Source organism: Bradyrhizobium agreste, assembly GCF_016031625.1.
GTDB classification, from domain to species: domain Bacteria; phylum Pseudomonadota; class Alphaproteobacteria; order Rhizobiales; family Xanthobacteraceae; genus Bradyrhizobium; species Bradyrhizobium agreste.
In genome coordinates this window covers 56,512-112,711 of the sequence record NZ_JACCHP010000007.1, presented here as the reverse complement: position 1 = coordinate 112,711, position 56,200 = coordinate 56,512, and the positions used below count along the sequence as shown (strand labels likewise).

55 protein-coding genes and 1 tRNA gene (1 of these 56 cut by a window edge) are annotated in these 56,200 nt (G+C 64.7%); 32 read left to right on the top strand and 24 right to left on the bottom strand.

Features of this window, described 5'->3' with window-relative positions:
- Positions 1–282: 282 nt before the first annotated feature.
- Entirely contained in the window at positions 283–669 is a 387-nt protein-coding gene (locus HZZ13_RS12060) for a hypothetical protein (protein ID WP_197959819.1), read from the top strand.
- A gap of 111 nt (positions 670–780) precedes the next feature.
- Here HZZ13_RS12060 and uvrB read toward each other — a convergent pair whose 3' ends face one another.
- From uvrB to HZZ13_RS12040, 4 genes are all read right to left on the bottom strand, one after another.
- On the bottom strand, positions 781–3,693 hold the full coding sequence (gene uvrB / locus HZZ13_RS12055; protein ID WP_197959818.1) for an excinuclease ABC subunit UvrB: 2,913 nt from the start codon (positions 3,691–3,693) through the stop codon (positions 781–783).
- 93 nt (positions 3,694–3,786) lie between these two features.
- Positions 3,787–4,014, bottom strand: coding sequence for a hypothetical protein (locus HZZ13_RS12050; RefSeq protein ID WP_197959817.1), 228 nt, complete (start codon positions 4,012–4,014; stop codon positions 3,787–3,789).
- A gap of 52 nt (positions 4,015–4,066) precedes the next feature.
- Positions 4,067–4,288, bottom strand: coding sequence for a hypothetical protein (locus HZZ13_RS12045; RefSeq protein WP_197953703.1), 222 nt, complete (start codon positions 4,286–4,288; stop codon positions 4,067–4,069).
- A gap of 103 nt (positions 4,289–4,391) precedes the next feature.
- A complete protein-coding gene (locus HZZ13_RS12040; protein WP_197959816.1) occupies positions 4,392–5,306 on the bottom strand; it encodes a LysR substrate-binding domain-containing protein in 915 nt (304 codons plus the stop codon).
- Positions 5,307–5,459: 153 nt separating this feature from the next.
- Here HZZ13_RS12040 and HZZ13_RS12035 point away from each other — a divergent pair, with 153 nt between their 5' ends.
- The 3 genes from HZZ13_RS12035 to HZZ13_RS12025 all read left to right on the top strand — a co-directional run bounded on the left by HZZ13_RS12035 (position 5,460) and on the right by HZZ13_RS12025 (position 7,293).
- A complete protein-coding gene (locus HZZ13_RS12035; RefSeq protein ID WP_197959815.1) occupies positions 5,460–6,239 on the top strand; it encodes a sulfite exporter TauE/SafE family protein in 780 nt (259 codons plus the stop codon).
- Positions 6,236–6,466, top strand: a complete 231-nt coding sequence (locus HZZ13_RS12030; protein ID WP_197959814.1) for a hypothetical protein — start codon at positions 6,236–6,238, stop codon at positions 6,464–6,466. The genes HZZ13_RS12035 and HZZ13_RS12030 overlap by 4 nt, the downstream gene beginning before the upstream one ends.
- Before the next feature lie 128 nt (positions 6,467–6,594).
- Positions 6,595–7,293: a glutathione S-transferase family protein gene (locus tag HZZ13_RS12025; protein WP_197959813.1), complete on the top strand. Its 699-nt coding sequence runs from the start codon at positions 6,595–6,597 to the stop codon at positions 7,291–7,293.
- 63 nt (positions 7,294–7,356) lie between these two features.
- Here the strand turns inward: HZZ13_RS12025 and HZZ13_RS36765 are convergent, their stop codons facing one another.
- Positions 7,357–7,572 carry a hypothetical protein gene (locus tag HZZ13_RS36765; RefSeq protein ID WP_246504396.1) on the bottom strand — a complete coding sequence of 72 codons (216 nt, stop codon included), beginning with the start codon at positions 7,570–7,572 and terminating at the stop codon, positions 7,357–7,359.
- A 117-nt stretch (positions 7,573–7,689) separates the two neighbouring features.
- On the opposite strand from HZZ13_RS36765, the gene HZZ13_RS12020 reads away from it, so the two are divergent.
- The 3 genes from HZZ13_RS12020 to hmuQ all read left to right on the top strand — a co-directional run bounded on the left by HZZ13_RS12020 (position 7,690) and on the right by hmuQ (position 10,953).
- Positions 7,690–9,246, top strand: a complete 1,557-nt coding sequence (locus HZZ13_RS12020; RefSeq protein WP_197959812.1) for a DUF1800 domain-containing protein — start codon at positions 7,690–7,692, stop codon at positions 9,244–9,246.
- 2 nt (positions 9,247–9,248) lie between these two features.
- A complete protein-coding gene (locus tag HZZ13_RS12015) occupies positions 9,249–10,466 on the top strand; it encodes a DUF1501 domain-containing protein (protein WP_197959811.1) in 1,218 nt (405 codons plus the stop codon).
- 163 nt (positions 10,467–10,629) lie between these two features.
- Positions 10,630–10,953 (top strand): heme-degrading protein HmuQ, encoded by a 324-nt coding sequence (gene hmuQ, locus HZZ13_RS12010; RefSeq protein WP_197959810.1) that lies wholly within the window; start codon positions 10,630–10,632, stop codon positions 10,951–10,953.
- Positions 10,954–11,112: 159 nt separating this feature from the next.
- Here the strand turns inward: hmuQ and HZZ13_RS12005 are convergent, their stop codons facing one another.
- From HZZ13_RS12005 to HZZ13_RS11985, 5 genes are all read right to left on the bottom strand, one after another.
- The gene (locus HZZ13_RS12005; protein WP_197959809.1) at positions 11,113–11,568 is read right to left on the bottom strand and encodes a GNAT family N-acetyltransferase; all 456 of its coding nucleotides are present in this window, start codon (positions 11,566–11,568) and stop codon (positions 11,113–11,115) included.
- Between the two features lie 279 nt (positions 11,569–11,847).
- A complete protein-coding gene (locus tag HZZ13_RS12000; RefSeq protein WP_197959808.1) occupies positions 11,848–12,660 on the bottom strand; it encodes a PAS-domain containing protein in 813 nt (270 codons plus the stop codon).
- Between the two features lie 127 nt (positions 12,661–12,787).
- On the bottom strand, positions 12,788–12,946 hold the full coding sequence (locus HZZ13_RS11995; protein ID WP_122401031.1) for a hypothetical protein: 159 nt from the start codon (positions 12,944–12,946) through the stop codon (positions 12,788–12,790).
- Positions 12,947–13,019: 73 nt separating this feature from the next.
- The gene (locus tag HZZ13_RS11990) at positions 13,020–13,196 is read right to left on the bottom strand and encodes a hypothetical protein (protein ID WP_162832045.1); all 177 of its coding nucleotides are present in this window, start codon (positions 13,194–13,196) and stop codon (positions 13,020–13,022) included.
- A 154-nt stretch (positions 13,197–13,350) separates the two neighbouring features.
- Positions 13,351–14,001 (bottom strand): glutathione S-transferase family protein, encoded by a 651-nt coding sequence (locus HZZ13_RS11985; protein WP_197959807.1) that lies wholly within the window; start codon positions 13,999–14,001, stop codon positions 13,351–13,353.
- A 595-nt stretch (positions 14,002–14,596) separates the two neighbouring features.
- Between HZZ13_RS11985 and HZZ13_RS11980 the strand changes: the two genes are divergently transcribed.
- The 7 genes from HZZ13_RS11980 to HZZ13_RS11950 all read left to right on the top strand — a co-directional run bounded on the left by HZZ13_RS11980 (position 14,597) and on the right by HZZ13_RS11950 (position 23,050).
- Positions 14,597–15,799, top strand: a complete 1,203-nt coding sequence (locus HZZ13_RS11980; RefSeq protein ID WP_197959806.1) for a pyridoxal phosphate-dependent aminotransferase — start codon at positions 14,597–14,599, stop codon at positions 15,797–15,799.
- Positions 15,800–16,193: 394 nt separating this feature from the next.
- On the top strand, positions 16,194–16,673 hold the full coding sequence (locus HZZ13_RS11975) for a DUF992 domain-containing protein (protein WP_197959805.1): 480 nt from the start codon (positions 16,194–16,196) through the stop codon (positions 16,671–16,673).
- Positions 16,674–16,963: 290 nt separating this feature from the next.
- Positions 16,964–19,012 (top strand): elongation factor G, encoded by a 2,049-nt coding sequence (locus tag HZZ13_RS11970; RefSeq protein WP_197959804.1) that lies wholly within the window; start codon positions 16,964–16,966, stop codon positions 19,010–19,012.
- Between the two features lie 328 nt (positions 19,013–19,340).
- Positions 19,341–19,613 carry a helix-turn-helix domain-containing protein gene (locus tag HZZ13_RS11965; RefSeq protein ID WP_197959803.1) on the top strand — a complete coding sequence of 91 codons (273 nt, stop codon included), beginning with the start codon at positions 19,341–19,343 and terminating at the stop codon, positions 19,611–19,613.
- Positions 19,614–19,717: 104 nt separating this feature from the next.
- Positions 19,718–21,460 carry a SulP family inorganic anion transporter gene (locus HZZ13_RS11960; protein ID WP_197959802.1) on the top strand — a complete coding sequence of 581 codons (1,743 nt, stop codon included), beginning with the start codon at positions 19,718–19,720 and terminating at the stop codon, positions 21,458–21,460.
- Positions 21,461–21,526: 66 nt separating this feature from the next.
- Positions 21,527–22,366 (top strand): shikimate dehydrogenase, encoded by an 840-nt coding sequence (locus HZZ13_RS11955; RefSeq protein WP_197959801.1) that lies wholly within the window; start codon positions 21,527–21,529, stop codon positions 22,364–22,366.
- Between the two features lie 57 nt (positions 22,367–22,423).
- Positions 22,424–23,050: a hypothetical protein gene (locus tag HZZ13_RS11950; protein ID WP_197959800.1), complete on the top strand. Its 627-nt coding sequence runs from the start codon at positions 22,424–22,426 to the stop codon at positions 23,048–23,050.
- Between the two features lie 108 nt (positions 23,051–23,158).
- Here HZZ13_RS11950 and HZZ13_RS11945 read toward each other — a convergent pair whose 3' ends face one another.
- Positions 23,159–24,295, bottom strand: coding sequence for an alpha-hydroxy acid oxidase (locus tag HZZ13_RS11945; RefSeq protein ID WP_197959799.1), 1,137 nt, complete (start codon positions 24,293–24,295; stop codon positions 23,159–23,161).
- A 116-nt stretch (positions 24,296–24,411) separates the two neighbouring features.
- On the opposite strand from HZZ13_RS11945, the gene HZZ13_RS11940 reads away from it, so the two are divergent.
- The 11 genes from HZZ13_RS11940 to HZZ13_RS11890 all read left to right on the top strand — a co-directional run bounded on the left by HZZ13_RS11940 (position 24,412) and on the right by HZZ13_RS11890 (position 35,791).
- Entirely contained in the window at positions 24,412–24,579 is a 168-nt protein-coding gene (locus tag HZZ13_RS11940; protein ID WP_197959798.1) for a hypothetical protein, read from the top strand.
- A 223-nt stretch (positions 24,580–24,802) separates the two neighbouring features.
- Complete coding sequence (glmM, locus tag HZZ13_RS11935; RefSeq protein WP_197959797.1) at positions 24,803–26,146, top strand: phosphoglucosamine mutase; 1,344 nt, start codon at positions 24,803–24,805, stop codon at positions 26,144–26,146.
- Between the two features lie 276 nt (positions 26,147–26,422).
- Positions 26,423–27,673 carry an MFS transporter gene (locus tag HZZ13_RS11930; protein ID WP_197959796.1) on the top strand — a complete coding sequence of 417 codons (1,251 nt, stop codon included), beginning with the start codon at positions 26,423–26,425 and terminating at the stop codon, positions 27,671–27,673.
- 239 nt (positions 27,674–27,912) lie between these two features.
- Complete coding sequence (locus HZZ13_RS11925) at positions 27,913–28,746, top strand: outer membrane protein (RefSeq protein ID WP_197959795.1); 834 nt, start codon at positions 27,913–27,915, stop codon at positions 28,744–28,746.
- A 167-nt stretch (positions 28,747–28,913) separates the two neighbouring features.
- Positions 28,914–29,801, top strand: coding sequence for an outer membrane beta-barrel protein (locus HZZ13_RS11920; RefSeq protein ID WP_197959794.1), 888 nt, complete (start codon positions 28,914–28,916; stop codon positions 29,799–29,801).
- A 70-nt stretch (positions 29,802–29,871) separates the two neighbouring features.
- Entirely contained in the window at positions 29,872–30,462 is a 591-nt protein-coding gene (locus HZZ13_RS11915) for a glutathione S-transferase family protein (RefSeq protein ID WP_197959793.1), read from the top strand.
- 18 nt (positions 30,463–30,480) lie between these two features.
- Positions 30,481–30,945: a GNAT family N-acetyltransferase gene (locus HZZ13_RS11910; protein ID WP_197959792.1), complete on the top strand. Its 465-nt coding sequence runs from the start codon at positions 30,481–30,483 to the stop codon at positions 30,943–30,945.
- A 157-nt stretch (positions 30,946–31,102) separates the two neighbouring features.
- The gene (locus HZZ13_RS11905; protein ID WP_197959791.1) at positions 31,103–31,309 is read left to right on the top strand and encodes a hypothetical protein; all 207 of its coding nucleotides are present in this window, start codon (positions 31,103–31,105) and stop codon (positions 31,307–31,309) included.
- A 79-nt stretch (positions 31,310–31,388) separates the two neighbouring features.
- Positions 31,389–32,561, top strand: coding sequence for a phosphoserine transaminase (locus HZZ13_RS11900; RefSeq protein ID WP_197959790.1), 1,173 nt, complete (start codon positions 31,389–31,391; stop codon positions 32,559–32,561).
- A 154-nt stretch (positions 32,562–32,715) separates the two neighbouring features.
- On the top strand, positions 32,716–34,305 hold the full coding sequence (gene serA / locus HZZ13_RS11895) for a phosphoglycerate dehydrogenase (protein ID WP_197959789.1): 1,590 nt from the start codon (positions 32,716–32,718) through the stop codon (positions 34,303–34,305).
- A gap of 313 nt (positions 34,306–34,618) precedes the next feature.
- On the top strand, positions 34,619–35,791 hold the full coding sequence (locus HZZ13_RS11890) for a thiolase family protein (RefSeq protein WP_197959788.1): 1,173 nt from the start codon (positions 34,619–34,621) through the stop codon (positions 35,789–35,791).
- Between the two features lie 86 nt (positions 35,792–35,877).
- Here HZZ13_RS11890 and HZZ13_RS11885 read toward each other — a convergent pair whose 3' ends face one another.
- On the bottom strand, positions 35,878–39,174 hold the full coding sequence (locus HZZ13_RS11885) for a PAS domain-containing sensor histidine kinase (RefSeq protein WP_197959787.1): 3,297 nt from the start codon (positions 39,172–39,174) through the stop codon (positions 35,878–35,880).
- Between the two features lie 680 nt (positions 39,175–39,854).
- On the opposite strand from HZZ13_RS11885, the gene HZZ13_RS11880 reads away from it, so the two are divergent.
- Together HZZ13_RS11880 and HZZ13_RS11875 are read left to right on the top strand one after the other, a co-directional pair.
- A complete protein-coding gene (locus HZZ13_RS11880; RefSeq protein ID WP_197959786.1) occupies positions 39,855–40,289 on the top strand; it encodes a phasin in 435 nt (144 codons plus the stop codon).
- A gap of 420 nt (positions 40,290–40,709) precedes the next feature.
- A tRNA-His gene (locus tag HZZ13_RS11875) sits at positions 40,710–40,786 on the top strand.
- Between the two features lie 198 nt (positions 40,787–40,984).
- Here the strand turns inward: HZZ13_RS11875 and HZZ13_RS11870 are convergent.
- The gene (locus HZZ13_RS11870; RefSeq protein WP_197959785.1) at positions 40,985–41,941 is read right to left on the bottom strand and encodes a hypothetical protein; all 957 of its coding nucleotides are present in this window, start codon (positions 41,939–41,941) and stop codon (positions 40,985–40,987) included.
- 289 nt (positions 41,942–42,230) lie between these two features.
- Positions 42,231–42,635, bottom strand: a complete 405-nt coding sequence (locus HZZ13_RS11865) for a nuclear transport factor 2 family protein (RefSeq protein ID WP_197959784.1) — start codon at positions 42,633–42,635, stop codon at positions 42,231–42,233.
- 809 nt (positions 42,636–43,444) lie between these two features.
- On the opposite strand from HZZ13_RS11865, the gene HZZ13_RS11860 reads away from it, so the two are divergent.
- A complete protein-coding gene (locus tag HZZ13_RS11860; RefSeq protein ID WP_197959783.1) occupies positions 43,445–44,209 on the top strand; it encodes a C39 family peptidase in 765 nt (254 codons plus the stop codon).
- A gap of 15 nt (positions 44,210–44,224) precedes the next feature.
- On the opposite strand, the gene HZZ13_RS11855 is transcribed toward HZZ13_RS11860, so the two are convergent.
- Complete coding sequence (locus HZZ13_RS11855) at positions 44,225–44,539, bottom strand: hypothetical protein (protein WP_197959782.1); 315 nt, start codon at positions 44,537–44,539, stop codon at positions 44,225–44,227.
- Between the two features lie 292 nt (positions 44,540–44,831).
- On the opposite strand from HZZ13_RS11855, the gene HZZ13_RS11850 reads away from it, so the two are divergent.
- Positions 44,832–45,050, top strand: a complete 219-nt coding sequence (locus HZZ13_RS11850; protein ID WP_246504395.1) for a PRC-barrel domain containing protein — start codon at positions 44,832–44,834, stop codon at positions 45,048–45,050.
- Positions 45,051–45,930: 880 nt separating this feature from the next.
- On the opposite strand, the gene HZZ13_RS11845 is transcribed toward HZZ13_RS11850, so the two are convergent.
- Entirely contained in the window at positions 45,931–46,854 is a 924-nt protein-coding gene (locus tag HZZ13_RS11845) for an HpcH/HpaI aldolase/citrate lyase family protein (RefSeq protein ID WP_197959781.1), read from the bottom strand.
- Between the two features lie 2 nt (positions 46,855–46,856).
- Positions 46,857–48,023 (bottom strand): CaiB/BaiF CoA transferase family protein, encoded by a 1,167-nt coding sequence (locus HZZ13_RS11840; RefSeq protein ID WP_197959780.1) that lies wholly within the window; start codon positions 48,021–48,023, stop codon positions 46,857–46,859.
- Positions 48,024–48,392: 369 nt separating this feature from the next.
- Here HZZ13_RS11840 and HZZ13_RS11835 point away from each other — a divergent pair, with 369 nt between their 5' ends.
- Together HZZ13_RS11835 and HZZ13_RS11830 are read left to right on the top strand one after the other, a co-directional pair.
- Positions 48,393–48,755, top strand: coding sequence for a hypothetical protein (locus tag HZZ13_RS11835; protein WP_197959779.1), 363 nt, complete (start codon positions 48,393–48,395; stop codon positions 48,753–48,755).
- 339 nt (positions 48,756–49,094) lie between these two features.
- Positions 49,095–49,772, top strand: a complete 678-nt coding sequence (locus HZZ13_RS11830) for an AAA family ATPase (RefSeq protein ID WP_100233799.1) — start codon at positions 49,095–49,097, stop codon at positions 49,770–49,772.
- Positions 49,773–49,844: 72 nt separating this feature from the next.
- On the opposite strand, the gene HZZ13_RS11825 is transcribed toward HZZ13_RS11830, so the two are convergent.
- From HZZ13_RS11825 to trxB, 5 genes are all read right to left on the bottom strand, one after another.
- Complete coding sequence (locus HZZ13_RS11825) at positions 49,845–50,024, bottom strand: hypothetical protein (protein WP_197959778.1); 180 nt, start codon at positions 50,022–50,024, stop codon at positions 49,845–49,847.
- Positions 50,025–50,119: 95 nt separating this feature from the next.
- Positions 50,120–50,275, bottom strand: a complete 156-nt coding sequence (locus tag HZZ13_RS11820) for a hypothetical protein (RefSeq protein ID WP_197960153.1) — start codon at positions 50,273–50,275, stop codon at positions 50,120–50,122.
- Between the two features lie 251 nt (positions 50,276–50,526).
- Positions 50,527–51,435: a 4-hydroxy-tetrahydrodipicolinate synthase family protein gene (locus HZZ13_RS11815; RefSeq protein WP_197959777.1), complete on the bottom strand. Its 909-nt coding sequence runs from the start codon at positions 51,433–51,435 to the stop codon at positions 50,527–50,529.
- 460 nt (positions 51,436–51,895) lie between these two features.
- Complete coding sequence (locus HZZ13_RS11810) at positions 51,896–52,819, bottom strand: LysR family transcriptional regulator (RefSeq protein ID WP_162500129.1); 924 nt, start codon at positions 52,817–52,819, stop codon at positions 51,896–51,898.
- A gap of 4 nt (positions 52,820–52,823) precedes the next feature.
- On the bottom strand, positions 52,824–53,789 hold the full coding sequence (trxB, locus tag HZZ13_RS11805; RefSeq protein WP_197959776.1) for a thioredoxin-disulfide reductase: 966 nt from the start codon (positions 53,787–53,789) through the stop codon (positions 52,824–52,826).
- Between the two features lie 266 nt (positions 53,790–54,055).
- Between trxB and HZZ13_RS11800 the strand changes: the two genes are divergently transcribed.
- Positions 54,056–54,535, top strand: coding sequence for an Lrp/AsnC family transcriptional regulator (locus HZZ13_RS11800; RefSeq protein WP_008135853.1), 480 nt, complete (start codon positions 54,056–54,058; stop codon positions 54,533–54,535).
- Between the two features lie 225 nt (positions 54,536–54,760).
- On the opposite strand, the gene greA is transcribed toward HZZ13_RS11800, so the two are convergent.
- Entirely contained in the window at positions 54,761–55,234 is a 474-nt protein-coding gene (gene greA / locus HZZ13_RS11795; protein ID WP_035710309.1) for a transcription elongation factor GreA, read from the bottom strand.
- Positions 55,235–55,450: 216 nt separating this feature from the next.
- Positions 55,451–56,200, bottom strand: partial view of a carbamoyl-phosphate synthase large subunit gene (gene carB, locus HZZ13_RS11790; RefSeq protein WP_197959775.1) — the end only. Its footprint extends 2,715 nt past the window's final position; only the last 750 of its 3,465 coding nucleotides appear in the window; its start codon lies beyond the right edge, outside the window; its stop codon occupies positions 55,451–55,453.

Sequence of the window (56,200 nt, the reverse complement as noted above, 5' to 3'; positions counted from 1 at the left end):
CAGGATGAGGATCGAGGGTGCTGCGCCAGTTTTCAACGGGCTCCGATGCTGCTTAGCCTCATCCCGAGGAGACCGCCACCGGGTCCGCGCGAAGCGCGGCCCGATGACAGGCTCCGCGGTCGTCTCGAAGGACGAGGCGCGCGCTCAGCTCGCGCAAAGGGCCAAACGCGATAGTCCTGCCGCAGGCGGGGGAGGCGAAGCCGCCGCGCCGCGTGACCCATCTCACATCACCCCACCGGCGCGGCGACTACTGTCATCGGCGTGTCATCAGGGAGACGTGCCATGGCCGCCATCGCCACCGCCAGAAAGTCCCGCCTGCATAACGCGCTCGAAGGCCTCGCGCTGACCGCGACCCTGCAGAGCTTCCCGACCTTCGCCGCTGCGGCCTTCCTGCTCAAGCTCTGCGGCGACCACGACCTCGTCGGCGATCCCGGCGTCGCCATCTTCGTCGCGGTTGCCTCGCTCGCCCACGCGATGCTGGCCGTGACCTTGGGTCCGAGCTTCCCGCACCTGTTCAAGACCGTCTACGAGCCGAAATTCTTCGAGGCTCATTTGTCGCTCTCCGACAAGATCACCGCCTGGCGCACCCAGCCGGTAGCCTCGCTGCAGCTGGTAACGATCGTGCTGCTGCTGTCGGTGATGGCGGTCGTGACGGCGAGCGTGGGGTGAGGGATAATCTCTCCTCGTATCATTCCGGGGCGCCGCAGAGCGGCGAACTATGATGCGCAATTGCGCATCTGAGACTCCATAACCACGAAAGTCGCGGATGAACCTACGCGCCTACCTCTTCTTCCACCCGCCGCGCCGGCCCGGCGCGCCGCCCGTCGACTTCGGCGCCGGCCCGAACTCCGGCCCCGACTGCCGTGAGTCCGTCGGCTGGATGATGCGGCTGGTGCTTCCGAACGGCTTTGACGGCAGCGCGCGGCTCTCGCGATAGGGCAGCGATTCCGGGCCGTGCATCTCGTCGAGATGCGGCTTGTGCACGCGCGAGCCCTTGGCCCCGCCGGCCTTGAGCGCGGTTGCGGCGCTCTTGTTCTTCATGGCGCTGACCGGCAGGTTCGCAGCATCGCCGTATTTCCTCGTGCCGGCATAGGCGCCGGCCTTGCCCGCGACAATGCGCTGCTTGGCGGTGGGGTCGTCGACCACGGCGAGCTCGGTGGCGCGCAGGCGCTTGACCTCGTCGCGCAGGCGCGCGGCTTCCTCGAAGTTCAGATCGGCGGCGGCCTCGCGCATCCTTGTTTCGAGATCGGCGAGCACGGCCTCGAAATTGTGGCCGATCGAGATGACGTCGTCGGTCATGTCGTGGCCGCCGACCTCGACCAGCACGTGGTCGCGCTCGTAGACCGAGTTGAGGATGTCGCCGATCTGCTTCTTCACGCTCTCCGGCGTGATGCCGTTGGCGTTGTTGTACTCGACCTGCTTCTCGCGGCGGCGGTTGGTCTCGGCGATGGCGCGCTCCATCGAGCCGGTCATCTGGTCGGCGTAGAGGATCACTTTGCCGTCGACGTTGCGCGCGGCGCGGCCGATGGTCTGGATCAGCGAGGTCTCGCTGCGCAGAAAACCTTCCTTGTCGGCGTCGAGAATGGCGACCAGCGCGCATTCGGGAATGTCGAGGCCTTCGCGCAAGAGGTTGATGCCGACCAGCGCGTCGAAGGCACCGAGACGCAAATCGCGGATGATCTCGATGCGCTCGATCGTGTCGATGTCCGAGTGCATGTAGCGGACGCGAATGCCCTGCTCATGCAGATATTCGGTGAGATCCTCCGCCATGCGTTTTGTGAGCACCGTGATCAGCGAGCGGTAGCCCGCTTGCGCGGTGGCGCGCACCTCGCCGACGAGATCGTCGACCTGCGTGCGGGCGGGGCGAATATCAACGGGAGGATCAATAAGCCCGGTCGGGCGAATGACCTGCTCGACGAAGACGCCGCCGCTCTCGTTCAGCTCCCAGCTGCCCGGGGTCGCCGACACCGCGATCGTCTGCGGCCGCATCATGTCCCATTCCTCGAACCGCAGCGGCCGGTTGTCCATGCAGGAGGGCAGGCGGAAGCCGTATTCCGCCAGCGTCGCCTTGCGGCGGAAGTCGCCGCGGAACATGGCGCCGATCTGCGGGATGGTGACGTGGCTTTCGTCGGCGAAGATCAGCGCGTTGTCGGGCACGTATTCGAACAGCGTCGGCGGCGGCTCGCCGGGGCGGCGGCCGGTGAGATAGCGCGAATAGTTCTCGATGCCGGCGCAGCTGCCCGTCGCCTCCATCATCTCGAGGTCGAAGGTGGTGCGCTGCTCCAGCCGCTGCGCTTCCAACAGGCGGCCCTGGTTGTTGAGCTGGTCGAGCCGCTGCTTCAATTCGAACTTGATCGACTTGATCGCCTGCACCAGCGTCGGGCGCGGCGTCACATAGTGCGAGTTGGCGTACATCTTGATGAATTCGAGCTCGTCCTGCTTGTGGCCGGTGAGCGGATCGAACTCCTCGATATTCTCGATGGTGTCGCCGAACAGGTTCACGCGCCAGGCGCGGTCCTCATAGTGCGCCGGGAAGATGTCGATGACGTCGCCGCGGACGCGAAACGTGCCGCGGGTGAAATCGGCCTGGGTGCGCTTGTACTGCAGCGCGACGAGGTCGGCGATCAGCTGGCGCTGGTCGATACGCTCGCCCTTCTTCAGCGCGAAGGTCATCGCGGTGTAAGTCTCGACCGAGCCGATACCGTAGATGCAGGACACCGAGGCCACGATGATGACGTCGTCGCGCTCGAGCAGCGCGCGCGTCGCCGAGTGACGCATGCGGTCGATCTGCTCGTTGATCGAGGAATCCTTTTCGATGTACGTGTCCGTGCGGGGCACATACGCTTCCGGCTGATAATAGTCGTAATAGGAGACGAAATACTCGACGGCGTTGTCCGGGAAGAAATTCTTGAACTCGCCATAGAGCTGGGCGGCCAGCGTCTTGTTCGGCGCCAGGATCAGCGCCGGGCGCTGCGTCGCCTCGATCACCTTGGCCATAGTGTAGGTCTTGCCGGAGCCGGTGACGCCTAACAGCACCTGCGAACGGTCGTTGCGGTTGATGCCCTCGACCAGCTCGGCGATCGCGGTCGGCTGGTCGCCCTTGGGCTCGTAGGCCGACTTGATCTCGAAGCGCACACCGCCTTCGGATTTTTCCGGGCGCGGCGGCCGATGCGGCGTCCACACCTTCATGGAGCCGTCGTCCTTGCGGAACTCCGGCCGGCCCTCGCGGATCAGCGATTCCAGCGCATCCGCGGTGGCCTTGACGCCGAGCGCCTCCATCTTGGACCGCGGCGGGCGCGCCAGCGCCTCGGCGTCGTCCTCTTCCGTGGGCAGGCCGAGCTGCCGCGCCAGTTCCGGATCGAGGGTCGGAATCGTGGCCGCCGTGCCGTAATTGGCCTGCGGTGCCTCCTCCAGTCCTGCTCGGTGGTCGCTGGGGAAGTCCTTCGGCGTCGAAGCCCGCGCGCGATGCGCGGCGGCCTCGCCCCCGGCGCGGCGGTCGCGCGAATTGTCCGGCGGCGGCTGCAGGCCGGTGCCCGATCCCAAGCCCGCATCGCCGCGATTGATCGCGGGATTGAGCAATTCGGCCAGCGCCGGCCCGATCGGCTGCACCTCAGGCCGATGGGCCTTCGAGTTCGGAGCCTTGGTCTTGGGGGATTTGCCGGATTTTTCGGAGGATGCAGGTTTCTTCGCCATGAGGCGAATATGGGACGAGTCCGCCCTGCGATAAAGGGCGAATGCCCGCGGCCACGCAGGCTGCTGACAGCAGGTTGGCAGCAGCCTTGCGGTTCACGCCGCCGGCAGCGGCCCCTCGTCGTCTCCGGCGCTCACATTCGGCTCGAGGATGTCGAGATGAATGCCGCCGCACTCGGTGCAGTGCATCGCCCAGTACTCGCATCCGGCGCGGCCGCCGATCACGCGGAGCACCGCGAGATCGCCGTCGCATTCCGGGCAGTTGGACAGTACTGCGCGGGCGTAGATCCGCGGCTGCGCCGCGTCGGTTTCGATGAAGGACACGTCCGGTTTCCCCCTTTGCGCCGCCCTGTCGTCTGGTCCGCCTGCGGATCGCCTATCTGTCGTCGCCGGCCCGCCGCCGGAAGCGATCGATGTGGTGCTTGGCATCGGCAATCGCGGCATCGCGATCGGGCCAGGCGAAGCCGACTTCCATGGCCGGAAACAGCACGCCGTCGATGGCCACCGGGCTGAGATCGGCACGGCGGATCCGCGCGTGCCACAGCCCCTTGCCAGCTTCAAAGGATTCGATGTCAAAGCCGTCGTAGAGGGTCGTCATGAGTGTAGGTCCCACGTTTCTTTTCGGAGGGTCAGAAGACCACGCTTGCGGATTTTGGGATGTGAAGCCGTTCACAAGCAGGCGGCTTTTTTGCCGCCCGGCGTCAGTTCCGCGCTGCGGCACGGCCGATCTTACGCGGCCGGGCGGCGGGTTCCGACGCCGCCCGCATGATCCAGCGGCGGAAGGCGGCAAAGTCGCGCTGCTCGGTCTGGAAGCTGCGATAGACGAGATACCAGCGCATGCCTTTGGGCACTGACAGGTCGAACGGCGCCACCAGCCGGCCGGCGGCGAGATCGTCGTCAATATAGGGGCGGATACCCATGGCGATGCCGAGCCCGTCGGCCGCAGCCTGCAGCGCCTGGCCGTAGAACTGGAACTCGGGCCCGCGCGCATTGATCCGAGCCGTGCCCGCTGCCTTCAGCCAGATCGGCCAGTCCTCGGGTGAGTGCGCGACGCGGATCAGGCTCGGTCCCTTCAGGTCGGCCGGGCGCTTCAATCCGGCGGCGAGGCGCGGCACGCAGACGGGGGTGAGGTCGCCGGCGAACAGCGGCTCGGCGACGAGGCCGGGCCAGTCGCCGGTCCCGAGCTTGATGCCGCAGCTCCAGTCCTCGCCAAACGGCACCGCGGCGCCGCCGGTGGTGAAGCGCACCTCGATGTCCGGCTCCTCGCTGCGAAACTCCGACAGGCGCGGGATCAGCCAGCGCATCGCAAAGGTGTGACCGACGCCAATGGTGAGCACGCGCACGCTTGCAGGCGCCGTCACCTGCGCGGTGAGGCTCGCCAGCGCATCGAAGATCGGGGTCAACCCGCCCTGATAGGCGCGGCCGGCCTGCGTCAGCACCAGACGATTGGCCTTGCGCTCGAACAAGGCGACGCCGAGCCGCTCTTCGAGCAAATGCACCATGCGGCTGACGGCGGCCGCCGACACGCTCAGCTCCAGCCCGGCCGCAGCAAAGCTGCCGGTCCGCGCTGCCGCCTCGAACGCCTTGATGCCGTTGAGAAACAGCAGCCGCCGCAAATGACCCACCCTCAGGAAAGCTGATGCCAGGGCAAGATAACTCAGTTTGCGGAAAACGCGCAAGCGAGGCACGTTCCCTTCGCCTCTCCCCGCTTGCGGGGCGAGGGAGTGAAACAGTTTGCGTTCCTCACCCGCTCTCAGGAGATTGCCCTCGTGACCCCCATCATGATCGCTGCCCTCGGATTGCTGATGGTGGCCACGGCGTTCCTGTCCGGGCTGTTCGGCATGGCGGGCGGGCTGATCCTGATCGGCGTGCTGCTGGCCCTGATGCCGCTGCCGACCGCCATGGTGCTGCATGCGATCACGCAGATGGCGTCGAACGGGTGGCGCGCGTTCCTGTGGCGGGCGCATATCCGCTGGCGGCCGGTGGCGAACTACATGGTCGGCGCGACTGTGGCGCTCGCCGCCTGGTCGCTGACCCGCTACGTGCCGGACAAGCCGACGGCGCTGCTGCTGCTCGGCATCACCCCGTTCATGGCGCGGCTCCTGCCCGCGAACGTCAAGCCGGATCCCGACCGTCTCTGGCAGGGCACGGTCTACGGCACGATGTGCATGGGCCTGATGCTGATGACCGGCGTCTCCGGCCCGCTGCTCGACACCTTTTTCCTCGGTGGCGATTTCGGCCGGCGCGAGAAGGTGGCGACGAAGGCGATGTGCCAGCTCGTCAGCCATTTCACCAAGCTGATTTATTTCGGCGGCATCATCGACCAGGCCGCGAGCCTCGATCCCGTGCTCGCCGTCGTCGCGGTCGCAGCCTCGATGCTCGGCACCACGCTGGCGCGGCGCATTCTCGAAGCCATGACCGACCAGCAGTTCATCGCCTGGTCGAACAAGCTGATCACCACGATCGCCTGCTACTACATCGCCCATGGCGGCTGGCTGTTGCTGCGTGCGCCGGTTCTGGCCGCCTTCGACAAGGGAGGTTTGCAATGAGCGAGACCGCCGATCCGCTGGTGCTGGACTTCGTCGAATGGGTCGCGCGCGAGCCGCGCGCTTACGCCGAGGTGCTCGCGACCTGGAAGACCTCGTGCCCGCGCCTCACCATCTGGGAGGACGCCGCCGAGCGCGGCTACGTCGCGCGCGAGACTCGGCCAGGCCTTGGGCTCGTCATTGCCGTGACGGACGGCGGCGAGAGGCTGTTGCGCGCCAACGGGCGGTGACGCGCACCTCCTCCACACCGGCATTGCGAGCGCAAGCGAAGCAATCCAGAATGCCTTTCGCGGCGGTAGACTGGATTGCTTCGTCGCATCAGCTCCTCGCAATGACAGAGCCAGTGGAGGCGCCTTTCATGTCACTCAAACTCTTCGAACTCGTCGGCACCGATTCCGCGCGCCCGTTCAGCCCGTATTGCTGGCGCACGCGGATGGCGCTGGCGCACAAGGGGCTGACGGCGGAGTCGCTACCCTGGCGCTTCACGGAGAAGAGCGCGCTTGCCCCGCACGGCTCGGAGAAGGTTCCCGTGCTGCTGCATCACGACAAGCCCGTCGTCGATTCCTGGACCATCGCGAACTATCTCGAGGACCATTTTCCGGATCGCCCGTCGCTGTTCGGCGGCGCGGGCGGCCGTGCCATGGCGCGCATGATCAATGCGTGGGGCGACATCGCCATCGTCGGCGGCATCTTTCCGCTCATCATCGCCGATATCCCGAAGAATCTGAATGAGGTCGATGCCGCCTATTTCCGCAAGTCGCGCGAGGCGCGCTTCGGCGGCAAGACTCTCGAGGAGATCATGGCAAGCCGCGATGCCGGCGTCATCGCCTTCCGCAAGTCGCTGGAGGTGATGCGTCAGACATTCAAGACGCAGCCCTTCATCGGCGGGGATGCGCCGAACTACGCCGACTATATCGCGTTCGGCGGCTTCCAATGGGCGCGTGTGGTCAGCCCGTTCAAGCTGCTCGAAGCGGATGATCCGGTCTATGCCTGGCGCGAAAAGCTGCTGGATGCGTTCGACGGCATGGCGCGGAAGTCGCCGGGGCATGAGGTGTGATCTTCGTAGCCCGGATGGAGCGCAGCGCAATCCGGGATTTGCGTGCGCGGAATGATTCCCGGATTACGCTTGCGCTCCATCCGGGCTACACGCCGCCGCTTTCCGCAAACATTCCCGGCACAGGCAGTCCTCGCCCGCGACCGGCATCGGCAGCCGTCCCGTCTCCCCCGCGCACCAGCAGGTCCCTGAGATATCGCAGCCGAATTCGCTGCCGCAACGGGAACAGGTGAGACGGCGCGCAAATGCCGGCGCTGCCGGCATTTCTTTCGGATTTGTCATGATCTACGTCGAAGCTTCGCCGTCATTTTCATGTCGGGTTCATCTGCCGCCGCGGTATATTACGCGCCGCCCGCGTCGCAGGATAGCACCTCCCGACGCGCGAAGGACAGATCATCGATGGCCCGCGATTCGCAAGCCGCCCTCGTCGCGCTCAATCGCTTCGGCTTCGGCGCCCGCGGAGGTGCATCGGGCGATCTCGTCAACGCAAGCTCCGATCCGCGCGGCTTCGTGAAGGCCGAGCTTTCGCGCCCCAATGGCGTGCTGCTGGAAGCGCCGGGCCTGCGATCGACGCCGCAACTCGGGCAGGCCGTGTTTGCCTATCAGGATGAGGTCAAGCAGGCGCGTGAGGCGGCGAAGACCGCTGCGCCCGCCGAGGCGCCGGCACAAGCGCCTGCCGATCAGAAGCCGCCCTTGCGCCGCAATCTCTCACTGAATGCCGCGGCAGAGATCACCGCCCAAATGGCCGATGCAAAGCCCGCAGGCAGCGCACCGCAGCCCGAGACCATGCAGCCGAACGCGGCCGCGCCGCAGCCCGCCGCCAAGCCCGCGCCGCAGCCGCTCAACGTGATCCAGAAAACCTTTCGCGCCGAGGCGCTGGCGCGGTTGCAGCGCGCCACGCTTGCCGAGTGCGGCTTCACCGAGCGCCTCGTGGTGTTCTGGTCCAATCATTTCTGCATCTCCGCCAGCAAGGGCGAGCTGGCGCGGATCTGGGCCGGCGCGTTCGAGCGCGAGGCGATCAGGCCGCACGTGCTCGGGCGCTTCGCCGACATGCTGAGGGCGGTCGAGCAGCATCCGGCGATGCTGTTCTTCCTCGACAACCAGCAATCGCTTGGACCTGACTCGCGCGCGGGGCAAAACCGCAAGCGCGGGCTGAACGAAAATCTCGCGCGCGAAATCATGGAGCTGCATACGCTCGGCGTCGGCGGCGGCTACACGCAAGGCGACGTCACCTCGCTCGCGCGCATCATCACCGGCTGGACCTTTGCCGGCAGGCAAGGGCAGCTCGGGCTCCCCGGCTCCTTCGTCTTCAACGCCAATGCGCATCAGCCCGGGCCGCAGGTCCTGCTCGGCAAGACCTATGATCAGGCCGGCCTCGCACAGGGCGAAGCCGCGCTCGCCGATCTCGCGCGGCATCCCTCGACGGCGAATTTCATCGCAACCAAGTTCGTCCGTCACTTCGTCGCGGACGAGCCTCCGCCGGCGCTCGTTGCGCGCCTGCGCGACGTCTTCGTCAAGACCGACGGCGATCTCAAGGCGCTGGCGACGGCGCTGGTCGATTCCGATGAAGCATGGAAGGCGCCGCTCACCAAGATGCGCTCGCCATACGATTTCCTGGTTGCGAGCGGCCGGCTGCTGGCACGCGTGCCGGAGGATCCCGGTGCCTATCTGAACAACCTCAATCTGCTCGGCCAGCCGCTGTGGTCGCCGCCGGGCCCCAACGGCTTTCCTGATACCAACGCCGCCTGGGCCGCGCCTGAAGGCATCAAGCTCAGGCTCGACATCGCGGCGCAGATCGGCGCGCGGCTCGGCAACAACATCGATCCGCTCGACCTGCTGGAATTCGCCGCCGCCGATGCCGCCTCGGCCGAGACGCGGCGGACCATCGAGCGCGCGGAGTCGCGGCAGCAGGCGCTGGCGCTGCTGTTGATGTCGCCGGAAATGCAGAGGAGATGATGATGACCGACTGCGTCGAGAACCGGCTTCTCACATCGCGCCGTGGTCTCCTGCTCGGCGGCGCCTGCTTTGCGGCCTGGGCTTACCTGCCGAAATTCACCCGCGCGGCCGACGGGCGCGATCCGCGGTTGATCGTGGTGATCCTGCGCGGCGCGCTCGACGGTCTTTCGACCGTCGCGCCGCTCGGCGATCCCGATTATGCCGGCCTGCACGGATCGATCGCGCTTGCGGCCGACGGTGCCCATCCCGCGATCATGCTGGACTCGTTCTTCGCGTTGCATCCGGCGATGCCGGAGTTTGCGCGCATGTATCGCGACAAGCACGCGGCGGTGATCCACGCGGTGGCGACGCCCTATCGCGACCGCTCGCACTTCGACGGCCAGGACGTGCTCGAAAGCGGCTATGCCGGTCCCGGCCGCGTGCAATCCGGCTGGCTCAACCGCGCGCTGGAAGCGCTGCCGCGCGGCGAGCGCGTGTCGAGCGGGCTTGCGGTCGGCCCCACCACGCCGCTGGTGCTGCGCGGCAGCGCGCCCACCGTCGGCTGGGCGCCGGTCGCACTGCCGCAGGCCGATGACGACACCGCGATGCGCCTGGTCGAACTCTACCGCCATCGCGATCCCGCGCTGGCCTCCGCATTGTCGCAAGGCCTCCAGCTCGACAAGGCGGCGAGCGGCGACCACATGAAAGCTGCGCGCGGCAACGCCGTCGCACAGATGCGGCAGGTCGCGCGCGGCGCCGCAAAGCTGATGGCGGCCGATGACGGCCCGCGCATCGCCGCGCTCGCCTTCGACGGCTGGGACACGCATGCCAATGAAGGCGGCCCTGTGGGGCGCCTCGCCTTCCTGCTCGGCGGCCTCGACGGCGCGCTCGCCGAGTTCGAGAGCGGCTTAAGCAATCGCTGGCGCGACACCGTCGTGGTCGTCGCCACCGAGTTCGGCCGCACCGCGCGCATCAACGGCACCGACGGCACCGATCACGGCACCGGCACGGTCGCCTTGCTCGCCGGCGGCGCGGTGCAAGGCGGCCGCGTCATCGCGGACTGGCCGGGCCTCAAGCTCGCGAACCTGTATGAGGGCCGCGACCTCAAGCCGACGACGGATCTGCGCTCGGTGATCAAAGGTGTGCTGCAAGACCAGTTCGGCCTGTCCGATCGCGTGCTGGCCGAGACGGTGTTTCCCGACAGCGCAAGCGCAAGGCCGATGAAGGGGCTGGTCGTGTAAGCCGTCATTCCGGGGCGCGCGAAAGCGCGAACTATGATGCGCAATTGCGCATCTGAGAAGCCATTCATCCACGGGTTTTGCCTCAAAATGGATTCCGGGCCCGCGCCTTGCGGCGCGTCCCGGAATGACGAGATAATGGCGCAGCATCAGGAGACACCACACCATGTACATCGCCATGAACCGCTTCCGCGTCGCCAAGGGCTCCGAGGCTGCCTTCGAGCAGGTCTGGCTCACGCGCGATACCCATCTCGACAAGGTGCCGGGCTTCATCGAGTTTCATCTGCTGCGCGGCCCGGAAGCCGAGGACCACACGCTGTACGCCTCGCACACCGTATGGGCGAATTATGCGGTGTTCGAGGCCTGGACCAAGTCGGAAGCGTTTCGCGCAGCGCATCACAAGGCCGGCGACAACAAGCCGCTTTATCTCGGCCATCCTCAGTTTGAGGGCTTCGAAGTGATGCAGACCGTGGCGCGCGGCGCCAAGTAGCGCGGCCAGCAAAAAAATGCGGCCCCTGTCAGACGCGGCGACTGACGGGGACCGCTTGGGGCGCATGATCGGTGACGGGGGCCTGACCAGACGCAGGGGCAGCGTAGCCTTGCTGTGTTACGCGCGGGTGACAGGCGGAGTTATCCACAGCCCTCCGACTCAGAAGATCTTGCGATAAACGATGAAGCCGGAGCGCTCCGCGACCTTGTCGTACAGGCGCTGCGCCGTGACATTGGTCTCGTGCGTCTGCCAGTAGACGCGCGGCGATCCCGCCAGCTTCGCCCGTTCGTAGACGCCATGGATCAGTGCCGAGCCGACGCCCTTGCCGCGCGCGGCCTCTGATGTGAACAGGTCCTGCAGATAGCAGGACGGCTCGATCGCGGTGGTGCTGCGATGGAACAGATAATGCGTCAGCCCGAGCAGGCGGCCATCGCTTTCGGCGACCAGCGCATGCATCGGCTCATAGGCATCGAAGAAGCGCTGCCACGTCATTCGCGTGATCTCGGGCGCGAGCGCGGTCGGACCGGAGCGGCCGTAAAAGGCGTTGTAGCCGTCCCACAGCGGCAGCCATTGATCGTAATCCAGCCTGGTGACGGCGCGAATGATGAGCGACATGAGAATTTCCGCGATCGATGAAGTATCCTTCATACGTGATGAAGGGCGAGGCAATCAATCGCGTCAAGATGAGGATTGGTTGAGTCGGTGCCGGCTCAGAATTCGGATCACCTCTCCCGTAGGGAGAGGTCGGGTCGCATCGCAAGATGCGATCCGGGTGAGGAGTTACGCTCTCACCGATTGACGCGGCCCCTCACCCGGATTGCTGCGCAATCCGACCTCTCCCCGCTGGGGAGAGGTGAACCTCAAGCAACCAGCGGAGCTTGAATTCAACACGCTCTACTCTGCAACGCGCAAGGACCGGATCAGCTTGCGGTTCGCGGGATCGCGCAGCGAGCGGTAATAGTCGGCGCTCGCCGGCGCATCGGTGTGGCGCACCAGGTCGGTCACCGGGGTGTAGCTCAGCATCCGCCCGCCGTCGGGTAGTGCGGTGCAGACGAAGCGCAGCACCTCGCCGTTGCGCAGCTTGATGTTGATCGGCGTGGCATCGCCGACCCGCACCATCTCCATGCGCTGGGCGATGAAGGTGCCGAGCTCGTCCTCGGGCAGCTCGAATGCGCCGGTGTCGCGGCCGTGATACATCAGCGCGATGAAGGGGGGCCTCGCGTCAGCGATCTCGTCCGGCACCGCAAAATAGTCGCGGAACGCGCGGTTGATGAATTCGGCCCGGGTTTCGGCATCCAGCAGCACGATGCCGATATCGACCTGGTCGAGCGCGGCCGACAGCCGTGCGGCGATGGTGTGGCTGCGGCGCTCGGCCGCGAAGCTGCCGAGCAGCCGCTCGCGCATCAGCCCGGTGATGCCGGCGGTGCCGAAAGCGGTGACAGCCAGAAGCCCGAGCTGCACCAGATCGGTGGCGCCGTGGCCGGAAACGCCGTCGCGATTGAGGAAGAACAGTGCCGCGCCAATCACCGCGACGATCGCGGTCGTCACGGCGGAGGCGAGACCTGCGAGCGCGCCGGCGAGAGCCACGATGCCGACGAACAGCGGGGCGGGCGAGGGCGCGGGGACGAAGCGATCGAGCAGCATCGCCAGCAGCAGGGCCGCTGCCATCAGCGCCGGACCGGAGATCACACGCCATCCAAACCGCATGGACCTGTCTCGCTCCTCCCGAACGAGGTAAGGGCGCAACACTGACGATTGTTGCGTGGCGGCGATGCGATTTCGTGCAGCGTGCTTAAGGCGCGCTTGCGCGCAAGCGTAAGGCTTTCGGATGATTTTAGACCATGTGCGCGTGCTTGACGCGCTGCTGCAGCGTCGGCGCATTCAGCGTCGAGGTGCCCGCGCCCTTGCGCGTGCCGACGATGATCAACAGCGAGGCCGCGACCAGGATGGCCGCAGTCAGGGTGATCGCAACGACTACCACAGGTGATTTCATCGACGTCCTGTCGCGATGCCGGTCGGCGCGGGCCGCACGGCGCCCTGAAGGCTGGTCCAGGATGAAACGGGAATCAGACCGGCAGGCCCATCGCCATGGTCGCCTTGGTCGACAGCACCGTCAGGGTGACGATCAGGCACAGCGAGAGCGCGGCGACGGCGAGCGAGGCCGCGACAGCATGGGTGAGCCGGGAAGACGCGACGGTAGCGGATGGGCTCTGAAACCCCGCTGTGCCGGACGCCCGCATCATGGTCTAAATCCTTCAACACGCGAGCGAATCACCCGCGACTTTCCAGAATTTCCCAGTTTCAACCGGCAACATTGCGGCGGCGACCGCGCCGAAAGTGGCGGGATTGCGGCAAAGATAGCCTTATGCCCGCTATTCGCCGGAGCGGGACACGCCGTCAGGCGCTCGCGGCGATGCTGGCGGGGTCGTCGATGTCGGCGGGGCGCCAATCCATCGTGACGAAGCCGGGCGTGGCTTCGACGCGCTTCAGCCAGTCCCGGATCGCCGGGAAGGCCTGGAGGTCGAAATCGCAGCGTTCGGCGAGGTGGGTGTAGCCGTACAGCGCGATGTCGGCGACCGTGAGCTGGCGCGCGGCGAAATAGGCATTGGTCTTGAGGTGGTTCTCCATCACCTGGAGCGCGCCATAGCCGCGCTCCATCCAGTCCTCCAGCGAATGGGTCTGCAGGTCGCGGCCGCCCTTGACCAGCGACAGCCAGAAATAGGCTGCACCGATGTTCGGCTCGAGCGCGTGCTGCTCGAAGAACATCCATTGCAGTGCCTCGGCGCGGTCGATGCGGTTTTCCGGCGCGAGCGGCGTGCCGACGGCGACGTACCACAGGATGGCATTGGATTCGGCGAGATAGCGGTCCTCGCCGACCTCGAGCAGCGGCACCTGCCCCGACGGGTTCTTCGCGAGGAAATCCGGCGTGCGGCTCTCGCCGCGCAGAATGTCCACCTCCACCGCTTCGTAAGGCAGGTTGAGCAGCGCCAGCGCAAGGCGGACCTTGTAGCTGTTGCCCGAGCGTTGCATCGAATAGAGTTTGTACATTCTGGCGTTCGGATCCGAGGACAGGAAAACGCGGCGCTCGTTGCCGCGCGAGGCGGCTAAACAATGATGCCGATGCGAATCCGCCGCAAGAGCCGGCCGATAGAAAAACTCGAAAACCCTACCGCACTGCAATGCCAAGGAAGATCATTTCCGCGACGATGCAATTCAGTTCACGCTTGCGTCAATGCGTGGAGGCATTGCGCCGTGCGTGGTGCGAAGACGGTGGAGCTGCCAACGCTAAGCCGCTGAAACCTCCGCATCGTCATGGCCGGGCTTGTCCCGGCCATCCACGTCTTAGCGATGCCGCACCAAGAACATGGATGGCCGGGACAAGCCCGGCCATGACGACCTTCTGTTTTGATCGCGAGGGAGCTTGAAATTGCTCCGAGGACAGGCCTTGCCGGATATGAGGGGTTTGGCCGGCAAAGTTGCGCAATATTGCGGGAAATCGCGCCTCGGAGCGCGCCAAATCGTAAACTTTTCCGCGATCGGGCCGAAGTTTCTTGCGGCGCAGCGGCACACGTTTTAGGGTGGCTCATTCCCACAATCAGAGTCGTGAGGCGAAGGGCTTCACGACGCTCGCCAGGAGATGATGATGTCCTTCCTTGCCGCTGCGCTCGACCGTGTGAAGCCGTCCGCGACCATCGCGGTCACGGATAAAGCACGCGCGCTGAAAGCGGCGGGACGCAACGTCATCGGCCTCGGTGCCGGCGAGCCCGACTTCGACACGCCCGCCAACATCAAGCTGGCGGCGATCCGCGCCATCGAAGCCGGCAAGACCAAGTACACCGCGGTCGACGGCATCCCCGAGCTGAAGGAAGCCATCATCGCGAAGTTTCAGCGCGAGAACGGCGTCGCCTACAGGCCGAACCAGATCATCGTCGGCACCGGCGGCAAGCAGGTGCTCTACAACGCGTTGATGGCGACCATCAATCCGGGCGACGAGGTGATCATTCCCGCGCCCTATTGGGTCAGCTATCCCGAGATGGTCGCACTCGCGGGCGGTGAGCCGGTGCCGGTGGTCTGCACCGCCGCGACCGGCTTCAAGCTCCAGGCCGAAGCGCTCGAGCGCGCGATCACGCCGAAGACCAAATGGGTCATCCTGTGCTCGCCGTCGAACCCGACCGGAGCTGCGTACACGCGTTCGGAACTGAAAGCGCTCACCGACGTGCTGATGAAGCATCCCCACGTCTGGGTGATGACCGACGACATGTACGAGCATCTCGTCTATGACGACTTCCAGTTCACCACCGTCGCGCAGGTCGAGCCCGGTCTCTACGACCGCACGCTCACGGTGAACGGCGTCTCCAAGGCCTATTGCATGACCGGCTGGCGCATCGGCTATGCCGGCGGCCCCGCTCAGCTCATCAAGGCGATGTCGACGATCCAGTCGCAGTCGACCTCGAACCCGTGCTCGATCGCGCAATGGGCCTCCGTCGAGGCGCTGAACGGTCCGCAGGAGTTCATTCCCGCCAACAACAAGGTGTTCAAGGAGCGCCGCGACCTCGTCGTCTCCATGCTCAACCAGGCCAGCGGCATCGAATGCCCGCGCCCCGAGGGCGCGTTCTACGTCTATCCGTCCTGCGCCGGCACCATCGGCAAGACAGCGCCGTCGGGCAACGTGATCTCGAACGACGAGCAGTTCGTCACCGAGCTCCTGGAGACCGAAGGCGTCGCCGTGGTGCAGGGTTCGGCCTTCGGCCTTGGACCGGCATTCCGCATCTCCTATGCGACCAAGACCTCGGACCTCGAAGACGCCTGCAAGCGCATCCAGCGCTTCTGCGGCAATCTGCGGTAAGCCGAAGACAGTGCGAATTGCAAAGGCCCGCTTCGGCGGGCCTTTTTTGTTGGTGTTTCTATAAGCGCAGTCGGACGGACTTTGTTTCCGGTCGGCGTTGTGCCCGGCCCCTCACCCGGATCACATCTGCGATGTGATCCGACCTCTCCCCGCGGAAGTGCGGGGAGAGGTTCAAGTAGCGCCTGACGGTCGCTCGTTTGCATCGTGAGGGACGCCTCGCTCTCTCGCTCCCTCGCCCCGTTCTTACGGGGAGAGGGTGGGGTGAGGGGCCTCTCTCCGCAAGTTCGATTCTAAACGCGTGCGATCTGGCACGGCCGCGGCTCTTGTGGCATAGACGCGCAACACGGGTGGGGCGCTCTCTCTGCTCGCATCACATCATCGCGGGAGATATTTCATGCGCCGTTCGTTCCTCTTCGCCGGCCTCGCCGCTGCCGGCCTCATTGCCTCCGTCGTGAACGCTGGCGCGCAGCAGCGGATGGCGCGGGTCGGCGTGCTCGAATGCCGCGGCGGCGCCAGCGTCGGCTTCATCGTGGGGTCGGTGACCCATCTCGGCTGCGTGTTGCGCGCCGACGGCTTGCCCGACGACCGCTATGTCGCGACCATCCGCAAGGTCGGCCTCGACATCGGTATCACCCAGGAGACGGCTTTGGCCTGGGGCGTGTTCGCGCCGGTCGACCGGCTCGGCCCCGGCGACCTCGCCGGCAATTACGCCGGCGCGCAGGGCAGCGCCTCGATCGGCGTCGGCCTCGGCGGCAACGTGCTGGTCGGCGGCTCCAACAATTCGATCGCGCTCCAGCCGCTCAGCGTGCAGGGCCAGGTCGGCCTCAACGTCGCTGCGGGCCTCGAGAGTCTGGAACTCCGTCCGGGCCGTTGAGCGCCTGGGGCGGTGCTGCTTCACCTCTCCCGAAGGGAGAGGTCGGATCGCATCAAAGATGCGATCCGGGTGAGGGGTTAAGGTCTCACTCTATGCCGCGGCCCCTCACCCGGATTGCTCAGGCGCGCAATTGCGCGCCATAGCAATCCGACCTCTCCCCGCTGGGGAGAGGTGGAACACTGACGACGCACCGCAGCGACGTTTGATGCTTGCCAAATCTAAGGGAGGGGCAGAGCATCGGCGTTTGCCGACCCAATCACGGGCCGAGCTCCACACCAAGGAGGCGGCGAATGGGACAAGACGTCAGAAGTCCCCGAGGTCCACGGTGCATCGCGCTGGTGGGCCCTTTCCAAAGCGGTAAAACCACACTTCTGGAAGCAATATTGGCGCGAACGGGTGCAATCCCGCGCGCCGGCAGCGTCGATGCCGGAACTTCCGTCGGCGACGCCACGCCGGAGGCCCGTGATCACAAGATGACCGTCGGCCTCACTGCCGCCACCACGAGTTTCATGGGCGACAGCTACACATTCCTCGATTGTCCCGGTTCCATCGAGTTTGCCCACGACATGCGCGCCGCGTTGCCTGCGGTCGACGCCGCAATCGTGGTCTGCGAGGCCGACGAGAAGAAGCTGCCGCAGCTTCAGATCATCCTGCGCGAGCTGGAGGAGCTGAAGATCCCGCGTTTCCTGTTCCTCAACAAGATCGACCGCGCGAACGAGCGCATCCGCGAGACCCTCGCGATGCTGCAGCCCGCCTCGCGCGTGCCGTTGGTGCTGCGCCAGATCCCGATCTGGAAGGGTGAGCTAATCGAGGGCTTCGTCGATCTCGCGCTGGAGCGCGCCTTCATCTATCGCGAGCACAAGGCCTCCGAGGTGATCGCGCTCGAAGGCGGCGATCTCGATCGCGAAAAGGAAGCCCGCTTCTCGATGCTGGAGAAGCTCGCCGATCACGACGATGCGCTGATGGAGCAGCTGCTCGAGGACATCCAGCCGCCGCGCGACGCCGTCTTCGACGATCTCGCCCGCGAATTGCGGGAGGGGCTGATTTGCCCGGTGCTGCTCGGCGCCGCCGCGCGCGAGAACGGCGTGCTGCGCCTGATGAAGGCGCTGCGTCACGAGGCGCCCGGCGTCGCGGAGACCGCAACACGTCTCGGCGTAACCGAGACCAAAGACGCGCTCGGCTACGTCTTCAAGACGCTGCATTCGCAGCACGGCGGAAAGCTGTCGCTGACGCGGCTGCTCGCCGGCCATCTCGACGACGGTGCCACGCTGCAATCCTCGTCCGGCGGCGCAGGGCGCATCTCCGGCATCCTCGCCGTCAACGGCGCCTACGACACCAAGCGTGCCTCGGCCGAAGCCGGCGACACCGTGGCGCTCGCCAAGCTCGATCCGGTCAAGACCGGTGACACGGTTTCGAACGGCAAGACGCCGCCCTCGGCATTGATCACGATCGAGCCGACGCCGCCGGTGCTCGCGATCTCGGTCGCGGCCACCGACCGCAAGGACGACGTCAAGCTCGGCCAGGCCTTGATGCGCCTGCATGAGGAGGATCCCTCGCTCATGATCGTGCAGAACGCCAAGACCCACGACACCGTGCTGTGGGGCCAGGGCGAGATGCACCTGCGTGTGGCCAGCGAGCGCTTGCGCGACCGCTTCGGCGTCAAGGTCACCTCGCATCCGCCTGCGATCGGCTATCAGGAGACCATCCGCAAGCCGATCACCCAGCGCGGCCGTCACAAGAAGCAGTCCGGCGGCCACGGCCAGTTCGGCGATGTCGTGCTCGACATCAAGCCGCTGCCGCGCGGTGACGGCTTCAAATTCGCCGAGACGGTGGTGGGCGGTGCGGTGCCGCGCAACTACATCCCGGCGGTGGAGGAGGGCGTCGTCGATGGCCTGGCGCGCGGTCCGCTCGGTTTCCCTGTCACCGACGTAGAGGTGACGCTGACCGACGGCTCCTATCACAGCGTCGATAGCTCCGATCTCGCCTTCCGCACGGCAGCGCGGGTCGGGCTCAACGAAGGCCTGCCGCAATGTCAGCCGGTGCTGCTGGAGCCGATCCACGTGGTCGAGATCGTCTGCCCGACCGACGCTACCGCCAAGATCAACGCCATCCTGTCGGCGCGACGCGGGCAGATTCTCGGCTTCGACACCCGCGAAGGCTGGACCGGCTGGGACTGTGTCCGCGCCATGATGCCGGAAGCGGAGATCGGCGAGCTGATCGTGGAGTTGCGCTCGGCCACCGCCGGCGCCGGCAGCTTCACGCGCCAGTTCGACCACATGGCCGAAGTCACTGGCCGCGCCGCCGACCAGATTATCGCCGCCCATCAGCACGCGGCGTGAGTCTGTCTCTCGCGCAGTTAGGGACGCACGCCCTCTCTCTCCCTTTCCCCGTTCTTACGGGGAGAGGGCGGAGCCATACAACGTGTCCCGGACGCGCTGCATGCGTAGCATTGCTGCGCAGAGCAAAAGCCACGGAGCTCGCTGCCGCATGGGCCCCGGCTCTGTAGCGCATCACGTCGTGCTGCGCCGCGTCTGGGGCACGAGAGCGGAGCTATTGCGCAAGACTGCAATGACGGAGGACGCGCTTGCGTCTGCCCCTAGGTGATATATTTTACATCATTGTATATGCTCCAAATATCACTTATAAACTCTGATACGTGAGACCAAGGTGATCACCTCGTTCCAGATGCGGGCAGCCCGCGCGTTGCTCGGCATCGACCAGAAAACCCTGGCCGAGCTTGCGGGCGTGTCGCTGCCGACCATCCAGCGGATGGAGGCCTCGACCGGCAATGTTCGTGGCGTGGTCGAGACCCTGACCAAGGTGGTCGAGGCGTTCGACCGGGCCGGCGTCGAGCTGATCGGTGAACAGGCCCGCAGCGACAGCGGCGGACGCGGTGTTCGCCTGAAGGAGCCGGGGCCGCCGCGCCGCGTCGGAACATGATCGCGCATTGATCGTGCCCGGGATCAAGATTGACTAGCGCATCGTCGCACCTCGGGACGCACGATGCTTCGGAGCATTGTGGGGCCAGCGGAGCACCTTGCGACATGAGCATCACAAGCGATCAGGCGAGCCGGCTGCACCAGCTGCGTCAGCCGACGTTTGCCGAACTGTATCTGCCGAAGCTCGTCACCGTCTGGCGCGAAGGCTACGGCCTCGCGGATTTCCGCGCCGACGTCTTCGCCGGCCTCACGGTTGCGATCGTCGCGCTGCCGCTGTCGATGGCGATCGCGATCGCCTCGGGCGTGACGCCGGACCGCGGCCTCTACACCGCCGTCGCCGGCGGCTTCATCGTCTCCCTGCTCGGCGGCAGCCGGTTCCAGATCGGCGGTCCTGCCGGCGCGTTCATCGTTCTGGTCGCGGCGACCGCGGAGCGGCACGGCGTCGACGGAGTCATCCTCGCCACCATGATGGCGGGGCTGTTCCTGATCGGCGCGGGGCTGCTCAGGGTCGGCACCTACATCAAGTTCATTCCCTATCCCGTCACGGTCGGCTTCACCGCCGGCATTGCCGTCATCATCTTCGCCAGCCAGCTCCGCGACCTCTCGGGCATCACGCTCGCGGGCAAAGAGCCCAGCGAGTTCGTCCCGAAGCTCGCCGCACTCGCGGGCGCCTTGCACACCGTCAATCCCTCGGCGGTTGTCGTCGCGCTCGTCAGCATCGCCATCATCGCGGCCTTGCGGGTCTGGCGGCCGTCCTGGCCGGGCATCCTGATCGCGGTCGTGTTCGCGGCCGTGATATGTGCTGTGTTCTCGCTGCCGGTGGAAACGATCGGCTCGCGTTTCGGCGGCATTCCGCGCGAATTGCCCTCCCCAGTGCTGCCCGCGTTCTCGCTGGAGAAGGCAAGGGCGGTGCTGCCGGATGCGATCGCGTTTGCGCTGCTGGCGGCGATCGAATCGCTGCTGTCGGCCGTGGTGGCCGACGGCATGACCGGCCGCCGTCACCGCTCCAATTGCGAGCTGGTGGCGCAAGGCGCGGCCAATATCGGCTCGGCGCTGTTCGGCGGCATCTGCGTCACCGGGTTGATCGCGCGCACGGCCACCAACATCCGCGCCGGGGCGCGCGGGCCGCTCGCGGGCATGCTGCATTCGGTGTTCCTGCTGTTGTTCATGCTGATCGCGGCGCCGCTGGCGAGCTACATCCCGCTGGCCGCGCTCGCCGCGGTGCTGGTCGTGGTGGCCTGGACCATGGCGGAGAAGCACGAATTCGCGACGCTCGTGCGCTCCTCATGGGGCGACGCCGTGGTGCTGCTCGCGACTTTCCTGCTCACGATCTTCCGCGATCTCACCGAAGGCATCCTGGTCGGCTTCGCGCTCGGCGCGGTGCTGTTCATCCATCGCATGGCGGAGATGACCGGCATCGAGGAGCGCACGCCGCTGATGGTTGCCGATCGTCCCGACGACGGCAATGGCGACCGCGTTCCCTACGATTCCGCGCTTGCGGTCGACCAAGACGTGCTGGTCTATCGCATCACCGGCGCGTTCTTCTTCGGCGCGTCCTCGGCGATCGGCAGCGTGCTTGATGGCGTCGCCGACAGGCGCAAGGCCTTCGTGGTCGATTTCGCCGCGGTGCCGTTCCTGGATTCGACCGCGGCCAACGTGCTCGGTCGCGTCGCCGCCAAGGCGCACCGCCAGGGCATCAGGCTGTTCATCACGGGGGCCTCGCCCATGGTCCGTCGCGCGCTGCTCACCCACGGCGTCACGCCGCCGCGCGCGCGCTACCGCACGAGCCTCGAGCGCGCCATCGCCGACATCAAGGGCCGCGCCGCCGACGGGCCGACTGCGAGCTGACCGGCCGCGCTTGACAGAGCGGGCGCGACGCGAAATGGATCGCCTCGGAAACGACCCGAGGGAAAGATGACCGCGCCCAAGATCCCCGCAGCCTGTCTGATCGGATGGCCGGCCGCGCATTCGCGCTCGCCGCTGATCCACCATCACTGGCTGCGCACGCTCGGCATCGAAGGCGGCTATGTCATCGAGGCGGTGCCGCCGGAGGATTTGCGCGATTTCGTGCTGCGGCTGTCGCTGCGCGGCTTCGTCGGTGCCAACGTCACCATCCCGCACAAGGAAGCCGTGCTGGCGCTGTCGACGCCCGACGCGCGCGCCAGGGCCGTCGGCGCTGCGAACACGCTGTGGTTTGCCGAGGGCGAGCTGCGCTCCACCAACACCGATGTCGAAGGCTTCATCGACAATCTCGACGCCAGCGCGCCGGGCTGGGACATGGCCGAGGCGGCGCTCGTGCTGGGCGCTGGCGGCTCCTCGCGCGCGGTCGTGTTCGGCCTGCTGGAACGCGGCATCAAACGCGTGCATGTCGCCAATCGGACCATTGCGCGGGCCGAGACGCTGGCGCAGCAGTTCGGGCCGAACGTGCATCCGCTGTCGTGGGACGCGATCGGCGACGTGCTGCCGCGTGCAAAGCTCCTTGTGAACACGACCTCGCTCGGCATGCATGGCCAGCCTTCGGTCGATGTCGACGTCGCGCGCCTGCCGCAAGACGCCGTCGTCGCCGACCTCGTCTACGTTCCCCTGGTGACGCCGCTGCTCGCCGCGGCCACCGCGCGCGGTCTGAAGACCGCCGACGGGCTCGGCATGCTGCTGCATCAGGCGGTGGGCGGCTTCGAGCTGTGGTTCGGGCGGCGGCCCGAGGTCACCGCCGAGCTGCGTGCATTGGTCGAGGCCGATCTCACGAAGTCTTGAGAGAATAGCACCCGGTCTTTCGGAGTTCTCCATTCCTGGGGACAATCGGAGACCATCATGACTGTTCAACGTGCAACCTTCACACGCCCACTGATCGCCGTCGCGATGGTGGCGGTCTCGACCTATTGCGCCTTCGCCCAGAGAGCGCCGGTGCCGACGCGCGTGCGCGGCACCATCGAAAGCGTCGATGGCGACACCATGCAGGTCAAGTCGCGCAGCGGTGAGGAGGTCAAGCTTCGCCTCGCCTCCGACGTGAACGTGTCGGGCGTTACCAAGATTTCGCTCGCCGACATCAAGCCGGGCTCGTTCATCGGCGCGACCACCGTGCCGGGACCGGACGGCAGCCAGAACGCCGTCGAGGTGCACGTGTTTCCGGAAAGCATGCGCGGCACCGGCGAAGGCTCGCGACCCTGGGACCTCAAGCCCAACTCCAGCATGACCAATGCGACCGTGGCCGAGAGCGTCGTCGGCAATGACGGTCACACGCTGCTGGTCAAGTACAAGGACGGCGAGAAGAAGGTGTTCGTCGCCGACGACACGCCGGTCGTGACTTTCGTGCCCGGCGACAAATCCGAGCTGAAGCCCGGCGCCAAGGTCATCGCCTTCATGAAGCAATTGCCGGACGGCTCGTTCGAGACCAGCCGCGTCAGCGTCGGCCGCGACGGCCTGACGCCACCGATGTGAGGCGGAAGTCATTCCGGGGCGCGCAAGCGAACTATGGTGCGCAATTGCGCACCTGAGAATCTCGAGATTCCGGGTCTGGTCCTTCGGACCATCCCGGAATGACGAGTGTCACACCGCAATCACGTGATCATCGATCTCGTCGATCCGGTTGACGCCGCACAGCCCCATCGTGGTGAGCAGCTCCTTCTGGATGATGTCGATCGCCTTGGCGACGCCGGCCTGGCCGCCGGCACCTAAGCCGTAGGCATAGGCGCGGCCGATCATGCAGGACTTTGCGCCGAGCGCGAGCGCGCGCATCACGTCCTGGCCGGAGCGGATGCCGCCGTCGAACATGATCTCCATCTTCTCGCCGACCGCGTCCGCAATCTCCGGCAGGACCTCGATCGAGGACGGCGCGCCGTCGAGCTGGCGGCCGCCATGGTTGGAGACGACGAGCGCCTGCGCACCGGTCTTGGCGGCTTCCTCGGCGTCCTCGACGTCGAGGATGCCCTTGATGATGAGCTTGCCCGGCCAGATGCTGCGGACCCACTCGACGTCCTTCCAGTTCAAGGAGGTGTCGAACTGCGAGGCGGTCCATTCGGCAAGGCGGTTGAGATCCTCGGTGTTCTTCACGTGGCCGGCGATGTTGCCGAAGGTGCGGCGCTTGCCTTGCAGCACGCCGGAGACCCAGGCCGGCTTGCTGGCGAAGTCGAGCAGTTTCGACAGCGACCATTCGGGCGGTACCGTCATGCCGTTCTTGATGTCGGCGTGACGCTGGCCGATCACCTGCAGGTCGACCGTGAGCACCAGCGCGCTGCACTTGGCGGCGATCGCGCGCTGCATCAATTCCTTGATGAAGCCGCGGTCCTTCATGACGTAGAGCTGGAACCAGAACGGCTTCTCGACACTGGCGGCGATGTCCTCGATCGAGCAGATCGACATCGTCGATTGCGTGAACGGGATGCCGGCGGCCTGCGCGGCGCGGCAGGCGTGGATCTCGCCGTCGCCGTGCTGCATGCCGAGCAGGCCGACCGGCGCGAGGATCAGCGGCATGGTCGACGGCTCGCCGAGGATTGTGGTCGAGGTGTCGCGCTTGGAGACGTCGACCAGGATGCGCTGGCGGAACTTGATCGCCTGCATGTCCTCGCGGTTGGCGCGCAGCGTCTCCTCGGCATAGGAGCCGCGGTCGCAATAGTCGAAGAACGCCTTCGGCACGCGCCGCTGATGCAGCGTACGAAGATCGTCGATACAGGTAATATGCTTCATGTCGTTTCCCCGGCCCGTCATGTACCAACAGTCTTGCATCGGAAGATTTCGGGGTCATCTAGCATGGTTGGATGCACAGCCAAATCGTTTGCAGAACGTTTTGGAAGGAGAGTGCCATGACGAAGCCGCACGCAGGACCTTCGCCGGAAGAGATCAAGGAGAAGCACGATCTCGAGGAGGCGCTCGAAGAGGGACTGGAGGAGACCTTCCCCGGCTCCGACCCCGTCAACGTCACGCAGCCGGCGCCCAGCCGCGCGGACGGCCATGTGAAGCGCACCGGCTAGGGCCGGGTTCCATTTGGGCGCGGTGTTCCCACGGGAATTATTGTGTTAACAAGATCTTATCGGTCCGGCGCGGCACCGGTTCCGTAATGATTCATCATATTTTTTGAAGCCAAGTTAGCCGCGATGGCATTATAAGAAGCCCAGCAAATCAGGGATGCGGGGCCCTTCCGGGCAGCCCGTGGTTGTCGAAGGGGATCCCCTGGTTGTTGCCTTGGGGGACAATATGAGCCGCAAATATTTCGGGACGGACGGGATTAGGGGCCGCGCCAACGGACTGATCACGCCGGAGCTCGCGCTCAAGGTCGGCCAGGCCGCGGGCCTTGCGTTCCAGCGCGGCGACCACCGCCACCGGGTCGTGATCGGCAAGGACACCCGCCTGTCCGGTTACATGATCGAATACGCCATGGTGGCAGGGTTCACCTCGGTCGGCATGGACGTGCTGCTGGTCGGCCCGATGCCGACGCCGGCGGTCGCAATGCTGACCAAGTCGATGCGCGCCGATCTCGGCGTGATGATTTCGGCCTCGCACAATCTGTTCGAGGACAACGGCATCAAGCTGTTCGGGCCGCAGGGCTTCAAGCTCTCCGACGACGTCGAGCGGCAGATCGAGCAGCTGCTCGACGAATCCCTCGACAAGCGCCTCGCGCAGAGCGCCAGTCTGGGCCGCGCCCGCCGCATCGACGGCGTGCATGACCGCTACATCGAATTCGCCAAGCGCACCCTGCCGCGCGATCTGTCGCTTGAGGGACTGCGCGTCGTGATCGATTGCGCCAACGGCGCCGCCTACAAGGTGGTGCCGGAAGCGCTGTGGGAATTGGGTGCCGACGTGGTGCCGATCGGCGTCGAGCCCGACGGCTTCAACATCAACAAGGAATGCGGATCCACCTCGCCGGAAGCCCTGTCGAAGAAAGTGCGCGAGATGCGTGCCGACATCGGCATCGCGCTCGACGGCGACGCTGATCGCGTCATCCTGGTCGACGAGCGCGGCCATCTCGTCGACGGCGACCAGCTGCTGGCGGTGATCGCGCAGAGCTGGAAGGAGGATGGCCGGCTGTCGCGGCCGGGCATCGTCGCGACCGTGATGTCCAACCTTGGCCTCGAGCGCTTCCTCAACGGGCAGGGGCTCGACCTCGTGCGCACGCCGGTCGGCGATCGCTACGTGCTCGAGCAGATGCTGAACGGCGGCTACAATCTCGGCGGCGAGCAGTCCGGCCACATCATTCTGTCCGACTACGCCACCACCGGCGACGGTTTCGTGGCGGCGTTGCAGGTGCTCGCCGTGGTGCAGAAGCTGCGCCGTCCCGTGTCCGAGGTCTGCCACCGCTTCGATCCGCTGCCGCAGATCCTCAAGAACGTCCGCCACAAGGGCGGCAGGCCGCTCGATGATTCCGACGTCAAGTCGGCGATCTCCGACGGCGAGAAGCGCCTCAACGGCCACGGCCGCCTCTTGATCCGCTCCTCCGGCACCGAGCCCGTGATTCGCGTCATGGGCGAAGGCGAGGACCGCATTTTGGTCGAGGACATCGTCGACACCATTGTTTTGGCCCTGGGCCAGGCCGCGGCATAAGCACTTTCTTACCCTCCCCTGGAGGGGGAGGGTCGATCGCGCGCAGCGCGAGCGGGGTGGGGTGATCTCTCCACACGAACAGTGCCCGTGAGGAGAGATCACCCCACCCCGTCTCACATTTCGCTCCGCTCAATGTGAGCCGACCCTCCCCCTCCAGGGGAGGGTAAGCTACGAGAGCACCCGCGCATCCCAGCCATTTGCGATTGACGATGGTCCCGCCGCCGCTTGCGTCGTAATCAGCACCTCGCGGCAATCTGCCGCGCCGGGATTGCCGCTTTGAACAAGCCTGTCGTCGTCTCAGAGGAAACGCTGACCGAGCCCGTCGTCGTTGCCGACGTGGCGCCGGCAGCCGCCAAGGCGGCGGGGCCCGCTTATATCGTGCTCGCCGGCATCAGCGTCTCGCACTTCCTCAACGACACCATGCAGTCGCTGATCGCCTCGGTGTATCCGATCCTGAAGGACGCCTACGCGCTCGATTTCGCGCAGATCGGCATGATCACGCTGGCTTTCCAGTTCACGGCCTCGCTGCTGCAGCCGGTGGTCGGGCACTACACCGACAAGAAGGCACAGCCCTATTCGCTGGCGGTCGGCATGGCCTCGACCTTCTTCGGCCTGCTGCTGCTCAGCGTCGCGCACCAATATCTCGTCATCCTCGTCGCCGCCGCGCTGGTCGGCCTCGGCTCGGCAGTGTTTCATCCGGAATCGGCGCGCATTGCGCGGCTCGCCTCCGGCGGGCGCTACGGCTTTGCGCAATCGGTGTTCCAGCTCGGCGGCAGTTTCGGCACCTCGATGGGGCCGGTGCTGGCCGCGTTGATCGTGGTGCCGTTCGGGCAGAGCAGCATCGCTTGGTTCTCCTCGATCGCGTTTCTCGCCATCCTGATTCTCTGGCGCATCGGGCGCTGGTACGCGCCGCAGATCACGACGAAGAGAGCGGCGCCCGTCCACACCCAACCCGGCGCGCCGAGCTCGCGCCGCGTCGCGGTCGCGCTTGTCGTGCTCGTCGCGCTGTTGTTCTCCAAGCAGCTCTACGTCTCGAGTCTGTCGAGCTATTACATCTTCTACCTGATCGACCGTTTCGGCGTGTCGACGCAGGCCGCCCAGATCTATCTCTTCGTCTTTCTCGCGGCGAACGCCGTGGGTGCGTTTCTCGGCGGTCCCCTGGGGGACCGCTTCGGCCGCAAGATCGTGATCTGGATTTCGATCCTCGGCGCGCTGCCGTTCACGCTGGCGCTGCCCTATGCCGGGCTCGTGGCCAGCGCCGTGCTCAGCGTCGCCATCGGCCTGATCATCTCCTCGACGACGTCGTCGATCATCGTGTTCGCGCAGGAGCTGGTGCCACACCGCTTCGGCATGATCTCCGGCGTGTTCTTCGGCGTCGCCTTCGGCATCGGGGGCCTGGGCGCGGCCGTGCTCGGCAAGCTCGCCGACCACACCTCGATCGAGTTCGTCTACCAGGTCTGCGCTTATCTGCCGGCGATCGGGCTGCTCGCGGTGTTCCTGCCCAAGCTGCCGCGGCAGGTGCGTTAACGCATCCTCTCTTGCCGCGTTGCGGCTTCAGACATCGTTAGGGAATGCGGCCAGCATGTCGCATTTTGCGCGGCATTCTTGCAACGCTCCGCACGGCGCCCGCGTGTGGGGTGACAAAAAATCAACCTTAAAAATTAGGGTTAAGTGGCGCTTAAGCATTTGCTGCCATCGTCCTCCCCGTGAGTTTCCAGAACGTGAGGCGCTCGTATTTAGCCTCACCGGCCATAAGGACGAAGCCAATGCGTAGCGTTAAGTCTCTCCTTGCCGCGGGTGCGGCAACCCTGATCTCGTCGATGGCGTTCGCCGCCGATATGCCGATCGCCGCCCCCCCTCCCATGTACGCGCCGCCGGCTCCGCCCGCCGATTTCGGCGGCTGGTATCTGCGCGGTGATATCGGCATGACCAACCAGAGCGCCAAGCGCATCGAGAGCACCCTGCCGGCTGGGTTCACCAAGACGACCGAGGGCCTCGGCTTCGACTCCTCGCCGCTGTTCGATCTCGGCGTCGGCTATCGCTTCAACAACTGGTTCCGCGCCGACGTGATCGGCCAGTACCGGGGCAAAGCCAATCTGCACGGCAGCGACAATGTCGTCGGGCCCGGCTTCGTCGGCGTCAACAACTACAGCGGCAGCAAGTCCGAGTGGGTCGTGATGGCGAACGCCTATGTCGACCTCGGCACCTGGTGGTGCATCACGCCGTTCATCGGCGCGGGCGTCGGCGGCTCTTACAACAAGATCAGCGGCTTCCGTGACGACGGCGTGTCCTTCAACCCGCTGCTCAGCAACAGCGTCGCCTACTTCGCCGATAACGGAAAGTGGAATTTCGCCTGGGCCGCTCACGCCGGTCTCGCCTACAAGGTCAATCCCGGGTTCACCGTCGAACTGGCCTACAGCTACATGAACCTCGGCGACGCGGCGCCAGGCAACTTCCGCTTGTTCGACAACAGCGCCTCGGGCCCGACCTCGATCAAGATCAAGGAGCTCACCTCGCACGACGTCAAGCTCGGCGTGCGCTGGGATCTCAACAGCCCGCCGGCCTACGTGCCGCCGCCGCCGCTGGTCACCAAGGGCTGATCGGCCAGCTGATCGCTTAAGACTTCTTAACGGCGCGGGATCATCCTGCGCCGTTTTGCTTTGCGTATTTTTCATGGCGAGCAGCGGCGAGAGCCCCTGACGCAACCATTGGTTAAGGTTAACAGGCGATGATCATCGCAACAGTTCGAGTCCGATGGAGCGTGGTGATGCGTAGGCTGGTGTTGGCGGCGGCGATGTTGGGGACGGTGTCTGCCGCGCAAGCGGCCGACATGCCGGACCTGCCCGTGCTGCGCGGCGGCTTCACAGACGGTCTGTCGAAGACTTCCGTCAATTGGGACGGCTTCTATGTCGGCGGTCATGCCGGCTACACCGCAGACGCGACGGATTTCAGCCAGAGCGTGGTCGGCCTCACCAACTACATCTTCCGCGACAGTGTACTCCAGGGGCCGACCTCGACGTGGTCGCTGCTGAAGAAGGCCAACACTCAAAGCACTAATTTCGGCGGCTTCGTCGGCCGCAACTGGCAATGGTACGATGCCGTTCTCAGTCTTGAGGGCACCTACAGCCACTTCAACAACATGGCGACTTCGACGTCGGGAACCAACTCGCTCGTCATCGTCAATCCACCTGGTGAGGTGCGGGCCCCCGGCATCACCAACAACTATGCCGTGACGCTGACGGGTGCCGCAGCGGCGCAAGTCAAGGATATGGTGACGCTCCGCGGCCGCGTGGGTTGGGATGGCGGCAACGTCATGCCCTATGCCTTCATGGGCGCTGCCGTCGGGCGAATGGACGTCTCACGCACCGTAACCAGCAGCGTGTCGCTGCGGCAGGACACGACGACGACGGATCTCTTCGGCAACACGACGACGACACTTGGCGCGTGGACCCCCGTTCCTGCGCAGTCGGGCACCCAAGGTCAGCAAAGGACCAACACTTACGCAGTGGGTTGGACCGCGGGTCTCGGACTCGAATACTGCGTTTGGGACGGCTTGTTCGCCCGCATCGAATATGAATATGTGAGATTCTCTCCCGTCATGAACACGCAGGTGACGCTGAACAACGCGCATGTCGGCCTCGGCTACAAGTTCTGAGCGGTCCGCTTCCTGTTGACAGCTTCGCTTCGTCCTGATGCTCTCTCGTTCCGACAGCGGGGCGGCAGCGATGAAGATCTACGGCGACGGCAATTCGGGCAATTGTCTCAAGGTGAAGTGGGTCTGCGACAAGCTCGCATTGCCCTACGAGTGGATCGAGATCGACACAAGCAAGGGCGAGACGCGCACGCCGCAATTCCTGAAGATGAACGGCGCCGGCCAGGTGCCCACAATCGCATTCGACGACGGCCGCACGCTGGCGCAGTCCAACGCCATCATCCGCTATCTCGCCCGCGACAGCGCGCTCATCCCGCGCGACGCCTTCACGGCGGCCAAGATGGACGAATGGCTGTTCTGGGAGCAGTACAGCCACGAGCCCTATATCGCCGTGTGCCGCGTTCTCCTCGTCTATCTCGGCAAGGACGCCTCCGAGCTCGATCCTGAGAAGGTCAAGCGCGGCTATGCGGCGCTCGACCGCATGGAGCAGCATCTCTGCGCCAGCCGCGTCGTCGCCGGCGATGAGGTGTCGCTCGCCGACGTGTCGCTGCTCGCCTATACGCGCCTCGCGCATGAAGGCGGCTTCGACCTCGGCCGTTATGCCTCCATCCGCCGCTGGATCGGCGAAGTCGAAGCGTTTCTCGGCCTTCCGCCGGCGCGCTGAGGTGCGGAGTCATCTGACATGAATGCCGAAGCCGTCTCCATCCGTCCCGCGCGCCGCGAGGACGTCGCCGCGATCGTGGCGATGCTCGCCGACGATCATATCGGCCGCGCGCGCGAGCGCGTGGAGGATCCGTTGCCGGCCTCCTACTACGACGCATTCGCGCGGGTCGAGCGCGATCCGAATCTCATGCTGGTCGTTGCCGAGAGCGCGGGCAGGGTGGTCGGCTGCCTGCAGCTCGCGATCCTTCCGGGCCTGAGCTCGCAAGGCGGATCGCGCGGCCTGCTCGAAGACGTTCGCGTTGCCGCCGATTGTCGCAGCCGCGGCATCGGCGAGAAATTGGTGCAATGGGCCGTGACGGAAGCAAAGGCGCGCGGCTGCAATCTGGTCGAGCTGCTGACGCATCAGACCCGCGTCGATGCGCAGCGCTTCTACAAGCGGCTCGGTTTTGCGGCGAGTCACGTCGGCATGACCGTCCGCTTTTGAAGCAGCGCAACGCGGGCGTTACGCAGCCGGCGAAATCGGGCTTTTCATTCGTCGCGTTAAGAGCCGGTAAACTACCGCTCCGTCGTTCACCTTGATGAGGGAACGAAGGGTGCTACGGGGGTATCTGACACCGGGCTCGCTCGGTTGGGACATTTCGATGACAAGCTATTCGATGATCAAGGTCGGCAACGGCTACGTCGTGCAGGCCAACGACAAATGCATTTTGAAGGTCGGCAGCCGCCGCAAGGCGGCGCAATTGATCAGCGATGCCACGGACTTGCTGAATGCGCTCGCCGTCGTCGAGGCCCCTGGTATTGCACCGGACGCGCCATCACTGGCACGTGAGGCCCCGGAACTTCCTTGACGGACCTTCCCGATTCCCGTATCAGCCGCGGCGGGACACCTCCCCCCAACGGGAGGCTTACTATCTGGAAGGGTAGATCATGACTGTAGCGAAGCCCGCTTCGCGGCCGACCGTGCCGCATTTCTCCTCCGGCCCCTGCGCCAAACGCCCCGGCTGGAACGCCCAAAATCTCAAGGACGCAGCTCTCGGCCGCTCGCATCGCGCGAAGATCGGCAAGACCAAGCTCAAGCTCGCGATCGACCTGACGCGCGAAGTGCTCGAGGTCCCCGCCGACTACCGCATCGGCATCGTGCCGGCCTCCGATACCGGCGCGGTCGAGATGGCGCTGTGGTCGCTGCTCGGTGCACGGCCCGTCACCACGCTCGCGTGGGAATCCTTCGGCGAGGGGTGGGTCAGCGATATCGTCAAGGAATTGAAGCTCAAGGACGTCACCAAGCTCAATGCGGCTTACGGTGAGATCCCGGATCTGTCGAAGGTCGATCCCAAGACCGACGTCGTCTTCACCTGGAACGGCACCACGTCGGGCGTACGCGTGCCTGATGCCAACTGGATCAGCTCTGCCCGCGAAGGCCTGACCATCTGCGACGCCACCTCCGCCGCGTTCGCGCAGGCGCTCGATTGGCCCAAGCTCGACGTCGTCACCTTCTCCTGGCAGAAGGCGCTCGGCGGCGAGGCCGCGCATGGCATGCTGATCCTGTCGCCCCGGGCGGTGGAGCGGCTCGAGACCTACAAGCCGGCCTGGCCGTTGCCGAAGATCTTCCGCATGACCAAGGGCGGCAAGCTCAACGAAGGCATCTTCGTTGGCGAGACCATCAACACGCCGTCGATGCTCTGCGTCGAGGATTATCTCGATGCGCTGAACTGGGCCAAGTCGATCGGCGGCCTCAAGGCGCTGATCGCGCGCGCCGACGCCAACACCAAGGTGCTGGCCGACTGGAAGGCGAAGACACCCTGGATCGACTTCCTCGCCAAGGACGCTTCGATCCGCTCCAACACCTCGGTGTGCCTGAAGTTCACCGATCCCGCGATCACCTCGCTGTCCGAGGACGCGCAAGCGGAGTTCAGCAAGAAGCTGGTGGCCCTCGTCGAGAAGGAAGGCGCGGGCTACGACTTCGCCTATTACCGCGATGCGCCGGCCGGCCTGCGCATCTGGTGCGGCGCCACGGTGGAAGCCAAGGACGTCGAGCTGCTGACGCAGTGGATCGACTGGGCCTTCGCCGAGGCCAAGGCCACGCTGGCCAAGGCAGCGTAACGCGCTCCGACTCAATCTCGTCATGGCCGGGCTCGACCCGGCCATCCATCCATCAAGAACGATGGACCCGCGGGTCTCTAGCGCGAAGACGCGCTTCGCGCTTTTGCCCGCGGGTGACCTTCCGTAAATGCAGTTCGCACCACGGATCACACAAATGACCAAACCGAAAGTTCTCATTTCCGACGCGCTCTCGCCCGCAGCCGTGCAGATCTTCAGGGATCGCGGCGTGGAGGTCGACTTCCAGCCCAATCTCGGCAAGGACAAGGACAAGCTCGCCGAGATCATCGGCAATTACGACGGCCTGGCGATCCGCTCCGCGACCAAGGCGACCGCCAAGATCCTCGAGAAGGCGACCAGGCTGAAGGTGATCGGCCGCGCCGGCATCGGCGTCGACAATGTCGAGATCCCGGCAGCCACCGCCAAGGGCATCATCGTGATGAACACGCCGTTCGGCAATTCGATCACGACCGCCGAGCACGCCATCACCCTGATGCTGGCGCTCGCCCGCGAGATCCCGCAGGCCGACGCCTCGACGCAGGCCGGCAAATGGGAGAAGAACCGCTTCATGGGCGTCGAGATCACCGGCAAGGTGCTGGGCGTCATCGGCTGCGGCAATATCGGCTCGATCGTCGCCGACCGCGCGCTCGGCCTGCGCATGAAGGTGATCGCGTTCGACCCGTTCCTGTCGCCGGAACGCGCCAAGGACATCAGCGTCGAGAAGGTCGAGCTCGACGATCTCTTCAAGCGCGCCGACTTCATCACGCTGCATACGCCGCTCACCGACAAGACCAGGAACATCATTGACGCGGCCGCGATCGCCAAGATGAAGAAGGGCGTGCGCCTGATCAACTGCGCCCGCGGCGGCCTCGTCGACGAGCAGGCGGTGGTCGATGCGCTCAATTCCAAGCACATCGCGGGTGCCGCCTTCGACGTCTTCGTCGAGGAGCCGGCGACCTCCAACGTGCTGTTTGGCCACCCCAACGTGATCTGCACGCCGCATCTCGGCGCCTCCACCACCGAAGCGCAGGAGAACGTCGCGCTCCAGGTCGCCGAGCAGATGTCGGATTACCTGCTCACCGGCGCGATCTCGAATGCGGTCAACTTCCCCTCGATCACCGCGGAAGAAGCGCCGAAGCTGAAGCCGTTCATCGCGCTCGCCGAGAAGCTCGGCTCGTTCGCCGGCCAGCTCACCGAGAGCGGCATCCGCAAGGTCGAGATCACCTATGAGGGCCATGTCGCCGAGATGAAGATCAAGGCGATCACCTCCGCGGTGCTGTCGGGCCTGCTGCGGCCGATGCTCGGCGAGGTCAACGTGGTGTCCGCGCCGGTCGTCGCCAAGGAGCGCGGCATGGTGGTGGACGAGATCGTGCGGGCCGCCCAGAGCGACTATGAGAGCCTGATCACCGTCACCGTCGCGACCGAACGCCAGGAGCGCTCGGTCTCCGGTACCGTCTATCACGACGGCAAGCCGCGCCTCGTTGACGTCAAGGGCATCCGCGTCGATGCCGAGTTCGGCAAGTCGATGATCTACGTCACCAACGAGGACAAGCCGGGCTTCATCGGCAAGTTCGCGAGCCTTTTGGGCGACGCCAAGATCAACATCGCGACCTTCCATCTCGGCCGCGTCGCTCCGGGCAGCGATGCCATCGCCCTCGTCGAGGTCGACGGTGTGGTGCCGGCCGACGTGCTCGCCAAGGTGCAGGCCCTGCCGCAGGTCAAGCAGGCCAAGGCGCTGACGTTCTGATCCAACTCTCACCTTCGTCATGGCCGGGCTTGACCCGGCCATCCACGCCTACCATGTGCGCGGATCGACGTGGATGCCCGGGCCTTCGCCGCGCCGAAGCGGCTTCGGCCGCGCAGGCGGGTCAAGCCCGGGCATGACGAGTGGATGGAGCGGTGCGCATCGCCCCGGGATGACGGCCATCATATTCCGACCCGCGGAACAACGCCGCTTCCTTCACCGGGAGGCGGCGTTTTATTTCCCCGCGCCCGGCAATCTTTGTGTACCAATGGCGTCAGGACGCTCCGTTCCAAATCATTCGACAAGGGAGAAAACAATGCGTGAAGCCGTCATCGTTTCCTATGCGCGCACGGGCCTGGCGAAATCCGGCCGCGGCGGGTTCAACATCACGCCGCCGATGTCGCTCGCGGCCCACGCCATTCACCACGCGGTGGACCGCGCCGGCGTCGAGAAGGACTATGTCGAGGACTGCTATCTCGGTAATTGCGCCCATGGCGCGCCGAACATCGGCCGCCAGGCCGCGCTGCTCGCCGGCCTGCCGAAGACCACAGCCGGCGTGTCGGTGAACCGCTTCTGCTCGTCGGGTCTGCAGACCATCGCGATGGCCGCGAACTCGATCCGCTCCGACGGCGCCGATTGCATCGTCGCCGGCGGCGTCGAGAGCATCTCAATCCCGGGCGGCGGCACGCCGAAGGAATCGATCGATCCGGAGCTGCTCAAGGTCGCTCCCGACATCTTCATGGCGATGATCGACACCGCCGACATCGTCGCCGAGCGCTACAAGCTGAGCCGTGAATATCAGGACGAGTTCTCGCTGGAATCGCAGCGCCGCATGGCCGCGGCCCAGCAGGCGAACAAGTTCAAGGACGAGATCGTCCCGATGAAGACCAAGATGAAGGTGGTCGACAAGCAGACCAAGGCCGAGTCGATCGTCGACTACACCGTCGACCGCGACGAATGCAATCGCCCCGACACCACGATGGAAGGTTTGGCAAAGCTCGAGCCGGTGAAGGGCCCTGGCAAGTTCGTCACCGCCGGCAATGCCAGCCAGCTCTCGGACGGCGCCGCCGCCGTGGTGCTGATGGAAGCCAAGGACGCCGAGAAGCGCGGCCTCAAGCCGCTCGGCCGCTTCGTCGCCTGGGCCACCGCCGGCTGCGAGCCGGACGAGATGGGCATCGGCCCGGTGTTCGCGATCCCGAAGCTGCTCAAGCGCACCGGCCTCAAGATCGACGACATCGATCTGTGGGAGCTCAACGAGGCCTTCGCCAGCCAGTGCCTGTATTGCCGCGACAAGCTCGGCATCGATCCCGCCAAGTACAACGTCAACGGCGGCTCGATCGCGATCGGCCATCCCTTCGGCATGACCGGCGCTCGTCTCACCGGCCATTTGCTGCAGGAAGGCGCCCGCCGCAAGGCTAAGTGGGGCGTCGTGACCATGTGCATCGGCGGCGGCCAGGGCGGCGCCGGCCTGTTCGAGATCTATCACTGAGGCCCAGCTGAACAGCGCCGGACGATGCTTCGCATCGCCGGGGGCGATCCGACCTCTCCCCGCAAGAGCGGGGAGAGGTTAAGGCCTCACGCCCCCGCCAGCGCTGGCGCGAGCACCACTTCGATCAGCGTGCCGTGGCCGGCGCTCTTGATGTTGAACCGCGCGCGGTTGGCTTCGACCAGGGCTTTGGTCAGCGACAGGCTCAGCGCCGAGCTGTCGGCGGCGTCCCCCGGCGGCGGGGTGCGGAACGGCTCCATCGCGGCGGCGACTTCGCGTTCGGAAAGGCCGTGGCCGGTGTCGCGGATGCGCAGTGCGATCTCGCCGCGATCGGTCAGCGCGGTCGAGACGATGACCTGGCCGCCGGCGCTGGCGAGCCGGATCGAGTTCGAGATCAGGTTCATGGTGATCTGCCGCATCGCGCGCGCATCGACGCTCACCTGCGGCAGCGCATGGGCGAGCGAGGTGCGGATGATGATGCGCTCGCGGTTGGCCTGCGGCTGCATCACCGTCACGCAGGCTTCGACCAGGTCGTTGAGGTTCAAGTTCGCAAAATTCAAATCGAGCTTGCCGGTCTCGATCCGCGACAGCTCGAGCAGGTCGTCGATGATGGCGATGACGCGCTCGCCGGACGCGCGGATATCCTTCAAGTATTCGCCGTAGCGCTCGTTGCCGAGCGCGCCGAAGCGCTCGGAGATCATCACCTCGGCAAAGCCGATGATGGCGTTGAGCGGCGTGCGGATCTCGTGGCTGATCCGCGCCAGCATGTCGGCCTTGGCGTTGGCCGCACCGTCGACGAGGCGGCGGGCCTGGGTCAATTCGCTCTCGCCCTTCTTGGCGTGCGAGAGATCGCGGAACACGGCGAAGAAGTTCGGGCCTTCGGGGCGCGTGCGGCCCATGATCATCGCGAGCGGAATGACGCCGCCCTTCTTCTCGCGGCCCAGCACCTCGCGGCCGTGATCGAGCAGGCTCGCGATGTCCTGGCTCTTCAGGCTTTCCAGATAATCGGCGACGATCTGCTGGCTCTCCGGCGCGAACAGCGTCAGCAGGTTCTGCTGCAGCAGCGCCTCGCCGTCATAGCCGAACAGCGCCTCCGCGCTGCGGTTGCAGGCGTGGATGTTGCCTTCGGCATCGAACATCACGATGCCCTCGGCCGTGGTGTCGAGGATGGCGGCGAGATCCTCGGCCTCGGCTTCGCCGGCCACGGGCTCGGGGTCGGGATCCGGGAAGGGCTCTTCGAAAACAGGCGCCGCGGCGATCGGTGCCGCCTGCGGCAGCGCGCAGATCAGCGCATGCGCGCTGTCGCCGTCCCATGCGATCGTGTGCAGATGCGCGTCCGTCGTCGCCAGCGGCGTTTCGCCGTTCGCAGCCGTCGCGCTGATCGCCACAGGCGTGCCGCCTTGCGAGGTGCTGCTGGCTGCCGACACGCCCGGCTCGACATAGAGCGCGTCCAGCCCGCCGGCATGCTCCAGCGCGTTCAGGCTGTCATAACCCATGCGCGCGAGGAAGGCGGGATTGGCGTAGAGCAGGCGGTCGAGCCGGTAGATCAGGATGCCCGTCGGCAACAGGTCGAGCAGCGTGCGGTCGCGCGTGCTCATCCCGCGCGGCGGCGGTGCGGGGTCGGTCAGCCATTCGGCTGCGGCCTGCGGCGGCTCCGGCCTTGGTGCTTCGGCGGTGATCTCCGCCGCCGGCTCGGCCGCGTCACTGGCGATGGTCTCGCGCTCGCGTTCGAGCCGCTCGGACAATTGCCGCGCGAGCTCGTTGAACGCGCTGTTCTCGACCGGCGTCAGCGTCGGCGGCCGCGCATCGCCGGGCGGGCGGAACGGCACGACATTGGGAGGCGTTTCCACGGGCGTGTCCAGTTCGGTTGGGTGTGAAGTCACTTCGCTTGTGGGCTCTGGCAGGTCAGGCTCGGGTGTCGGCTCGGGCTCGGGTGGCGCGATCGACGGCGCCGCCGCCGCTTCGGGCTCGGCTTCCGTTTCCGCAGCCGCTTCAGGCTCGGCCTCGGGCTCGGCCTCCGCATCGGGCGCGACGGCCTCAGTGGAGCGATCCTGCGCCGGCGCGTCGACGAGCAGCTCGAAGCGCCTGAGCGCCTCGAGCCGGTTGAGCGCGTCGAGATCGCGGCAGACGCCGAAGCCGCGGAAGCCGGCGAACTGACGGTTGCGGTCGTAGACCGGCAGGCCGGCGAGCTCGACCGGAATGTACTCGCCGCCGTCGGCCGGCCAGTTCAATGTGATGCCGGCCCAGGTATCCTGGCTTTCGAGCGCCTTGGCCACGTGCCCGTCGGGATCGAGCGAAAACGCCGCGGCGATCTCGCGCCAGGGGCGGCCGAAGCCGGCGGCTGTGCGCGTGCCCATCAGGCGGATGAAGTCATCGGAGCCGAGCACAAAGCGGCCCTCTTCATCCATCTGCCAGAGGAAGCGCAGCGGATGCTGACGCGGTGCGGGCGGCTCTTGCTGGTCCGAAGAGTGCTGGCCCCAAGAGTTCTGGCCTGAAGTCGGCTCGACCATGTCTGCATTGATCGGCTCGGGCTGCGGCGACACAATGGCCTGCGGCTGGTTTTCAACCGGAGTTTTGACCCCCTCGGGGATGATCGGCGCGCTCGTCTCGACAGGTGCCTCAACCGGCTCGAACAGCGCGATCGCGGACGGCGTCTCGTTCGGCGGATCAGCCTGCGCGTGCTGCGGCTCTGCGACCGGCGAAACCTCCGGCGCGGCATCGCGCGCCGCTGTGGTGGCGGCCGGCTCGATCAGCGCGACCAGGCCGGTATCGGCGCCTTGGCCGACCCGTTGCAGCACCATCTGGCCGATGCCGATCGGCGTTGCGGCGCGGCCCTCGCGCAGCGCATCGCTGCGGGCGCGGTCGAGGCCGGCCTCGAACAGATCGCGGAAGCCGAGCAGGGCGCGGGCGGCCTCGCTCGCACCGACGAACTGCCCGTCCGGCGCGAACGCCGCCATCGGCACCTTGGCGCCGGCGACCAGCCGATGCAGCCGCTCGATCAGCGGCATCGTGCGCAGCGTCGGGTCCATCGCGATGACGAGCACGGCATGGCCGCCATCGGCAAAGTCGAGCCGCGCGCAGGCGCAGGTCATCAGCGCCCCTAACCGGGCGCCGAAGCCGCGCAGCCGCTGCAGCCGCACCGCGCCGTTCGCCGGCAGCTGCCGGGCGAGCCGCACGATCTGGCGGCGATGGCTGTCCGCGGGGCCGAACACCTTGTCCGCAAGGCCCGCGCTATTGGCCGCGCCGAACAGCTTTGCCCCGACCGGATTGGCCCACAGCAGGCGCGCGCCGTCGGTCGACCACAGCCAGGCCGGCAGGGCAGAGGTCGCATGCACGGCCAGCCGCGGATCGCCCACCCCTCGCAACTGGAAATCCGAACGCGTCATCAGGCCGGCCGTCACTCACGCATCAGGTGTGGCGGCTGCCGGGAATGACAGCCTTAAGAAAGGGTTAGTATCGCCCGGAAGGCGCGACCAGGTCCACGGCCCAAAGCCCGAAAAGCGCCCCCAAGCCGCGATAACCTTAATCTCGCCACCCCCGCAAGCCGCAGCAATGGTGCATCCAAGGGATTCGCGTCTTCAGGCGCGGGTGTGAATACGGAGCCTCGCGCGGCATCACCGCTGCCTACCTCCCCTGGAGGGGGAGGATCGGTTCGCACGCAGCGAAGCGGAGAGCGAACCGAGGTGGGGTGACAGTCTCTCCAAGCAGGCGGTGCCCGAGTGGAGAGATCACCCCACCCCGCTCGCGCTTCGCGCGATCGACCCTCCCCCTCCAGGGGAGGGTTAAGAAAGCCGCTCGACTGCGAGCCGCTTCTGTCCCTCAACTCCTGGTTCCCTGCCTCCGGAACCTCACCCTTACCTAGATTAAATTTGCGCATCGCACCGGTCTGTCGCGTGCGATGCACAATGTTGACATGATAGGCAGCCATAGTTCTGGCGCTGGGCGAGCCATCTCGATTTGTTTCGCGTTTCCAGTCTTCGTTCCCGCTCAATGCGAGGGCCCATGGTGGGGGCCGGCGGGCGCGCCAGAAGGCTCACTCCATTTTCAATTAGCGTGAGGGACCAACATGACAGGTGCGACTGATCCGTTTTCTGCCTCGATCATCCCGTTCGAGGTTCCCGAGCAGATGCGTGCGTTCGCCGAGAAGGGCGCGGCGCAGGCCCGCGAGAACTACGCCAAGTTCAAGGACGCTGCCGAAACCCACAACGGCACCGTCGAGGCCGTGTTCACCTGCGCCTCCAAGGGCGCCAGCGAGTACACCGCCAAGCTGGTCGAGTTCATGAAGGCCAACAGCAACGCCCAGCTCGACTTCGCCCAGCAGCTGTTCGGCGCCAAGTCGCCGTCGGAAGCAATGGAGCTGTGGACCGGCCACGCCCGCAAGCAGCTCGAAACCTTCCAGGCCCAGGCCAAGGAGCTGGTCGAGCTCACCCAGCGCGTCGCCGCCGAGACCGCCGAGCCGATCAAGGCCAGCGCCTCCAAGTACTATCCGCCCGCCGCCTGACGGGTCGGATTGGTGTGAGTTGCGAAACCCGGGCCCGAAAGGCCCGGGTTTTTTCTTCGCCCGCTTTTCATGCGGGAAACCAGGAAGGTCGTCATGCCCGGGCTTGTCCCGGGCATCCACGTTCTTGGTGCCGCGGGGCGAAGCCGTGGATGGCCGGGACGAGCCCGGCCATGACGATGTGGAGGCGAAGCGCCGTAACCGCGAGCGTGTCATATGCGGCCGGCGCAAGCGGCACAGGGGAGCGCAACACCTCGATGCCCGCCACCGCGCCCGAATTCCTCGCACCGAAGGTGATTTCCGCTAGTTTTTCACCCCATTGCGGCCTTGCCAAACCGGGCCGTTGCACCTAGTTTCCGCCCCGTCCAGCCCCCCTCAGGCGTCAGGCCTTTTCAGGCAGCCCAAGGCGCGGCTCGCAAGGATGCAGTTGTAGCTCAGTTGGTTAGAGCGCCTGTCTGTGGAACAGGAGGTCGGTGGTTCGAGCCCACCCAACTGTACCAGCGGTGGCAATTGCCCACACCCTTCAACGACTTCCTGACTCTTGGCAGATCTCAACTCGCGGGAGCTGACCGTCCCGCCGCTCGCCGTTCTGCAAGCTGGCGCGGAAAGGTCCCTGAACAAATATTGGCAACCCTTTTGGGAGCCCTGAAAGAGCGATTTGAACCGCGACGATAGCATTGCCACCTTTACGTTTGCATTCAAGAGGGTGTCCTCCTTGCTACGTCTCGCATTTTTGCGATGGCAAGCAAGTCCGGCCCCACTGCGTCCTTGCCAACTTCGCAGTCCCCGACCTTTCCGATCTCTAAGGCGTCGCGGCCGAGAAACGTTACATCTGCCTTGTCATCTCCAAGATCGAAGCGTGGGGACAACACGTGAGGTAGTTTGACGCCGTTCTTTGAGGCCAGGGCTACTTGTATGAAGCCGCCAATGTCGGTTCTCACACCTTCTTTGATGATCGCGTTGAGCATGTTGAAAGGGTGAAAATTGCCCGTCGCTGCCATGTCGGCTTTCAACCTCTCCGTATAGTATGCCGCGCAGCTGCCAAACGCATGGCATGTTCTTTCCGTCACTACAGGGAGCTCGTCGCAATGCGTTACTATCGAATTAGCGATGACGTTTGAACTTAGGTGAAAGCACTTCAATTCATTGTCGGCCGGCAAGAACCCAAAGACTAGCAGGTCGCATCGAGCGTCATTGGCCCAGAGCTTGCCAAACTCTCGGAAGTTTTTATCCAAAATGCGCTTAGCTAAGTCCCCAATTTGAGACAGTGTAGGCGTGCTACCCTGCTTCAATACGAGAGTTGAAACGTAAGCCTGGAAGGTGGCGATAGTAGCAAACGCAACGGATGAACTTCCTGCGTATCCGATAGCGATCTCGCGATCCAACACCTTAGTTTCGAACTGATTCTTTGAGTTTTGCACGAAGCATTGAATGCGCGCGGTCGTGAACTTTGGGGCTTGATCTGTTAGGGGGCCTGATACACCCGTTAGCCTACTGTCGGCTATGGCGTAGACATCATCGTGTTCTGGCCTATACCAAACGGCTACCAGCGTCATCTCATTCTCCCGCCGCTGAAAAGTCTCAAGGAAAGTAATGCAGCCATCAGCTCGGTGGGGTGGGGCAGGTTTGAAGTCGAGCCCGATCAAAGCTGCCACCTCATCCCTCCCACCACCACCCACACCACCGCCGGCAATGTCACCGCCGCGAAAAGCAGGCCCAACTCGTAGGAGGGGTTGAGCTTGCGAAACCCATCTCTTCTAGGGCACCGCTCTCAAGCGCGACATGGTGCGTCAGCAACGGCAGCTTCCGCTCCGCCAGATTGACGGTGAAGAAGCATCCGCTGGGAACGATGTCGCGACTGTGGTTGGCTGCCGTGATGTGACGTTATTGCGAAACAAGTTAGATGGGTTTCGCAAGGGCGCTTTCACCCCAACTTCACCCCTCTCACGCAATCACCGCCTTGATCTGCGCCGTATCCGCAAACTCGATCAACTCGACGATCTTGCCATCCTGGAATCTGAACAGGTCCAGGATCTCGGTGCTGAAAGTCTTTCCGCTCGGATTGTATCGAACGAGAACCCGGGAATGGACTGCGACGCGATCCCCGTCGACCAGCTCAGCCAGGATCTCGCGGCTTTCAAAGCCGAAGGTGTCAGTGAACTGAGTGAAAGCCGCGCGCAGGGTCGGGTGCCCCTCCATGCGCCCCGTCAGTTCGAGCGCGCTCTTGTCGCCCATCAGGGTGAAGTGGCCCTCGGGATGAAAAGCCGTCACCAAGCCCTCGATGTCGCCCTTGCCGCGCGCGGCGTAGGCGGTCCTGATCAATGCAAGCATCTCTTCGCGCTGTGCCATGTACCCCTCCCTGCAACACGTATCAGGGCAGCCTAGCGACCTTTGCGTGCAAAGGCAAAATGATTGGTACTGTGCTGCGCTACCTCACGGCAGCGTCGCCGCCGCCACCACGCAAGGGGGCGCGCGTCGCGACCGGCTCTGCAGATCAGCTACACCACGCCTTGGGACACACCGACCGTTCAGGCTTCTTGTGCTTGAAAGGAATTATTCATAGCATACCAATAGTTGCGTCGGAGTCCGTTGCTCGCTCATGGTTTAATCTCGACTCTTTGGAATTGCGATGATGAACGTTCGAAGCCTTCCTCTCTGGATACCAATCCTCTTGCTTTCGGTCTCAGCTTGTGAGGCTGACGTATGCGACGACATCGGCAAGATATTGCAGGAGGCAACCCGAGGGTACAGAAACTGGAAGAGTGAGCCTTTGAAAAGGGCTGACGAGTTCGGCTCGACCTTCGTTTTGAGCGGCGCGACCAGATGTAAGATCGAGTTACATCAAGAGTCATCTAGCAGCCAATTTGCCTGCCAATGGAAATTCGCCAAAGCGGCCGAGGTGGGCCCACCTCGCGACGCCATCATAAGTGCTGTGCGCAATTGCCGGCACGTGGACAATTCGAACAATACTGTGAAAGAGTATCCAGCGGTCACGAAGAGCGAACTCTTTGAAGGCACTCTTTATCGAAGTGTCCGTTCAACGTTTCACATCTATCCAAAAAAGGGCAAACGATTCATGGTCTCGGTTTCGTCAGATGCCCCGCAAGACAATTCGTCGCCGGCCACAATGTCTTTCAGAATGTACGTGGATTATGAAGATGTTGAGTAAATCAGCGATCGTAGGCGGCCTTTCCGTTCTACTGGCCTGCGCAGTGGATTGCCGCGATGGCGTAACTGCGGCTGAATGGCCCGGAGGCTCGACGGGTTGGCCGACTTCAACGGCTCCTGACAAGCAAAAGCCTTTCGCAAAAAGTCCGCAGCTGGCAAGCTCAAATCGGGTTCTAAGTATCGCACCACAAATACAGTTAGGTCCGGTCTGGTGCTGGGCCGCGGTCAGTGGAATGATTTTTGATTGGTATGATGTGCCGAACCTTAGTCCCGTCGGAGTATGGCAGTGTGGCATCGTAGGATCAGTTGCTGCAATGGCAGGGAATGCCGAGTGCGTGTACGACTGCAAGCGTTGTAGCGTGCCGGCGGGCAGCGCTCAGAATTTGAAGAAAGTGCTGCAGACGTATCCGATTTTCGCCAAATCGAAGACGCGTATTGCGGCTGATATTCTAAACCGACCGCTAAGGCAGCAAGAGGTCGTCGATATGATAGATGCTGAGCGCCCCGTCATAGCCGGCATCAACCCCGGAGCTCCCGGCCAACATTTTGGTGCATCTGAGCACGTCGCGTTAATCGTGGGGTATCACCAGAACGGTGACTTTCTCGTAGTGAACGATCCCTATCCGTTTTCGAGCCAAGGAATGAGGCCATACGAAAGCGCAAATGGTACATTGAGGAAAACGGGCCAATATCTCATTAGCTACAGTGACTTTGTCAGTAGAATTGATTGGCAAGAAACGATCACAGTCGATTGAGCCTGCTGCACACTGTCATTCATAGCAACCCTTGCTGCCTTGGCGGCAACGCGTTTTCTCGAATTCGAGAACTTTCCTCCTGAAAGTCGCGAGGTTTTCCTTTGGAATAAAAGGATACACCTCCATCATTCTTTCTAAGCTAATCTGCGCACGAGCATAGAGCATATCTTTATCTAGGGCGTCCCATTCGTTCGCCCACTTTGACAAGCCAGACTCGATCATCAATTCAGTAGTCTTGGTTCCCGTAGGTCCGAGCCGTTGTATTTTTACGATAAAGTCTGCCGACCCAAGTTGAGCTGGGGAAAAAAAAGCCTGCGGATAACCGGTCACACGGGAAAACAGCGATCCCTAACAGGAGCAAGCCAACGACGAATTACGGTGACAGTGCACTAATCTCTGCACTGCGCACTATCTGAAGCGCTGGTCAGGGCCTATTTTGTGCACTGTCACCGTAATTATTGGAAAAAGCGGCCCTGCGAAAGCCGCGCCGCTGCACGAGCGGCGATCAAAGCATTCCAACGCCTCACGTGACGGTCAACGAAAAAGAGTATGCAGGCACATGCACCACTTTAGTGCATTCCTACGCGCAGGAAACTTCTCGGCACCTGTAGGTTTTTCGTGCATGAGCGCATCGAGCACTGGCGATCGGCGTGCCATGAACATCCTGGGGGAATTGCACGCTGCCGAGAAGGAACTGATCGGCAGGGCCGTCGTCTTGACCGACGGCAAGGCCGGCACAATTGACGGCGTCTATCTCGATGATGAGCACGGGCTTCGCATCTCGGTCGCCGGACATGAAGGTCGATGGCCGATCTCGACGGTGAAGCACATCGAAAACTGATCATCTCGGTTTCGCGACTTACCAGCACCCACGAGGCGCAGTACCGAAGCAGCTACCTCACCGCAGTGCATAACGCGAATCGCGACAATCCGTCCTCAGCCATAGAAAAAGACCAGCGGCAGAAACACGTACGTCCACCACGCGAGGCCGGCCAATCCGGACAGGATGAGCATATCCTGGTCGCTCATGGGGGGATCTCCGAGAACAGTTTCTATTATTCTCCAACCAACGAGCGGAGTACGCGGTTTCAATTTCGCGCGCCAAATTCTCATGGAACCTGCTCGCCGTCGGCTAGCCGCTGAGTTACGGTGACAGTGCACGAAACTCCACAACATCGGGCGACATCGATGTTGTCACCGCAATCTCTGTCACCGTAACCCGCGCAATACTATGCGAGCCGCTTGAGTTTCCCGGAAAGTCTCCATGCGCTCTCCTGAACGCTTATATCCAGGCCGCGCGAGCGAATTGTGGGCCTCGCGTTCGGCTGGACAAATTCGCCATTTGGAGTAGCCTTTTCAGGCACAGCAACATGTTAGCGGAGGTTCTCCGTGGAACATCGCGGTGTAAGCTTCTCGGTCGTTGAGATGAGCTACCCGGCTGGTTGGAAGTGGACTGTCGGAAAGGGCCGAACAGTGTCGGTCGGTGTCTGTGCGACGAGGCTCGACGCGATCCGCCAGGCTCAGACCTTCATCGACGCGATCATGGACTGGGCTGCCTAGGCTGAGTCCTTCGAGACGGCTGCCTCGCAGCCTCCTCAGGATAAGGCTCAGCAGCATGGTTGCGCATCGAAACTGTTGCCGCGCACGCCGTCCTCATCCTGAGGGCCCGCGAAGCGGGCGTCTCGAAGGATGCGCCGCAGGGGGACTCAACCCCAACGCCCCTACGACCCCAGCTCGATGATCTGGCGCGCCATCCGCACATTGGCGTAGTCGATCATCTTGCCGTCCAGCGTCACCGCGCCCTGGCCGTTCGCCTCCGCGCTCTCCATGGCCTCGACGACGCGTCGCGCCTGGGCCAGCTCCTCGGCCGACGGTGTGAAGGCGCGCAGCGTCGGCTCGATCTGGTCGGGATGGATGACCTGCTTGCCGTCAAAGCCCATCGTCGCGGCCTTTTGCGCGCTGCTTTCCGTGAGCCTTGCATCGCGGAACGCGCCGCAGGGGCCGTCGATGGCGCGCAGTCCGCGCGCGCGGGCGGCGACCAGCAGGCGCATCATCGGGTAGGCGAACAGGTCGAGCGGCGCTGAGGCGTAGCCGCTTTGCACTGAACCGACGTGGCGATAGCCATCCGGCGAGATGCCGATGTCGGAGGTGCGGGCGCCGAGCGAGGCCGCGAGATCGCCGACGCCGAGATGCAGCGCGGCCACGCTGTCGTGGCACGTGGCGAGCGCGTCGACATTGACGAGGCCGAGCGCGGTCTCGATCAGCAGCTCGAGGGCGAGAGGCGCGGCGCGATCCGGCGCGGCCGCGCGCAAGCGATCGGCGAGGGCGACGATGTCGCTCACCCGCTCCGCCTTTGGCACGATCACAGCATCCGGCCGGGGCAGGGCCGCCAGGGTGCGGATCTCCTCTGCGATGAACGGGCTGTCGACGGCGTTGAGCCTGACCGCGACGTGCTTGTTGCCCCAATCGAGCGAGGACAGCGCGCGGGCGGCTTCCGCCAGCGCAACGCCCTTCTCGGCTGGCGGCACGGCGTCTTCGAGATCCATGAACACCGCGTCCGCCAATGATGCCGCAGCCTTGGCGACGAGACGGGCGCGATGCGCGGGAACGGCGAGATAGGCCCGCGTCGGGCGCTGCGAGGCCATTGTCACGTTCCCTTAACGAGGCCGAGTTCGCCGAGGATGGCCTCGTTATGCTCGCCGACATCAGGCACCGGGTCCATCCGCGGCGTCACACCCGGAATCGTCAGCGCGGGCAGGAAGCTCATCACCGGTCCGCACGGCGATCCCACGCTTCTCACCCGCGCGCGCGCATGCAGCTGCTCATGCTGCAGGAAGGCCTCGACCGAATTCAGATGCGCATTGGCGATCGCAGCTTCGTCCAGCAGCCGCAGCACCTCCTCGCTGGTCATGGATGCAAAGCGCTGCTCGATATGCGCCTGCAGCTCGTCGCGGTTCCGCATGCGCAGCGGATTGGTGCGGAACTTCGGATGGTCGGCAAAGCCGGCATCGCCAAGCACGATGCGGCACAGCGAGCGCCATTCCCGGTCGTTCTGGATGCCGAAGAAGACGGTCGTGCCGTCGCCGACACGGAACGGGCCGTAAGGTGCGATGGTCGCATGCCTGGCGCCGGTGCGCGGCAGCGGCCGGCCGGTACTCTCAGTGTAGAACGCGGGATAGCTCATCCAGTCCGTGATGGAATCGAACAGCGAGGCCTGGAACGCCGTGCCTTTGCCGGTCCGCTCGCGGGCGTACAGAGCCATCAAGACGCCGTTCAGGATGTACATGCCGGTGGCGATATCGACCACGGAAAGCCCGACCTTGGCCGGCTCCGCTTCGGTGCCGTTGATGGCGAGCACGCCGGCCTCGCACTGCACCAGGAGATCATAGGCCTTCTTGTCGCTGTAGGGTCCGCCGCTGCCATAGCCCGAGACGTCGCAGGCGATCAGGCGCGGATGCTTGCGCAGCAGCGACGCGGCATCGAGGCCGAGCCGCTCCGCCGCGCCGGGCGCCAGATTCTGGATGAACACGTCCGCCCGCGGCAGCAGGGCGTCGAGCACCTTGCGGCTCTCGGGGCTCTTGATGTCGATCGCAAGGCTTTCCTTGGAACGATTGGTCCAGACGAACTGGCTCGACAGGCCGTTCATCACATGATCGTAGTCGCGGCAGAAATCCCCAGTGCCCGGCCGCTCGATCTTGATCACCCGCGCGCCCCAATCGGCGAGGTGCCGGCTCGCCAGCGGCGCCGCGATCGCCTGCTCCAGCGAAACCACCGTCACGCCCGACAGCGGCAGCTCCGCCTCATTCCCCGTCATGCGATGTCCTCCCCTTGTGCGCTTTTCGACCGGCGCAGGTGACAGGCCGGCCACCCCACGCGCATCTTCTTGAGGGTGACATGATGCCCCTGTTTTGCCCGACAAGTCAAACCGGGTTTCGCTAAATCCTAAGAGATGAAAGCGTAGCGATTGCCGGCACTTGGCTACTGTGCATGGGGTTGTTTTCGCAGTTTTGTGTTGGAGGGCCCCGACAGCGGCGTCGTCGTCGCGTTCCCCCGGAACTGCCGAGGCTCCTGACCCCGCGCTGTTGCCGAGACCGCACACGTGCCGGCTTTCGCAATCCCCCTCGGTTGCCAACGAACCGCCGTTCACCCATCATTCGCGCCGACTCGTCATGTGGGGGGATCGATGCCGGCGTTTCGCTTCAAGTCCTTTGCCAAGCCCTCGGCCGTTGCAAGCCTCGCGCTTGCCCTGGCCATCCTGGCGCTGCCGCGCGCCGGTTTCGCCTACACCCAGGAGGAGCAGCAGGCCTGCACCCCGGATGCGATGCGGCTGTGCAGCGAGTTCATCCCGAACGTCGATGCCATCACCGCCTGCATGATCAAGAAAAAGGCGCAGCTGTCGCCGCAATGCGCGGTGTTCTTCCGCCGCGGCCCGGAGCCCGGCCAGGCCCGTGCCGGCAAGCCGACCAGCATCGCGCCCAAGAAGGCGTCAACGACCGCGAAGAAGACCGCCAAGCCGGCGACGAAGAAGAAATCCAGCCAAGGCTGAGCGCCTGGCTTCGCGACAGCCTGCGGACTCGTTTTGTTCGCACGGCGCCGAAAGGCTTTGCGTCGATTGACCGGCGCCCGCCTGAAAAAAGCGCGCGAACAGGTTTGCGCGGCAAGGTTGCATTCCTCTTTGTCCCACGCGTTGCTCAAAAAAGCACCGACGCTGGCACGAGCGGCATTTCGCTGCGGCCCGTGTCGGTCTCCTGCGAAGCAGTGTGACTCAAAAGCCAACACGTCTTGTTATTTCGTGGCGGTCGCGCAGCTCGCGACAAATTTTTCTTTCACGAATCAGCGCGCTGATTCATTTTCGTGGCCTGGGGTCAATCTGGAGGCCGAAGGTATGAACGTTATTGTTTTTGCATCACGTAAAGGCGGTTCGGGCAAGAGTACCCTCGCCGCGCATCTTGCCGCGCAGATCAAGGCGAGCAAGCAGGTCATGCTGGTGGACGCGGATCCGCAAGGTTCGCTCACGCTGTGGCACAAGCTGCGCGGCACCAACGAGCCGCCGATCAAGGCTGCCGTCAACTCCGTCAGCGGCATCGTCTCCGCGGCCAAGCGCGACGGTTATGAATGGGTGTTGATCGACACGCCGCCGAACCTGTCGGCCGTCGTCGACGACGCGATCCGCAACGCGACCATGGTGATCATTCCGGCGCGTCCCGGCGTGTTCGACGTCAACGCGGTGCAGGAAACCATCCAGATGTGCCGCGCCGCGCGCAAGCCCTACGCGGTCGTGCTCAACGGTGCGCCGGCGCGCCGCGACGATGCCGAAAGCCCGATCGTCACCATCGCCCGCGAAGCTCTGGCGAAATTCCGCGCTCCGGTGTGGGGCGGCCAGATCACCAATCGTTCGGATCTGCTGATGGCGCTCAGCCATGGCGAAGGCGCGCGCGAATATCAGGCCGAGAGCCGTGCGGCTCAGGAAATCGCAAGACTCTGGGCGGCGATCGAGCGTTCGGTGAAGGCTATTCGCGGCACCGCGTCGGCCTCCGGCGCAATGCACAAGCAGGCAGCTTAATTTTCATTGGTCATTTCGAATGGCGAAAAACGCGCGGGAATGTCCGCGCGTTTTGCGTTTCTAAGCTTTCACTCACGCCACCATCAGCATGTAGAACACGATGACCGGCGACAGGGTCAGGATCACCGACCAGATGCCGGCCGCCCAGAGAATGTCCTCGGTGCTAAAGCCCTGCTGTCCGGCGTCGAAATGCGACGCCACTTCATTCTGACTATTCACAAACGCCCCCGCGATTTCTTCGCTTATGGGCATCAGTGATAACAGCGATGTTTTAAGATCCGGATCGCATCTGCCGGTGCATTTTGAACACAGGTGCTACCCCGGATTAACCATCCCGCGCGCCGGCCTCAGCCGACCAGCCAGACGCGAAACAGCAGCACCGGCATCAGGCCGAGCATCACGGCCCAGAACCCGAACGACGAGACGAGGAGAATTCCCTGCAAGAGATCGGCGGGCGCGAACTGGCTCGCGGCCGTAGGCCGGTTGCGATACCCCATGGTCATTCCCCCTTCGGTAACTTTGGGCAGAACGATAGGCGCGGTTACGTAAACGAGACGTGGATGCACCTTGCGGCAGCTGCGAAGGCCGTTGGTGCGCGGTTAACCACGGACGCGGACAGCACCTCGCGTCCGTCATTCCGGGGCGCGACGAAGTCGCGAACCCGGAATCCATCGCGCAGCAGAGTTGGTGGACGAATGGATTCCGGGTTCGCGCTCCGCGCGCCCCGGAATGACATGCGGGTAGAGAGAAGCCGCTACGCCGCGACCTGCATCCGTCGCTTGATCTCGCGATCGATCGTCGCCGCGAGCTCGCTGCTCACTTCCACCATGGGCAAGCGCACCTCCGGGCTGTCGATCAGGCCGGATCGCCACAGCCAGTACTTCGCCGGCGCCGGGCTCGGCTCGGCGAACAACAGCCGCGTCAGCTCCGCGACCTCGTGCCAGCGCGCCTGCGCCGCATCGTGGTTGCCGCGCTTGTGCTCGCTATAGATCGCCGCGAACGTTGCAGTCTCGACATGGGCCGAGAGCACGATGCCGCCGTCGGCGCCGTCACTGAGCGCCTCGAGATAATTGGCGTCCTCGCCGGTGAGCACGCGAAAACCCTTCGGCCGGTCGCGCAGCAGCGCGATCGATTGCTCGCGGCTCGCGCCGCAATCCTTCAGGCCGACAATGTTCTTGTGCTCGGCCAGCCGCAGCATGGTCTGGTTGGTGATGTTGACCGCGCAGCGATACGGAATGTTGTAGAGCGCGATCGGCCATGCCGCGTGGTCGGCGAGCGTCTCGAAATGCGCCAAGAGGCCGCGCTGCGACGGCCGCACATAATAGGGACTGGCGATCAGGTAACCGTCGATCGGCCAGTCCGCGGTCTCGTCGAGGCGCTCTTGCAGGCGCGAGGTGTCCGCGCCGGACAACCCGAGGCAGATCGGCAGGCTGCGGCCGCCGGCCGCCATCTCCTCGCGCACCACGGCGACGAGACGTTCGAGCTCGGCCGCGCGCAGCGTCATGCCTTCGCCCGAGGTCGCACCCAGGATGAAGCCGTCGATGCCGTGCGCGCCGTAATGCCGCGTCAGCCGCCGCAGCGACGTCTCATCCAGCGCGCCGTCCTGGAACGGCGTCACCAGCGGCAGCCACAGCCCATGCAAGTGATTTCGTAGTCCGGTCATGTTTCCATCTCCTTCTCGGGAAAAAGCCTGAGACGGAGGGCACATGAAAAAACCCCGTCCAGGCGGCGGGGTTTTCGAAGATTTGCAGCGATGACGAAGTCGGCTAGCGCGCGCAAAGATCCGAGGCCCCGGGATGGGGGCCTTTTTTCGAGACGATGGACTCGAACGAGATTGCGCACGACTTCGTGATCATTGGCAAATGATGGCGGGTAGGCGTGGAACTGTCAATACACGCGGAGGGCGAAGCCACATTTTGACGAAAAAAAGCCGGACCCGAGGGCCCGGCTTAGGTATTGGCCACGTGAGGCCGACACAATCACCTTCCAAGAGGGATTACTGAACTCCCGCGCCACTGGAGGAGGGGGACAAATGCGCAACGCGAAGGCTCAGCGTGCAAACATTATGGGCTTGCCGAGTGCCCTGCAGCAACAGCCGAGGCCGCATGTCAGTCATGCGGAAATCAGGACGGCCAGCGCTGCGCCTTGCTCACCACGAAGTCGCGGAACACCTGCACGCGCGCGACCGTCTTCAACTCCTCGGGATAGACGAAGTAGGTGTCGAGCTGGATCGAATCCGACTCGCCGAACAGCTGCACGAGCTTGCTCTGCTCCTCGACCAAGTAATCGGGCAGGGCGGCGATGCCGAGGCCCTGCTGACAGGCGCGCACGAGACCGAGGATGTTGTTGACCTTGAAATAGGCCTCGCGCGGACCCGAGCCGTTGCGCCCGGCCTCGATCAGCCAGTTGCGGTTCTGCAGGTGCGGCGCGAAGTTGCCGTCGGCGAGCGTGATGATACGGTGGGAGTCGAGCTCCTCCAGCGTGCGCGGTGTGCCGAAGCGCTTGATGTATTCCGGCGAGCAATAGGCGTGGAAGCCCATCGCGAACAGCTTGCGCTGGATGAGGTCCGGTTGCGTCGGCTTGCGGGTGCGGATCGCAACGTCCGCCTCGCGCATCGACAGATCGAGCTCCTCGTCGGTGACGATCAGCGAGATGCGGATCTCGGGATAGAGTGCGGTGAATTCGCCGAGCCGCGGGATCAGCCAGTTGATGCCGACGCCGGGCGTGGTGGTGATCTTGAGATCGCCGCTCGGCCGCTCGCGACTGTCGGTCAGCTTGGCGCGCGCCGCCTGCAGCTGCATGAACACGTCATGCGCCGTGCGGAACAACAGGTCGCCCTGCTCCGTGAGGATCAGGCCGCGGGCGTGGCGATGGAACAGCGAGACCGAGAGCTCCTGCTCCAGTGCCGAGACCTGGCGCGACACCGCCGATTGCGACAAGCCGAGCTGCTCGCCCGCATGCGTGAAGCTGCCCGCTTCCGCCGCGGCGTGAAACACCTTCAGCTTGTCCCAGTCCATATCCGTAAATCCATCGCGTGTTCGGGGCATGATTCTATTCCGCTGCCGCGCGCTCGCTGGCGCGAAGGGCCAAGAAACGTTCGGCTTCGAGTGCGGCCATGCAGCCGAGGCCGGCGGCCGTCACGGCCTGGCGATAGGTTTCGTCGGCGACGTCGCCGGCGGCGAACAGGCCGGGCACCGAGGTCGCGGTCGAGTTCGGGGCGACCTCGATATAGCCCGAGGGTTTCAGCTTGACCTGATCCTTGACGAGGTCGGTCGCCGGCGCATGCCCGATGGCGATGAAGACGCCGTCGGCCTTCACGTCCGTGAGCCTGCCGGTCTTGACGTTCTTGAGCCTGACATGGGTGACCTTGTTGGGGTTCTCGGTGCCGCAGATCTCGTCGACGGCGGCGTCCCAGATCACCTTGATCTTCGGATGCTTGAACAGGCGCTCCTGCAGGATGCGTTCGGCGCGGAAGTGATCGCGACGATGCACGATCGTGACCTGCGAGGCATGGTTGGTGAGGTACAGGGCTTCCTCGACCGCGGTGTTGCCGCCGCCGACCACGATCACGTCCTTGCCACGGTAGAAGAAGCCGTCGCAGGTGGCGCAGGCCGACACGCCGCCGCCCTGGAACTTGGCTTCCGACGGCAGCCCGAGCCAGCGCGCTTGCGCGCCGGTGGCCAGGATCACGCTCTCGGCGAGATAGACGTCGCCGCTGTCGCAGGTGAGGCGGAACGGCCGCCGCGCCGTCTCCAGCTTGGTGACCAGGTCGGTGACGATCTTGGTGCCGACATGGACCGCCTGCTTCTCCATCTGCTCCATCAGCCAGGGGCCCTGGATCACGTCGGCGAAGCCAGGATAGTTCTCGACGTCGGTTGTGATGGTGAGCTGCCCGCCGGGCTGGATGCCCTGGATCAGGATCGGCTCCAGCATCGCACGCGCGGCGTAGATCGCGGCGGTATAGCCGGCCGGGCCGGAGCCGATGATGACGACCTTTGCATGAACAGGAGCGGACATTTCGATGGACGCCTTTCACGGGGGATTCGCAGCGCGGGCGCGGAATGTGCCGGGAGGCCTCGCGGAGGCGCTGAAATATCAGAGCTAATCTAAGCAATCTGGCGAGCCATGCAAGAATTGCATTCCCTATCGGCGGTTTTTTCCAACAGGGAACAAAAGTGGCTTGCGCTGCACGCGCAATAAAATTGCGCTAGCTGTGCGGGTTGGGCTATGAGGATTTCGCCAAATCACTCAATGCCGCCGCAAAGGCCAGGAGTTCCAATCACGTGTCGCGGAACCTAGACGAGATCGACCTGAAGATCCTCACCGAGATCCAGGCCGACGGTCGAATCACCAATGTCGAGCTGGCCAAGCGGGTCGGCATCTCGCCGCCGCCCTGTCTGCGCCGGGTGCGGGCGCTGGAGGAGGAGGGCTACATCCACGGGTATCGCGGCCTCTTGGACGCACGCAAGCTGGGCTTCGACGTCACGGTTTTCGCCGCCGTGCACCTGTCCAGCCAGGCCGAGGCGGATTTGCGCGCTTTCGAGGAGTTCGTCCGCGCCGAGCCCCTGGTGCGGGAATGCTGGATGCTGTCCGGCGAGGTCGATTTCATCCTGAAATGCGTCGCCCCCGACATGGCGACCTTCCAGGATTTCGTCACGCACCTGACCGCGGCACCGCATGTCCGCAACGTGCGCACGTCGTTGGTGCTGCACAATTCGAAGTACGAGGCGGCCGTGCCGCTCGAGGTGAAGGGAAGAAGGTAGGCGCGCGCGTTCTCGTGCCCCGGACGCAGCGCAGCGCTCTTCGGCGATGCGCTGCGAGCCGGGGCCCACCTCACCGCCTTCCCGTGTTGCTCTCTGGGTCCCGGCTCTGCGCAGCAACGCGAAGGGCGTTGCAGCTCGTCCGGGACACGAGACGCGGAAGCAAACAAAAAGGCCGCGCATCGCGCGGCCCTTCGAAACGTTAGCTGACTCAGCCGCGGCAGGTCCTTACCGCCACTCCACCTTGGTGATCTCGTACGCCTTGGCGCCGCCTGGCGCATTGACCTCGACGGTCGATCCCTTCTTCTTGCCGATCAATGCGCGCGCGAGCGGCGAGGTGATCGAGATGCGGCCCTTCTTGGCGTCCGCCTCGACCTCGCCGACGATCTGCCACACCGTCTTCTTCTCGGTGTCCTCATCGACCAGCGTCACGGTAGCGCCGAACTTGATGGTGTCGCCGGAGAGCTTGGAGATGTCGATGATGTCGGCACGCGCGAGCTTGTCCTCGAGCTCGGCGATGCGGCCCTCATTGTGCGACTGCTCTTCCTTCGCGGCATGATATTCCGCGTTCTCCGACAGGTCTCCGTGCGAGCGCGCCTCCGCGATATGCTCGATGATCCGCGGACGGTCCACGGACTGGCGCTGCTTCAATTCTTCCCCGAGCGCGACAAAGCCGGCCTGGGTCATCGGAACCTTTTCCATCGTCTCTCTCGTCCTTCGATCGTGCGCCCCAAAAATGCGGATGGGCGCCGCAACCTTGATTCGTCAGTCCTTCCAGAGCCCCAACGCAGGGGTTGCCGGACCTTGACAGATATGGGCTTTGGCGCCGGAACAGAACTGCCACCTGCCCGGACAGTTCCTCCGGCCATTGTGGCTTCATTGCCAATCACTTAGCGGAAGCTTCGCTGCCGCTAGCGATCAGGTTTCCGAAAAGTAGCTCTGCAGGGTACGAACCTCAAGGTCCCCGCCCAGATAGGCGCGGATGCCCTGCGCGGCCGCCACGGCCCCGGAAAGAGTGGTGTAATATGGCACTTTATGCAAGAGGGCCGCGCGCCGCAGCGAGCGGCTGTCGGCCAGCGCCTGCGGGCCTTCTGTGGTGTTGAAGACGAGCTGGACGTCGCCATTGGTGATGGCATCGACGATGTGCGGCCGCCCTTCCAGCACCTTGTTCACCTTCTCGGTCGGGATGCCCTGGTCGGTCAGGAAGCGCTGAGTGCCTGAGGTGGCCAGCACCTTGAAGCCGAGCGAATGCAATTCGCGCACGGCATCGGCGATGCGCGTCTTGTCGCTTTCGCGCACCGATACGAACACAGTGCCTTTGCGCGGCACCCGCGTGCCGCCGCCGAGCTGACTCTTGGCGAAGGCGACCGCAAACGAGCGGTCGATGCCCATGACTTCGCCGGTCGAGCGCATCTCGGGGCCGAGCACGGTGTCGACGCCGGGGAAGCGCGCGAAGGGGAAGACCGATTCCTTGACCCCGACGTGCTTGAGCGTCGCCTTCTTCAGCTTGAAATCGGCGAGCTTCTCGCCGGCCATGATGCGCGCGGCGATCTTGGCGACCGGCGTGCCGATCACCTTGGCGACGAACGGCACGGTCCGCGAGGCGCGCGGATTGACCTCGAGCACGTAGATCTCGCCGTCCTTGATGGCGTATTGCACGTTCATCAG

Bases quoted from the DNA above. Each gene is read 5' to 3' on its own strand.
- HZZ13_RS11945 (WP_197959799.1), bottom strand. From the start codon at position 24,295: ATGAAGCATATTACCTGTATCGACGATCTTCGTACGCTGCATCAGCGG.
- HZZ13_RS11955 (WP_197959801.1), top strand. From the start codon at position 21,527: ATGACCGCGCCCAAGATCCCCGCAGCCTGTCTGATCGGATGGCCGGCC.
- HZZ13_RS11825 (WP_197959778.1), bottom strand. From the start codon at position 50,024: ATGCCCATAAGCGAAGAAATCGCGGGGGCGTTTGTGAATAGTCAGAAT.
- HZZ13_RS11845 (WP_197959781.1), bottom strand. From the start codon at position 46,854: ATGGCCTCGCAGCGCCCGACGCGGGCCTATCTCGCCGTTCCCGCGCAT.
- HZZ13_RS11920 (WP_197959794.1), top strand. From the start codon at position 28,914: ATGCGTAGGCTGGTGTTGGCGGCGGCGATGTTGGGGACGGTGTCTGCC.
- serA (WP_197959789.1), top strand. From the start codon at position 32,716: ATGACCAAACCGAAAGTTCTCATTTCCGACGCGCTCTCGCCCGCAGCC.
- HZZ13_RS11840 (WP_197959780.1), bottom strand. From the start codon at position 48,023: ATGACGGGGAATGAGGCGGAGCTGCCGCTGTCGGGCGTGACGGTGGTT.
- HZZ13_RS11970 (WP_197959804.1), top strand. From the start codon at position 16,964: ATGGGACAAGACGTCAGAAGTCCCCGAGGTCCACGGTGCATCGCGCTG.
- HZZ13_RS11925 (WP_197959795.1), top strand. From the start codon at position 27,913: ATGCGTAGCGTTAAGTCTCTCCTTGCCGCGGGTGCGGCAACCCTGATC.
- HZZ13_RS12025 (WP_197959813.1), top strand. From the start codon at position 6,595: ATGTCACTCAAACTCTTCGAACTCGTCGGCACCGATTCCGCGCGCCCG.
- HZZ13_RS11960 (WP_197959802.1), top strand. From the start codon at position 19,718: ATGAGCATCACAAGCGATCAGGCGAGCCGGCTGCACCAGCTGCGTCAG.
- HZZ13_RS12000 (WP_197959808.1), bottom strand. From the start codon at position 12,660: ATGCGGTTTGGATGGCGTGTGATCTCCGGTCCGGCGCTGATGGCAGCG.
- hmuQ (WP_197959810.1), top strand. From the start codon at position 10,630: ATGTACATCGCCATGAACCGCTTCCGCGTCGCCAAGGGCTCCGAGGCT.
- HZZ13_RS11995 (WP_122401031.1), bottom strand. From the start codon at position 12,946: ATGAAATCACCTGTGGTAGTCGTTGCGATCACCCTGACTGCGGCCATC.
- HZZ13_RS11950 (WP_197959800.1), top strand. From the start codon at position 22,424: ATGACTGTTCAACGTGCAACCTTCACACGCCCACTGATCGCCGTCGCG.
- HZZ13_RS11905 (WP_197959791.1), top strand. From the start codon at position 31,103: ATGACAAGCTATTCGATGATCAAGGTCGGCAACGGCTACGTCGTGCAG.
- HZZ13_RS12060 (WP_197959819.1), top strand. From the start codon at position 283: ATGGCCGCCATCGCCACCGCCAGAAAGTCCCGCCTGCATAACGCGCTC.
- HZZ13_RS12015 (WP_197959811.1), top strand. From the start codon at position 9,249: ATGACCGACTGCGTCGAGAACCGGCTTCTCACATCGCGCCGTGGTCTC.
- HZZ13_RS11850 (WP_246504395.1), top strand. From the start codon at position 44,832: ATGAGCGCATCGAGCACTGGCGATCGGCGTGCCATGAACATCCTGGGG.
- HZZ13_RS11820 (WP_197960153.1), bottom strand. From the start codon at position 50,275: ATGACCATGGGGTATCGCAACCGGCCTACGGCCGCGAGCCAGTTCGCG.
- uvrB (WP_197959818.1), bottom strand. From the start codon at position 3,693: ATGGCGAAGAAACCTGCATCCTCCGAAAAATCCGGCAAATCCCCCAAG.
- HZZ13_RS12030 (WP_197959814.1), top strand. From the start codon at position 6,236: ATGAGCGAGACCGCCGATCCGCTGGTGCTGGACTTCGTCGAATGGGTC.
- HZZ13_RS11835 (WP_197959779.1), top strand. From the start codon at position 48,393: ATGCCGGCGTTTCGCTTCAAGTCCTTTGCCAAGCCCTCGGCCGTTGCA.
- HZZ13_RS11900 (WP_197959790.1), top strand. From the start codon at position 31,389: ATGACTGTAGCGAAGCCCGCTTCGCGGCCGACCGTGCCGCATTTCTCC.
- HZZ13_RS11810 (WP_162500129.1), bottom strand. From the start codon at position 52,819: ATGCCCCGAACACGCGATGGATTTACGGATATGGACTGGGACAAGCTG.
- HZZ13_RS12005 (WP_197959809.1), bottom strand. From the start codon at position 11,568: ATGTCGCTCATCATTCGCGCCGTCACCAGGCTGGATTACGATCAATGG.
- HZZ13_RS11815 (WP_197959777.1), bottom strand. From the start codon at position 51,435: ATGACCGGACTACGAAATCACTTGCATGGGCTGTGGCTGCCGCTGGTG.
- greA (WP_035710309.1), bottom strand. From the start codon at position 55,234: ATGGAAAAGGTTCCGATGACCCAGGCCGGCTTTGTCGCGCTCGGGGAA.
- HZZ13_RS11880 (WP_197959786.1), top strand. From the start codon at position 39,855: ATGACAGGTGCGACTGATCCGTTTTCTGCCTCGATCATCCCGTTCGAG.
- HZZ13_RS36765 (WP_246504396.1), bottom strand. From the start codon at position 7,572: ATGACAAATCCGAAAGAAATGCCGGCAGCGCCGGCATTTGCGCGCCGT.
- HZZ13_RS11985 (WP_197959807.1), bottom strand. From the start codon at position 14,001: ATGTACAAACTCTATTCGATGCAACGCTCGGGCAACAGCTACAAGGTC.
- HZZ13_RS11980 (WP_197959806.1), top strand. From the start codon at position 14,597: ATGTCCTTCCTTGCCGCTGCGCTCGACCGTGTGAAGCCGTCCGCGACC.
- HZZ13_RS11830 (WP_100233799.1), top strand. From the start codon at position 49,095: ATGAACGTTATTGTTTTTGCATCACGTAAAGGCGGTTCGGGCAAGAGT.
- HZZ13_RS11910 (WP_197959792.1), top strand. From the start codon at position 30,481: ATGAATGCCGAAGCCGTCTCCATCCGTCCCGCGCGCCGCGAGGACGTC.
- HZZ13_RS12045 (WP_197953703.1), bottom strand. From the start codon at position 4,288: ATGACGACCCTCTACGACGGCTTTGACATCGAATCCTTTGAAGCTGGC.
- HZZ13_RS11890 (WP_197959788.1), top strand. From the start codon at position 34,619: ATGCGTGAAGCCGTCATCGTTTCCTATGCGCGCACGGGCCTGGCGAAA.
- trxB (WP_197959776.1), bottom strand. From the start codon at position 53,789: ATGTCCGCTCCTGTTCATGCAAAGGTCGTCATCATCGGCTCCGGCCCG.
- HZZ13_RS11975 (WP_197959805.1), top strand. From the start codon at position 16,194: ATGCGCCGTTCGTTCCTCTTCGCCGGCCTCGCCGCTGCCGGCCTCATT.
- HZZ13_RS11865 (WP_197959784.1), bottom strand. From the start codon at position 42,635: ATGGCACAGCGCGAAGAGATGCTTGCATTGATCAGGACCGCCTACGCC.
- glmM (WP_197959797.1), top strand. From the start codon at position 24,803: ATGAGCCGCAAATATTTCGGGACGGACGGGATTAGGGGCCGCGCCAAC.
- HZZ13_RS11860 (WP_197959783.1), top strand. From the start codon at position 43,445: ATGTTGAGTAAATCAGCGATCGTAGGCGGCCTTTCCGTTCTACTGGCC.
- HZZ13_RS11915 (WP_197959793.1), top strand. From the start codon at position 29,872: ATGAAGATCTACGGCGACGGCAATTCGGGCAATTGTCTCAAGGTGAAG.
- HZZ13_RS11885 (WP_197959787.1), bottom strand. From the start codon at position 39,174: ATGACGCGTTCGGATTTCCAGTTGCGAGGGGTGGGCGATCCGCGGCTG.
- HZZ13_RS11990 (WP_162832045.1), bottom strand. From the start codon at position 13,196: ATGATGCGGGCGTCCGGCACAGCGGGGTTTCAGAGCCCATCCGCTACC.
- HZZ13_RS12020 (WP_197959812.1), top strand. From the start codon at position 7,690: ATGGCCCGCGATTCGCAAGCCGCCCTCGTCGCGCTCAATCGCTTCGGC.
- HZZ13_RS11940 (WP_197959798.1), top strand. From the start codon at position 24,412: ATGACGAAGCCGCACGCAGGACCTTCGCCGGAAGAGATCAAGGAGAAG.